This is a genomic window from Pseudonocardia sp. WMMC193 (assembly GCF_021728735.1).
Classification (GTDB): domain Bacteria; phylum Actinomycetota; class Actinomycetes; order Mycobacteriales; family Pseudonocardiaceae; genus Pseudonocardia; species Pseudonocardia oroxyli.
In genome coordinates this window covers 5832267-5889330 of record NZ_JAKKDO010000003.1, presented here as the reverse complement: position 1 = coordinate 5889330, position 57064 = coordinate 5832267, and the positions used below count along the sequence as shown (strand labels likewise).

Sequence of the window (57064 nt, the reverse complement as noted above, 5' to 3'; positions counted from 1 at the left end):
ATGTAGAGGAAGCCCTCCGGCTCGACGAGCAGGCCGCTGTGGCCCGCGGTGTGCCCGGGCAGGTGCACGACCGTCGCCGAGCGGTCCCCGAGGTCGAAGCGGTGCCCGTCCGGCACCCCGACCGCGTCGGGCCGCGCCGCGAGCCGGAACTCCTCGACCGTCGACACCGCCGTCTCCGCCCGCTTCGCCGCCGGGAGGCCGTAGCCGTCCAGCAGGACGTCGAGGTCCTGCACCGAGGCGAGGTCCGCGGTGTGCACGTGGACGGGCGCGGGGACGTCCGCGAGCGCGGCGAGGTGGTCCTCGTGCGCGTGGCTGACGAACACCGCGTCGGCTCCCGGCACGTCGTCGACCAGGGCCAGTGAGGGATCCACGAGGAGCGTGCCCGCGCTCCCGCGCACCAGCAGCGAGTTGCCGTAGGGGTAGCCCCCGCCGTTCGCCGCGCGCAGCAACGTGACCCGCCCGTAGTCCACGGGTTCCCACCCGGTCGTCCCCATCGACGCCTCCCGTCCGTGTACTCCACCCTGCAGGGGCGGTTCAGTCTCCCGCAGCCCCCGCCCTCAACCGCCACCCCCGCTGAGCCTGCGGCCCAGGACCGTGGCCGCGGCGGCGGTGAGGACCACGGCCACCGAGGGGACGAGCACCACGTGGGGGGCCGCGAAGAGGTACTCGCGGCCCTCCGCGACCATCGCCCCCCACTCGGCCGTCGGGGGCTGCACGCCCAGCCCGAGGAAGGACAGCCCGGACACGGTGAGCAGGGTGCTCGCGAACCGCAGGCACGCGTGCGCGACCAGCGGCGGGGCGATGTTGCGGCTCACGTGCACGGCCAGCACGCGAGCGCGGGTCGCGCCGAGCGCGACCACCCCCTCGACGTACTCCCGGCCGGTCTCGCGGACGGTCAGCAGGTGGGTCTGGCGCGCGAACGGCGTCCAGCCGACCGCGCAGACCGCGACCAGCAGCGCGGGCACGCCGGGGCCGAGCACCACCGCCGCCAGCAGGCCGAACAGCACCGTCGGCAGCGCGGCGAGCAGGTCCGCGGTGCGCACCAGGACCGCGCCGAACGGCCCCTTCGACGCCCCCGCCACGAGCCCGACCGCCACCCCGAACAGCCCCGTCAGCAGCACCGCCGCCACGGACAGGCCCAGTGTCAGCCGGGCGCCGGCGACCATCCGGGCGGCGACGTCTCGGCCCAGCTGGTCCGTGCCGAGCGGATGGGCCGCGGACGGCGGGGCGAGGATCGCGGCGAAGTCCGGGACGTCGGGGTGCGGCAGCAGGAACGGCAGCACGACGATCGCGCCCACGGCGGCGGCGCAGGCGACCGGCCACCGCCTCACCGGGCCGCCTCCCGGTCCCGCGCCACGGGATCGGCGAGCAGCGCCACGACCTCGACCACGATCCCGGCCACCACGGCGACCGCCACGATGACCAGCGTGCCCGCCTGCACCACGGGCAGGTCCCGGGCCAGGACCGCGTCGTACATCAGCCTGCCCGCGCCCGGGATCCCGAACACGACCTCGACGACCACCGACCCGCCGAGCAGCCCGGCGACGAACATCCCGGACAGCGCGGTCACCGACACGCACCCGAGCCGGGCGGCGTGGCGCCAGAGCACGCGCCCCTCGCTCAGCCCCTTCGCCCGCGCGAGCCGCACGTGGTCCCGGGCGAGGACGTCGATCGTCTCGGCCCGGACGAGCTGCGCCGCGAGCGCCGCGGGATAGGCGGCCAGGGTCAGCGCGGGCAGCACCAGGTGCTGCGGGCCGCCCCACCCCAGCGCGGGCAGGACGCCGAGCCAGACCGCGGCGACCAGCACCAGCCACGGCGCGAGCACGAACTCCGGGACGCTCACCCCGGCGATCCCGACCGCGGACAGCACCCGGTCGAGCAGGCCGCCCGGCCGCCGCGCCGCGTACACCCCCGCCGGGATCCCCGTCGCGGCCGCGAGCAGCAGCGCGCAGCCCGCCAGCAGACCGGAGACGGCGAGGGCGTCGCCGAGCTGCGCCGCGACCGGCGTGCGGGTGACGTACCCGAGCCCGAGGTCGCCGCGCAGCACCGCGCCCAGCCACCGCAGGTACTGCCCGACGACCGGGCCGTCGAGCCCGAACTGCGCGGCCACCGCCGCCTCGACCTGCGGGTCCGGCGTCGCGCTCGCGACACGGGCCCGCAGCACCGCCCGCACCACCGAGTCGGTGTCCCCGCCGACCAGCCGCGGCAGCGCGAACGCCACCACGGAGGCGACGACCAGCAGCAGGGGCAGCGGGAGCAGGCGGCGGAGCAGCACTCAGGCGGCCGACCGGCTCAGCGACGGCAGGATCGGTCGGACGCCGAGCGGGTCCGGCACGAATCCCGTGACCCCGCGCGAGCCCGCGGTGTTGCGCGGGTGCACCACCATGACGCCCACGGCGTCGGTGGTCAGCAGCTGCGCGGCCTCGGCGAACAGGGCCTGCCGCTGCGCGGTGTCGCTCGTCTCGGCCAGCCGCTGGATCAGCGCGTCGTAGGCGGGCGAGCAGTAGTGGTCGAGGTTGTAGCTGCCACCGCAGGTGTAGTCCGAGGTCAGCGTGCTCGCCGCGTCCGCGTAGTCCGACAGGTAGCTGCGCGAGTTGAGGAACAGGTCGAACCGGCCCGCCAGCAGGTCGGGCTCCTGCGCCGCGTAGTCGCCCACGGTCAGCTCCACGCGGATGCCCGCCTGCTCCAGCATCGAACCGATCGCGGTGGCCAGCACGGGCATCTCCGGACGGTTCGGGAAGGTCCACAGCCGCGCCGTCAGCGGCCGGTCCGGACCGTAGCCCGCCTCCGCGAGCAGGGCCTTCGCCCGCGCGAGGTCCGCGCCGGGCGGCGGCGTGGTCGCCCCCCACGGCACGGCCGCCCCGAACAGCTCGCTCGCGGGTGCCGCCGCCCCGGCGAGCACCTGCGCGGCCAGGGTCGGCCGGTCGATCGCCGCGGTCACGGCCTGGCGCAGCCGCACGTCGCCGAACAGGGTGGACTGGCTCATGAGCAGCTCGACGGTGCGCGCGGCCGGGTACTCGGCGACGTCGGCGCCCGCCGACCGGACCTGCTCGACCGCCGCGCCCGGCAGGCCCTCGGCGAACTGCAGGTCACCGGACTGCAGCCCCAGCGCCCGGGTCTGCGGGTCCGGGAGGTACCGCACCGTCACCCTGGCCGCGCCCGCCTTCGGGCCCCAGTAGGCGTCGTTGCGGACCAGGACGGCGGAGTCGGTGCCGTTGACCGTGTCGAGAACGTACGGGCCGGTGCCGGTGCGCAGGACCTGCGGCTGCCCGCCGCCGGAGTAGGCGGCGGGCGCGAGGATGCCGAGGTTCCCGCTGCTCATCCGCATCGGCATGATCGGGTCGGGGACCGCGGTGGTGATCCGCACCGCGTCGGCGCCGTCGGCGCCGTCGGCGGCGACGGAGAAGCCGATGCCGCGGATCGCGCGCGGCGGCGCGGCCACCCCGGCGACGTACCCGAGCGCGGTGACCACGGCGTCGGGGGTCAGAGGGGTGCCGTCGTGGAAGGTCACGCCGGGGCGCAGCACGAACCGCCAGGTGCGCGGGTCCGCGGTCTGCTCCCACGAGGTCGCGAGGCCCGGTGCCGGTCGGGCCTGGTCGTCCACCGTGGTGAGGGTCTCGGCCACGCCCAGGCTCTGCAGGCGGGCGCCGTCGTCCGCCTCGAAGGCGTAGGCGGCGCGGGGCGGGAACTGCAGGCCCACCGTGATCTCACCGTCCGGGTCCGCCCCGTCCGCGGCGCCCGCGCCCGCACATCCCGCGGCGAGGGCGACCACCGCCACCGCCGCGAGCACCACTCCGGGCAGTCGTCGCCCCATCATCGCTCCTGTCGCGCGTTCCACCTGTGGAGCGAATCATCTGTGCAACTGTTCAGGTCGTCAATGTGACTCGGACGTGACCCGGCGGACCTCGAGCTCGGGCGGCCGGGGGTCGGCGGGCCCCTGGGCCGGGAAGTCGAACACGCCGAGGATCAGCAACATCGGGTAGTCCGGGGACTGGCGCGACCGCCGGACCACCTCGCCGTCGAGCCGGAAGTCGACGCCGTCGGGGCGCCAGTCCACGGCGTAGGTGTGGAACTCGGCCACGTCGATCTCCCGCGGCTCCGCCGCGAACTCCTCGTGCAGCGCCGGGTCGCGGAACGCGTGGATGCCGCAGCCCACCGCCCGCGGCGCGGTGCCGAACACCTCCACCAGACAGATCTCGCCGCAGCGCTCGGGGGCGTCCTCCATGCCGATCATCCAGGCGGAGAACATCGACCGCGGCCCGATCCGGGCCCGGCACTCCACCTCGACCGTGCCGTGGTGCGGGACCAGCCCGCGCAGCTCGGACTGGGCCTCGCGGACGGTCAGCCCCTCCCGGAAGGGCTGCTGCCCCCGGGTGCTCCCGACCGGGCCGGACCAGTTGCCCGACTGCACCGCGGACACCCGCAGCGGCGGATCGTGGCGGTCCGGACACCAGACGGGGTGCTCGGGCGGGATGCTCAGCCGCAGGCCGCCGCCGTCCTCACCGCCCACCTCGTAGGTCGCGGCGGCCGCCGCGCGCGAGCTCCACGCGGGCAGGTAGGCCGGGAGCCAGCGGGCCGGGTCCAGGATGGTGAACCGCTCCTCCACGCCCTACCCCTTCACCCCGAACTCGGCCTTCACCTCGGCGCGGAAGCCGTCGTAGTCCTGGGTCGCGGCGAGGCCGAGCTCGCCGATGCAGTCCGCGCAGCGGCCGACGATCCGCAGCAGGGACTGCCTGCCGCAGCGGACGCAGGTCTGCGGGAGCGCGGTGGTGTCGTCGTCGTCGGACATGGGCAGAGTCTGCCGCACGCCGCCGCGCAGGCCGACCGCGCGTCCGGCGGAGGGGTCAGCGCAGCACGATGCAGCTCGAGCTGCCCGTCGCCAGCAGCCTGCCGCCCGCGTCCCGCAGCTCGGACTGGGCCAGCGCGGTGCGGCGGCCCGCGTTCACCACCCATCCGGTGGCCTCGACCTCCCCGGTGGCCGCGGTCATGGGGCGCAGGAACTTCACGTCGAGATCGAGGCTCGTGTACCCGACGCCCGCGGGCAGCGTCGTGTGCACGGCGCAGCCCATCGCGGAGTCCAGGAGGGTGGCGAAGACCCCGCCGTGCACCGTGCCCAGCGGGTTGTACTGGTACTCCCCGGGGACCATGCGGAACACCACACGGCCCTCCCCGAACGAGGCCAGCTCGAACCCGACGAGCGAGAGGATCGGCGGGGCGGGCAGCTCACCCGCCTGCAGCGCCGCGAACACCTCCATGCCGCTCATCCCGGCCGCGGCGGCCATCGTCGTCGGGTCCTCCCAGGTGTGGGTCCGCTCCCGGGGCTGCACGGTCGTCATGCGGGGGAGCCTACCTGGATAGCGGTCGCGAACCCAGCCCCGGCGGACGGCGACAACGATCCGGTCGCGGCCCGGGGGAAACGTCGGGTGTGCCGGATAGCGTGATCGTCTCCGGACCAGGAAGGCCCGCCCGTGACTGAGGCCCGCTCGTGACGACACCCAGGCCCCGCCGCCGCATCGTCCCCCTCGTCATCGCCCTCGTCGTGGGGGTGGCACTCGTGATCGGCGTGCGCGCGTGGGTGACCGGCGGGTCGGGTGGTTCCGGCGGGGACGACCCGGCGCCGAGCCGGGCCGACCGGGCGGACTGCGTGCCGTTGAACGTCACGGCGTCCTCGGAGAAGGCGGCCCTGCTCGCCGCCGTCGCGAACAGCTACAACAACACCGACCGCGAGGTCGACGGGCGGTGTGCGGACGTGCGGGTCACCTCGTTGGCGTCCGGCGAGGCGGCCCAGGCCCTGGCCGCGGACTGGAACGAGGCGGCGTACGGCCCGAGGCCGGACGTCTGGAGCCCCGCCGCGTCGTCCTGGGCGGGTGTGCTCGAGCAGCGACTCACCGAGGCGGACCGGCCGAACCTGGTGCCCGCCGAGCGGCCGTCGGTGGCCCAGACACCGCTGGTCATCGCCATGCCGCAGCCCATGGCGGAGGCCCTGGGCTGGCCGGACCGAGAGATCGGCTGGGCCGAGCTGGCGGCGTTGGAGGCGGACCCGGCGGGCTGGGGCGCGCAGGGGCACCCCGAGTGGGGCCGGTTCACCCTCGGCAAGACGAACCCCACGCTGTCGACCTCGGGGCTGAACGCCACGGTCGCGGCGTTCTTCGCGGCGACCGGGCGCTCCACGGACCTCGTGTCCGCAGACGTCGCGGACCCCGCGAACCGCGAGTTCGTGCAGCGGGTGGAGAGCGGCGTCGTGCACTACGGGGACACCACGCTGACCTTCCTGCGCAACCTCGCGGAGGCGGACGCGCGGGGCAACTCGCTGTCCTACATCAGCGCGGTCACCGTCGAGGAGAAGTCCGTCTGGGACTACAACCAGGGCAACCCCTCCGGCGACCCCGAGACGGCGGGCCAGGGCCCGAAGCCCCGCGTGCCGCTCGTCGCGATCTACCCGCGAGACGGCACGCTCGTCTCGGACAACCCGTTCCTCACCCTGACCGCGGACTGGGTGGACGCGCCGAAGCGGGCGGCCGCCGCGGACTTCCTGTCCTACCTGCGCGAGCCGGACCAGCAGCGGCGGTTCACCGACGCGGCGTTCCGCAGCTTCGAGGGCACGCCGGGCGCCCCGATCACCCGGGAGAACGGGCTGCTGCCGCAGGCGCAGCTCGCGGTGCTCCAGCCGCCCGCGGCCGCGGTGCTCGACGAGATCGTCACCTCCTGGACCGACCTGCGGAAGAAGGCGAACCTCGTCTTCGTGCTGGACGTCTCGGGCTCGATGGGCCAGTCCGTGCCCGGTGCCGGGAGCACCCGCCTGGACCTGGCCAAACAGGCCGCCGAGGAGGGGTTGGGGCTGCTCGGCGCGGAGGACACGCTCAGCGTGTGGACCTTCAGCACGCCGCGGGGCACGGAGACCGACCCGTTCCGGGTGGTCGTGCCGCCGGGGCAGGTCGGCGCCTCCCGCGACCAGGTGCGCCGTGTGGTGCAGGGCCTCGAGCCCGGCGGCGGCACGGCGCTCTACGCCACGACCCGCGCGGCCGTCGCGCAGGTGCAGCAGACCTTCGACCCGAACCGGATCAACGCCGTCGTGCTGCTGACGGACGGGGTGAACGAGTACCCCGCCGATAACGACCTGGCAGGCCTCGTGTCGAGCCTCGACACCGAGGACACCTCGCGCGCGGTACGGGTCTTCCCGATCGCCTACGGCGAGGACGCGGATCTCGACGTGCTCACCCGGATCGCCCGCGCCACCCGCGCCGCGTCGTACGACGCCGGGGACGAGGCCTCGATCCGCCGGGTCATGACGAACGTGATCTCGAACTTCTGAGGGGGCCGCTCGGATGGGTCTGAAGGAGCGGCTGGCCGATCCGTGGGCGGCGGTCGTCGGTGCGGTCGCAGGCGGGCTGACCTGGGCGGTCGTCCCGGCGGGCGGGGTGGGCATCGCGGCGGGTGCCGGCGTGGCCGTCGTCGTCTACGGGGCCAAGGTGGTGTCCGACGCGATGCTGAACCGCTCCCCCGCCGCCGCGCAGGCGGCCGTGCCCGTCGCGCTGCCCGACCCGCCGCGCGGCAGCTCCGCGCGGCGGCTCCTGGACCGGGCGGAGGAGGCACTGCGGGCGCTCGACGGCACCGTCGAGAACGCCGCGGCCGGGGTCACCCGTGACCAGATCAGCGCGATCCGGGACACGGCGTCGAGCGCCTCGACACAGGTGCGGCGGCTCGCGGGCCAGGCCACCGCGTTCGACCAGGCCTGCGGGCAGATCCCCGTGGAGCGGCTGCGCGAGGAGCGGGGCAGGCTGCAGCGCGCCCGCCCGACGGACCCGGCGGTACGGGAGGAGCAGGCCTCGGCGCTGCGGGGCGTCACCGATCAGCTCGCCACCTACGACCGGATGACCGCGGCCCGAGACGCCGCCCTGGCCCGGCTGCACTCGACCGCGGTCGGGCTGGAGGGGTTGCGCACCCGGGCCGTCGAGCTGCTCGCGCTGGCCGCGACGACCGGCGCGGGACCGGGGGACGAGCTCGTCGAGGAGCTGGGCGCACAGCTGGATGCGCTGCGCGCCGGGCTCGACGAGGTGAACCGCCTGGCTAGCGGCGGGCCATCGCCTGGAGCCGCCTGATCCGGTCCTCGATCGGCGGGTGGGTGGCGAACAGCCGGGCCATGTGCTCGCCGGGCCGGAACGGGCTGGCGATCATCAGGTGGGCCTGCGAGACGAGCTGCGGCTCGGGCGGGAGCGGCGCGAGGGCGGTGCCGTACTCCAGCTTGTGCAGGGCCGAGGCCAGGGCGAGTGGATCGCCGGTCAGCCGGGCGCCGGACGCGTCCGCCTGGTACTCCCGCGACCGGCTCACCGCCATCTGCACCACGCCGGCGGCGACCGGCCCGAGCAGGGCGATCAGCAGGGCCGCGATCGGGTTCGGCCGGTCCTCGTCCCCGCCGCCGAAGATCCCGGCGAACATCGCCATGTTCGCCAGGAAGCTGATCATCGAGGCCATCGCCCCGGCGACGCAGGAGATGAGGATGTCGCGGTTGTAGACGTGGGACAGCTCGTGGCCCAGCACGGCGCGCAGCTCGCGTTCGTCGAGCAGCTCGAGCAGGCCGGTGGTGGCACAGACGGCCGCGTTGCGGGGGTTGCGGCCGGTCGCGAAGGCGTTCGGCGCCTCCGTCGGGGACAGGTAGAGCTGCGGCATCGGCTGGCGCGCACGCTGCGAGAGCTCGCGGACGATCCGGTACAGCTGCGGCGCCTCCGCCTCGGTGACCGGTCGCGCGTGCATGGCGCGCAGGGACATCTTCGCCGAGTTGAAGTAGGCGTAGCCGTTCATCGCCAGCGCGACGAGCACGGCGAGCATCAATCCCGTCCGGCCCGCGACGAGCCCGCCGATCAGCAGCACGAGCGCGCTCATGCCGCCGAGCAGGACCGCCGTCTTCAGACCGTTGAGATGACCGTGCACCGTTCCTCCCTCGTTCCTGCCGCGACAACGAACCGGCGCGGAGAGGTGTTCCGCGCAGACCTGTGCTCTCCGTGTCCTTTGCACTGTCGGCGGATCCGCACCCGACATGAGGCACGAGCCCGCCCTCCACTCCCCTTTGCAGTGACAGCGGATCCGCACCCGACGCGAGGCACGAGCCCCCCGTGACCCTTTGCACTGTCAGCCGATCCGCACCTCACGTGAGGTGCGGATCGGCTGACAGTGCAAAGGGGCGCGATCACCACAGCTCCCCCGTGTCAGGATCAGGCCATGACCACCGAAGTTCAGACGTCGATCACCGACGGAGTCGCTCTGCTGACCGTGTCCAACCCCGAGCGCCGCAACGCGATGAACCTCGAGCTGGCAGGCATGCTGGTCGCGGCGCTGGACGCCGCGGTCGCGGACCCCGCCGTCGGCGCCGTCGTGATCACCGGCGAGCCGCCGGCGTTCTGCGCGGGCGGGGACCTGGCCGAGCTGCAGGGTGCCGACCACGAGCGGCTGCGGGCCGTGTACTCGGGGTTCCTCGCGGTGGCCGAGTGTCCGCTGCCGACGATCGCGGCGGTGAACGGCGCGGCGGTGGGCGCGGGCCTCAACCTGGCACTGGCCTGTGATATGCGTCTCGCCGGCCCCGGCGCGAAGTTCGACACCCGCTTCATGCCGCTCGGTATCCACCCCGGCGGCGGCTACACCTGGATGATCGAGCGCGCTCTCGGGACCCAGGGTGCCAAGGCCATGACGCTGTTCTGCGACGTCCTCGACGCGGCCGAGGCCGAGCGCGTCGGGCTCGTCTGGCGCCGGTACGACAACGACGAGTCCCTGCTTGCGGGCGCCCTGGAGCTGGCGGGCCGGGCCGCGGCGGCGCCCCGCGCGCTCATCGAGACCACCAAGGCGACGATGCGGATCACCGCGGGCCCCCTCTCGCACCGGGAGGCGACGGAGATCGAGGTGCGCGCCCAGGCCGCGACCGTACAGTCGGAGGAGTTCCAGAAGCGGGTCGCGGCGCTGCAGGCGCGGATCAGCAAGCGGTGATCGACGGGTGTGACGCCGCCCGGCCTCAGGCACACTGAACGACATCGGACGTTAACCTCGTCCGTACTCACCATGCTCTCGAGTGGAATCGGGGAATGACCTCGACATGACGTCCAACGACGCCGCCGTCACGTCCGTGCCCGAGGTCGTGACCAAGGACCGTGTGGTCATCCGGTTCGCGGGTGACTCGGGTGACGGGATGCAGTTGACGGGTGACCGGTTCACCTCGGAGACCGCGACGTTCGGCAACGACCTGTCGACGCTGCCGAACTTCCCCGCCGAGATCCGCGCCCCCGCCGGGACCCTGCCCGGAGTCAGCTCGTTCCAGCTGCACTTCGCCAACTACGACATCCTCACCCCCGGTGACCGCCCGGACGTGCTGGTGGCGATGAACCCGGCCGCGTTGAAGGCGAACATCGCCGACCTGCCCCACGGCGGGGTGTTGATCGTCAACACCGACGAGTTCACCAAACGGAACCTGACCAAGGTCGGCTACGCCGCCAACCCGCTCGAGGACGACAGTCTCTCTGATTTCCAGGTGCATCCGGTCGCCATGGCCACCCTGACCCGGGGCGCTCTGGAGGAGACCGGGCTGTCGAAGAAGGACGCCGAACGCGCGAAGAACATGTTCGCCCTCGGCCTGCTGTCCTGGATGTATCACCGCCCCCACGAGGGCACCGAACGGTTCCTACGCGAGAAGTTCGCCCGCCGCCCCGAGATCGCCGAGGCCAACATCCTCGCCTTCCGGGCCGGACACGCCTACGGGGAGACCACCGAAGCGTTCGCCGTCACCTACGAGGTCGCCCCCGCCAAGCTCGCCCCCGGCACGTATCGGCAGATCACCGGGAACACCGCGATGTCCTACGGCATCGTCGCGGCCGGGCAGGTCACCGGGCTGCCGGTGTTCCTGGGCGCCTACCCCATCACCCCCGCCAGCGACATCCTCCACGAGCTGTCCAAACACAAGGCCTTCGGTGTGACCACCTTCCAGGCCGAGGACGAGATCGCCGGAGTCGGAGCCGCCCTGGGCGCCAGCTTCGGCGGGGTCCTGGGTGTCACGGCCACCTCCGGGCCGGGGATCGCACTCAAGGCGGAGACCATCGGGCTCGCCGTCGCGCTGGAGCTGCCGCTGTTGGTGATCGACGTGCAGCGTGGTGGCCCGTCCACGGGGCTGCCCACCAAGACCGAACAGGCCGACCTGCTCCAAGCCATGTTCGGGCGCAACGGCGAAGCACCCCTGCCGATCATCGCCCCCCAGTCCCCGGGGGACTGCTTCCACGCCGCCGTCGAAGCCGCCGCCATGGCGGTCAAGTACCGCACCCCCGTCATGGTGCTCTCCGACGGGGCGCTCGCGAACGGGTCCGAGCCGTGGAAGGTCCCCGACGCCGACACCCTCACGCCGGTCGACCCCGGGTTCGCCACCGAACCCAACGCCCCCGACGGGTCCGGGGAGTTCTGGCCCTACCTACGCGACCCCGAAACCCTCGCCCGCCCCTGGGCGATCCCCGGCACACCGGGGCTGGAACACCGCATCGGCGGGCTGGAGAAAGCCGACGGGCGCGGGTCCATCTCCTACGACCCGGACAACCACGACCGGATGATGCGGCTACGCCAAGCCAAGATCGACGGCATCGAAGTCCCCGACCTGCAGGTCGACGACCCCACCGGGGACGCCGAGCTGCTCGTCGTCGGCTGGGGCTCCACCTACGGGCCCATCGTCGCCGGCGCCCGGCGGGTCCGCGGGCTCGGACACCGCGTCGCGACCGCGCAGATCCGCAACCTCAACCCCCTGCCCGCCAACCTCGGGCAGGTGCTGCGCTCCTACAAGACGGTGCTGGTCCCGGAGATGAACCTCGGCCAGCTCGTCCTGCTGCTACGCGCCCGCTACCTCGTCGACGCCAAGTCCTACACCAAGGTCTCCGGGCTCCCGTTCAAAGCCGAGGAGCTGCAGGACGTGTTCCTCGACTACCTCACCGGCACCCACCCGAACACCAGCACCACCACCAACGGAGCCATGGCATGAGCACCGACCTCGGTCTCCCGTCCATCGGCGGGCTGGACCTCGTCCCGCACACCGAGGACAAGCAGACCGCGAAGGACTTCACCTCCGACCAGGAGGTCCGCTGGTGCCCCGGCTGCGGCGACTACGCCGTGCTCGCCGCGGTGCGCTCCTTCCTCCCCACGCTGGGGATCAAGCGCGAGAACACCGTGTTCGTCTCCGGCATCGGCTGCAGCTCCCGGTTCCCGTACTACCTCAACACCTACGGCATGCACTCCATCCACGGCCGCGCCCCCGCCATCGCCACCGGCCTCGCCACCAGCCGCGAAGACCTCTCCGTCTGGGTCGTCACCGGCGACGGCGACGCACTCTCCATCGGCGGCAACCACCTCATCCACGCGCTGCGCCGCAACGTCAACCTGAAGATCCTGCTGTTCAACAACCGCATCTACGGCCTCACCAAAGGCCAGTACTCCCCCACCAGCGAGGTCGGGAAGGTCACCAAGTCCACCCCCATGGGCTCACTCGACCACCCCTTCAACCCCATCTCCCTCGCGTTGGGTGCCGAAGCGTCCTTCATCGGGCGGGCCCTCGACAGTGACCGCAAAGGCCTCACCGAGGTCCTCGCCGCCGCCGCCGCGCACCGCGGCTCCGCGCTCGTGGAGATCTTCCAGGACTGCCCCATCTTCAACGACGGCAGCTTCGACCTGCTGCGCAAGCCGGAGACCAAGGAACAGCGGCTCATCGCCGTCCGCCACGGCGAGCCCATCGTGTTCGGCCCCGAGTACGACCGGTACGCCGTGGTCCGCGACGGGTTCGCGTTGAAGGTCGCCCGCGCGGCCGAGGTCGACGCCGCCGACATCGTGGTCCACGACCAGGAGAGCCACGAGCTCGCCTTCGCCCTGTCCCGGCTCAGCGACCAGAACCTCGACCACACCGTCACCGGCATCTTCCGCAACGTCGACCGCACCACCTACGACGACGCCGCCCGCGCCCAACTCCAACAGGCCAAGGACAAGACCCCGAACGCCGACCTCCAGACCCTGCTCAACGGCCGCGACACCTGGACCATCGCCGGCTGACCCGGCGTGGACGCCCCGCTGGCCGGGTGTCGAGCCGCTACCCGCCGGCGGGCGGCGGCTCGGGCTCGTCCGGCGGGGTGAACAGCCGGCCGGGTCGCCGGTCGTGGGCACCCGGCTGTCGCGGGATCCGCGGATCGAGCTCGGGGCCCGGGTGGCGCAGCCGGTCGAGCGCGCCGAGCGCCGAGGGTCCCGTCCGGCGCGGCGGGACGCTGTCGAGCCCGGCCAACGCCGGGTTGGTGGGTACCGGACCGGCGACCGAAGGGGTGCCGGGCGTGCGCCGAGCATGGCGCGGCACCCCGGGCAGGGGACTCGGCGGAGCCTGCGCGGCCTGCACCGGGTCCATGGGCTCGGGGGCGGTCGACGGCTCGGGCGGAGCGGGCCGTCGCCGCCCCGGTCCGATCGCGAGCCAGGTCAGCAGCCCGCCGAGCAGGAACGAGAGCAGGCAGAGCACCCACATCTGGGCGAACACCGCGGCCATCCCCACCTCCTCCTCGATGAATCGCTCCGGACCGTTCGTGCGCTACCCCGGCGCACCGACGAACACCTCGACCCGCCGACTCGCCTCGGGCTCGGCGAGGGGGTCGGCGTCGCCGGCGCCCTCCACCGTGATCCGAGACGGCGCCACGCCTGCCGCCACCAGCCGCTCCGCGACGGCCGCCGCCCGCTCCCGCGACAGCTCCACCGCGCGACGAGGTGGGCCCGGCAGGTCCGCCGTGTGCCCGACGAGCCGGACCGTCGCCTCCGGTGCCGACGCCAGCAGCGCGCCGAGCGCGTCCGCCGTCGCCGCGGTCGCGGGGCGCAGATCGGCTCGTTCACCGTCGAACAGCAGTGGGTGCGCGGCCAGCATGGCCGCGACCCGAGCTCCGACCTCGCCCGCCGCCCCGGGGGTCGGGGAGACCGAGCCCGGCGCTCCGGTCGCGGTGGTCTGCGCCGCGGCGGTGGCCGGGACGACCGGTGCCGGCGCACGGACCCACAGGAGCCCGATCGTCGCGAGGAGCGCGGGCACCGCGACGGCCGCCACCGCCCATCCCGCCAGCCGGCCGCTCCCGGACACACCGCCTCCCCGATCGGGTGAAGGACACAGTAGCCGGGGCCGGGGTCGGGAGGACCCGCCGATCCGCCGCCCGAGCGCGGGAGCACGGGCTGGGACGGGTGGCCCTCGCCTACGTGGTGTATCTCCAGGCCGCCGGGCTGGGCACGTTCACCGACCACGGCGGCACCCACGTCTTCTGGATGGTCATGGCGGGCCCGGTGACGGCGCTCCCGCTGCTGCTCTACGGCGCGGCGGCCCGTCGGATCCCGCTGACCACGCTGGGCACCCTGATGTACCTCACGCCGACGCTGCAGTTCCTGTGGGGCGTTCTCGCGCTCGACGAGACCATGCCCACGTCCCGGTGGGTCGGCTTCGGCCTGGTCTGGGTGGCCCTGCTGATCTTCACGGTGGACCTGCTGCGCAGCACCCGGACCCCCTCCACGGCGAACGGCGCGTTCGTTCACCAGGTGTGAGCGAACTCGCCGTTCACCGGGTCGGAGCCGGGGGGTGAGGGGCGGGTGGTCAGCCGGTGCGGTCGATGGTGTAGCCGGTGAGGGTCGTCAGAGCGTCGACGGCGGAGCAGGCCGGGAGCTTGCCCAGCTCGGCGCGCGCCTCCTCGGCGTACCCGGCCAGGGTCTCCTTGGCCTGCGGGATTCCCGGGCCGGACCGCAGCAGGTCCAGCGCCTCCTCCACCTCGGCGTCGGACCCCAGCGGGCGCGACAGCAGGTCCCGCAGCCGCTCGGGAATGCCCGGGTCGGCCAGCGCGTAGAGCATCGGCAGGGTGTGGACGCCCTCGCGCAGGTCCGTGCCCGGCGTCTTGCCCGAGTCGCCGGACGGCGAGGCGATGTCGATGATGTCGTCGGAGATCTGGAAGGCCGCGCCGATCACCGACCCGAAGCGCTGCAGCGAGTCCACCTGCTCGGGGGTGCAGCCGGAGAACATCCCGCCGAAGCGCCCCGCGGTGGCGATCAGCGAGCCCGTCTTCTCGTCGATCACCCGCAGGTAGTGCGCGACCGGGTCCTCCCCCGCGGCGGGCCCGCGGGTCTCCCGCATCTGGCCGGTGACGAGCTCGGCGAACGTCTCGGCGATGATCCGCACGGCGTCCGGGCCCAGATCGGCCACCAGGCGGGACGCGTGGGCGAACAGGAAGTCCCCGGTCAGGATCGCGACCGTGTTGTCCCAGCGGTGGTTGGCGCTCTCGGCGCCGCGGCGCATCGTGGCCGAGTCCATGACGTCGTCGTGGTAGAGCGTCGCGAGGTGCACGAGCTCGACGACGGCGGCCGCCCGGACCACCTCGTCGGCGGATCCGGACGGCCCGACCTGTGCGCTGAGCAGGGTGAACAGCGGCCGGAACCGCTTGCCACCCGCGTCGATCAGGTGCAGGGACGTCTCGCTGACGAAGTGGTAGTCGCTGTGCACCTCACGGTGCAGCAGCTCCTCCACCCGGTCGAGCCCCTGCGCCGTCACGGCGGCCAGGTCCGGGTCGGCGAGCTCCACACCCGCCACGCTCTGCGTCTCCACCCCGACAGCCTACGAGGCCGACTCCTCGGTCACCCTGTGAACCCGCCCGCGCCCGCCCAGTCCAGGACGAGGGTCGGGGCGACGCCGAGCAGCAGCGTCACGACGACCCCGAGGGTGATGGCGACGGTGGTGAACGCGCCGGGCACGGAGACCGTGGGCCCGTCCGCGGGCGTCTCGCTGAAGTACATCAGCACCACGACCCGCAGGTAGAAGAACGCCGCGATCGCCGAGGCCACGAGGGCGACCACCACCAGCGGGGCCATCCCGTCCGACAGCGCCGCCGAGAACACCGCGAACTTCGCGGTGAACCCGCTCGTCAGTGGGATCCCCGCCAGCGCCAGCAGCAGGAAGGTCATCACCCCGGCCAGCACCGGTGAGCGCTTCGCCAGCCCCGCCCATTGGGACAGGTGCGTCGCCTCGCCGTCCGCCGTGCGGACCAGCGAGATGATCCCGAAGACCGCGATCGTGGTGAAGCCGTAGGCGAGCAGGTAGAACAGCGTGCCCGACGTCCCGGCCTGGGTGATCGCCATCGTCCCGAGCAGCAGGAACCCCGCGTGCGCGATGGACGAGTACGCGATCATGCGCTTGAGGTCGGTCTGGGTGAGGCCCAGCACGGCGCCGATGACCATGGAGGCGATGGCGACGGCCCACAGCACCCCGCGCCACTCCCAGCGCGTGCTGCCGAACGCCACGTACAGCACCCGCGCGATGGCCCCGAACGCCGCGACCTTCGTGCACGCCGCCATGAACGCCGTGGCCGGCGTGGGGGCGCCCTGGTAGACGTCCGGCGTCCAGGTGTGGAAGGGGCCGACCGATCCCTTGAACAGCAGCCCGACGACGAGCAGCGCGAGCCCCCCGAACAGCAGCGCGTCCGACCGGTCGGTCCCGACCGCCGCCTCGGCGATGGCCGAGAGCCGGACCGAGCCCGCGTAGCCGTAGAGCAGCGCGACGCCGTAGAGGAAGAACGCGGAGGCGAACGCCCCCAGCAGGAAGTACTTGACCGCCGCCTCCTGGGAGAGCAGCCGGCGACGCCGGGCGAGCCCGCACATCAGGTAGAGCGGCAGGGACAGCACCTCGAGCGCCACGAACATCGTCAGCAGGTCGTTCGCCGCGACGAACGCCATCATCCCGCCGAGCGCGAACAGCGTGAACGGGAAGACCTCGGTCTGCATGGTCGGCGCGTCGCCCGGGGCCCCGTAGGAGCGGTCCACGTGCTCGGGGTCGACGCCCGACGGGCCGGTCGTGCTGCCCGGGGCGGCACCCGCCGAGGCGCGCTCCAGCGCCGACGCGACGAACGCCCCGCCCGGCTCCACCGAGCGGTCCGCGATCAGCAGCAGCGACCCGAACCCGAGGACGAGCAGGGTGCCCCAGAGGAACAGGGTGGGCATGTCCACGGCCATCGTGCTGCCGAGGGTGATCACGCCCTGGGCGGGCGCGTCGCCCGCGTAGACGCCGAGCGTCACGCCGGCCACGACGATCGCCACGACGCTCAGCGCCACCTGGGCGGGCCAGCGCTGGTGGCGGGGCAGGAACGCCTCCAACAGCACGGACACGCAGGCGGCGCCCAGCACGATCAGCAACGGCGCGACGGCCGCGTAGTCGATCGGCGGCGGGGTCAACGGGGTCATCGGGCGATACCTCCGGCCGGGACCGGGTCGGGCAGGCCGAGCTCGGTCATCGTCGCCTGGACGGACGGGTTGATCACGTCGAGCACGGGGCCGGGGAAGAACCCGAGCACCACGATGACGACGATGAGCGGGGCCAGCACCCCGATCTCCCGCTTCGTGAGGTCGGGGAAGCCGCCACCGCGGCGGGCGGCCACGGCCGGGTCGATCATGGCGCCGGGCCCGCCCACGGGTTCGAGCGAGTTCAGCACGGCCTGTCCGCGGACCGGGCCCTGCATCGTCTGCTGGTAGAACCACAGGATGTAGAGGGCGGCGAAGATGATGCCGACGGTGGCGATGATCGTGGCCACCGGCTCGTTCGGGAACGAGCCCACGAGCACCAGGAACTCGGAGACGAACGAGTTCGTGCCCGGCAGCGCCAGCGAGCTCATCCCGGCCAGCAGCAGACAGCCCGCCAGCACCGGCGCCAGCTTGGCGACGCCGCCGTAGTCGCTGATCAGCCTCGACCCGCCGCGAGCGACGAGCAGGCCGACCATCACGAACAGCATCCCGGTGGAGAGGCCGTGGTTGACCATGTACAGCGCGGCGCCCGCGAAGGCCTGGCTGGAGAAGGCGAACGTGCCCAGCGCGATGAAGCCGAAGTGCGCGATGGACGTGTAGGCCACGAACCGGCTCATGTCCTTCTGCCCCACCGCCAGCAGCGCCCCGTAGAGCACCCCGATCACCGCGAGGGTGATCACCAGCGGCGCCATGGTCCGGGACGCCTCGGGGAACAGCGGCAGCGTGTAGCGCAGGAAGCCGTAGGTGCCCACCTTGTCCAGCACGCCGACGAGCAGGACCGCGGCGACGATGGGCGCCTCGGCGCCCGCGTCGGGCAGCCAGGTGTGGAAGGGCACCAGCGGGGCCTTGATCGCGAAGGCGATGAAGAAGCCCAGGAACAGCCAGATCTGGGTCGACTCGGGCACCTGGTGCGCGATCGACTGCAGCTCCGACCAGGTGAAGGTGCCCTGGCCGAGGATGTTCCCGCTGGTCACGTACAGCCCGATCAGCGACGCCAGCATGATCAGGCCGCCGAGCAGCGAGTACAGGAAGAACTTCACCGAGGCGTACTGCCGGTTCGGGCCGCCGAAGCGCCCGATGAGGAAGTACATCGGGATGAGCATCGCCTCGAAGAAGACGTAGAACAGGAACACGTCGGTGGCGGTGAAGACGCCGACGAGCGTGGCCTCGGTGGCCAGCAGCAGCGCGAAGTAGCCGGACGCCGTCCGGCCCTCCGGGAGCTTCTCGGCCCAGGCGAAGAGCATCAGGCCGGGGACGAGGAACGTGGTGAGCGCCAGCAGGACCAGCGCGATCCCGTCGATGCCGAAGGCCAGGTGCGTGCCGAAGGCCGGGATCCACGGGACGGAGAACTCGTACTGGAAGCGCGTGCCGTTCGCCGCGGCGGCCGGGGAGTACCCCACCCAGATCACGACGACGAGCACGAACTCCAGCAACGCGGTGGCCATGGCGGTGGCCTTGGCCGCGGGCACGTTGTGCCGCAGCGGGTACATCAGCAACGCGCCCACCACGGGCACGAGCAGCAGGATGATCAGCATCGGGCTCACGCGAACCTCACCGCCAGCAGGGCCGCGACGACGAGCACGCTGCCGCCCAGCATCGAGAGCGCATAGGAGCGCACGAATCCGGTCTGCAGTCTTCGCAGCCGCCCGGACCCGCCGCCGAGGCCCGCGGCGATGCCGTTGACCGCGCCGTCGACGCCCCGGTTGTCGATGAACACCAGCGCCCGGGTGAGCCAGATGCCGGGCCGCTCGATGAGCGTCTCGTTGATCGCGTTGGCGTAGAGGTCCCGCCGGGCCGCCCGCACGGGCAGGGACACCGGCGACGGCCGCTCGACCGGCGTCGGGCGGCGCCCGACGACGAGGTACGCGATCACCACGCCGAGCAGGGAGAACGCCACCACGAGCCACGGGACCAGCGCGTGCGGCAGCACCCCGCCCTCGAGCTCGCGCAGCTCGCCCACCGACGGGGCCAGCCACTCGTAGAGGCCGAGCGAGGACAGGAGGAAGCCGCCGAGCACGGAGCCGAAGGCCAGGACGATCATCGGGACCGTCATCGTGGCCGGGGACTCGTGCGGGTGGTAGTCCTTCCCGTCCGGGCCCTTCAGCTCGCGCCAGCGCTCCTTCCCGAAGAAGGTCATGATCATCAGGCGGGTCATGTAGAAGGCGGTGAGCCCGGCCGCGAGCGTGGCCGCGCCGCCGAAGACCCAGCCCTGCCAGCCCTCCTGCGCGAACGCGGCCTCGATGATCGCGTCCTTGGAGAAGTACCCGGACAGGAACGGGAAGCCGATCAGCGCCAGGTAGCCGAGGCCGAAGGTCACGAAGGTGATCTTCATGTGCTTGCCGAGGCCGCCGAAGTGGCGCATGTTCACGTCGTCGTTCATGGCGTGCATGACCGAGCCTGCGCCGAGGAACAGCCCGGCCTTGAAGAAGCCGTGCGTGAGCAGGTGGAAGATGCCCAGCGCGTAGCCCGCCGGGCCGAGACCGACCGCCAGGATCATGTAGCCGATCTGGCTGACGGTGGAGTAGGCGAGGACCTTCTTGATGTCGTCGTAGGCGCAGCCGATGACCGCCCCGATGAGCAGGGTGACCACGCCGACCAGCGAGACGATCAGCCGTCCGGTCTCGGTGAGGTTGTAGATCGGGCTCGTCCGGGCGATGAGGTAGACGCCCGCGGTGACCATCGTCGCCGCGTGGATCAGGGCGGAGACGGGGGTCGGGCCCTCCATGGCGTCGGGCAGCCAGGACTGGAGCGGGAACTGGCCGGACTTACCACAGGCCCCGAGCAGCAGCAAGATCGTGATCGCCAGCACCGTGCCGCCGGGGACCTCGCCGATCCGCGCGAACACGTCGGTGTACTGCAGCGTGCCCAGCTCGAGCCAGATCAGGAAGATCGCGACGGCCAGCCCGACGTCCCCGACCCGGTTCATCAGGAACGCCTTCTTCGCGGCGGTCGCCGCCGAGGGCCGGTCCTGGTAGAAGCCGATCAGCAGGTAGGACGCCAGGCCGACGCCCTCCCAGCCGAGGTAGAGCATCACGAAGTTGTTGCCCAGCACCAGGATCAGCATCGCCGCGACGAACAGGTTCAGCTGCGCGAAGAAGCGCCGCCTGCCCGGGTCGTGGCTCATGTAGCCCACCGAGTAGATGTGGATCAGCGACCCGACACCGGTGATGAGCAGCACGAACGTCAGCGAGAGCGGGTCCAGCCGCAGGCCGAAGTCGACGTTCAGGGAGCCCGAGGCGATCCAGTCGAACAGCGACACCTCGCGGGTGCGCTCCTCGGGCGCGAGCCCGAGCGTCTCGACGAACAGCAGCAGCCCGATCACGAAGGACGCGACCACGGTCGCGACCCCGAGCCAGTGGCCCCAGGCGTTCGCGCGCCTGCCCGCCAGGAAGTTGATCAGTGCGCCGAGCGCGGGCAGGACGAAGAGCAGGGGAGCGAGAGCGATCATCGTCGACGGCTCCTAGTACTTCAGCAGGTTGGCGTCGTCGACCGACGAGCTCCTGCGGGTTCGGAAGATCGACATGATGATGGCGAGGCCGACGACCACCTCGGCGGCCGCCACGACCATGACGAAGAACGCCATGACCTGGCCGTCGAGCGTGCCGTTGATGCGGGCGAAGGTGACCAGCGACAGGTTCACCGCGTTCAGCATCAGCTCGATGCACATGAACACGACGATCGCGTTGCGGCGCACCAGCACCCCGACGGCCCCGACGGTGAAGAGCAACCCGCTCAGGAGCAGGTAATTCGTAGGACTCACTTCTCGAGCTCCTTGCGCCTGCCCTGCAGGGAGTGCCCGTCCGCGGGCGGGCGGGGGGTCTCGTCCACCTCGTGGCCCTCGAGGATCTCCGAGAGCGACTCGGGGGCGATCGACCCGTCCGGCAGCAGCGCGGGGACGGCCACGGAGTTGGCCGTGGCGTAGACGCCGGGGCCGGGCAGCGGGGAGATCCGGTCGCCGCGCAGGCGCGCGATCACCGCGGCCCGCTGACCGTTCCGCTCGCGCGGCTTGCGCTGGGCGAAGGCCAGCACCAGCGCCCCGAGCGCCGAGGTCATCAGCAGGGCGGCGGTGAGCTCGAAGGGCCACACGTACTCGGTGAAGACCAGCTGCCCGATGCCGGTGAGGTTGCCGTTGCCCGCCCGGGCACCCAGTCCGGCGGACGGGACCGCGAACATCGTCCGCCCGACGCCCGCGACCAGCAGCAGCGCGAAGCCCAGGCCCAGGATCGCGGCCCAGAAGCGTTGCCCGCGCAGCACCTCGACGACCGAGTCGGCGCTGTCGCGACCCACCAGCATGAGCACGAACAGGAACAGCATCATCACCGCGCCCGTGTACACGATGATCTGCACGAACCCGAGGAACGGGGCCTGCTGCATCATGTAGAGCACGGCGAGCGAGAGCATCGTCAGCACCAGGAACAGCGCCGAGTGCACCGCGTTGCGGGCGAAGATCATCGCGACCGCGGCGGCCAGCGCCACCGGGCCGAGGATCCAGAAGACGATCGCCTCGCCGACGCCGGCGTTGCCCGCCGTCGAGTCGGCGACCTGCGCGAGGATCATCGGACCTGCTCCCCGACGGGGTCGGACTCCACACCCTGACGCGCCAGGACGGGGCCCTGCACGTAGTAGTCCTGCTCGTCGTTGCCGAGCCGCATGGGGTGCGGCGGCTGCTCCATGCCCGGCAGCAGCGGCGCGAGCAGCTGTTCCTTCGTGTAGATCAGGTCCTGCCGGTTGTCGTCCGCCAGCTCGTAGAAGTTCGTCATCGTGAGCGAGCGGGTGGGGCAGGCCTCGATGCACAGGCCGCAGCCGATGCAGCGCAGGTAGTTGATCTGGTAGTCCGCGCCGTAGCGCTCACCGGGGGAGAACCGCGCCTCCTCGGTGTTGTCCCCGCCCTCGACGAAGATCGCGTCCGCCGGGCAGGCCCACGCGCAGAGCTCGCACCCCACGCACTTCTCCAGCCCGTCCGGGTGCCGGTTGAGCTGGTGGCGGCCGTGGTAGCGGGGCGCGGCCGGGGGGAAGTCCTCGGGGTACTCCTCGGTGACGACCTTCTTGAACATCGTCGAGAAGGTGACGCCGAAGCCTTTGAAGAAGTCGAACATCTGCTAGTCCTCCTTCCCGGTGAGAGCGGGTTCGGGATCGGGTGTGGCCCGTGCGATCCGCTTCCGGGACCGGCTGGGCGGGGCGAGGTCGAGCGGCGGCACCGGGTAGCTGCTCGCGAGCTCGACGTCCGCCGCGTCCTCGGTGCGGTCCGGCAGCATGAAGGCGATGGTCAGCACCGCCGCGAAGCCGAGCACGATCGCGATGACCAGCGCCGCCGTGCTCTCCGCGCCCGTCGTGGTGCGGAAGACCCGGATGGCGAAGACGATCATGGTCCAGATCAGCGCGACCGGGACCAGCACCTTCCAGCCCAGCTTCATGAACTGGTCGTAGCGGAAGCGCGGCAGCGTGCCCCGCAGCCAGATGAAGAGGAACAGGAAGATCAGCGTCTTGGCGATGAAGACGACGAACTCGATCCAGCCGTTCACCGGCCCGAGGAACGGGATGCGCCCGCCGCCCAGGAACAGCGTGGTCGCCATCGCGGAGACGGTGACCATGTTGACGTACTCGGCCAGGAAGAACAGCGCGAACTTCAGCGACGTGTACTCGGTGTGGAAGCCGCCGACCAGCTCCGACTCGGCCTCCGGGAGGTCGAACGGCGCCCGGTTGGTCTCGCCGACCATCGAGATCACGAAGATCACGAAGCTGGGCAGCAGCAGGTAGAAGTACCAGCCGCCGGACTGCGCCTCGACGATGTCCGCCGTGGACAGCGAGCCCGCGTACAGGATGACGCCGACGACGGAGAGCCCCAGCGCGATCTCGTAGGAGATCACCTGCGCCGCGCTGCGCAGCGCGCCGAGCAGCGAGTACGGGTTCCCGGAGGCCCAGCCGCCGAGCACGATCCCGTAGACGCCGATGGAGGAGCAGGCCAGCACCACGAGCACGCCGACCGGCAGGTCCACCAGCTGCAGCACCGTGCGCTCGCCGAAGATCGACACCTCGCCGCCGAACGGGATGACCGAGAAGGCCACGAACGCCGGGATCGTGGAGATCACCGGGGCGAGGAAGTAGACCTTCTTGTCGGCGAGGACCGGCATGATGTCCTCTTTGAACGCGAGCTTGAGCCCGTCCGCGAGGGACTGCAGCCAGCCGCCGGGGCCGGTCCGGTTCGGGCCCGGACGCTGCTGCATCCGGCCGACGACCTTGCGCTCCCAGTTGATCATGAACAGGGTCAGCACCACGCCGACGGCGAACAGCACCACGACCTTGAGCAGGACCAGCCAGATCGGGTCGTCCGCCAGGAGCTGCTGGGTGTGGGTCATGCCGTCCTGCTGCGCGAGGAGGTTCATCCTGCGGTCACCCTCACCAGAGCTCCGTGCCCGACACCCAACGTGCTGCGCACCTGGGACCCGGGCGAGTGCGCCGGGAGCCAGACGACGCCGTCGGGCAGGTCGGCCAGCTCGACCGGCAGCGTGATGGCCCCCCGGTCGGTGGCGACGCTCGCCTGCCCGCCCTCGGTCAGCCCCAGCCGCTCGGCCGTGGCCGCGTTCGCGCGCACCCGCGGGGCGCGGGCGGTGCCCGCCAGCGCGGGCTCGTCCACCTGCAGCGCGCCGTCGTCGAGCAGCTGCCGCCAGGTCGCGAGGACCGCCGAGCCGACCTGCGCGGGCCGCGGCGTGCTGCCGGGCCGCTCGGTCGGCGCGGTGAAGGTCCCGGTGTAGGGCCCGAGCCGGTCGAGGTCACCGGCCGCCGCGGACGGGGTCTGGGTGAACAGGTCCACGTCCATCTCGACGGCCAGGGTGTCCAGCACCCGGCAGTCCGGCAGCACGCCCCCACCGTCGAGCGACGGCGCGAACGGGCGGTGGCGGCCCTCCCAGTTCACGTAGGTGCCCGCCCGGTCGGCGTCCGGGGCCACCGGCAACACCACGTCGGCGAGCTCGGTGACCGCGGAGGTCATGATCTCGAGGCTGACCAGGAACCCGACGTTCGCCAGCCCGGCGAGCGCGGCGGCCGGGTCGGCCAGGTCGTGCGGGTCCACCCCGCCGACGACCAGCCCGGACAGCGCACCGGACGCGGCGGCGGCGAGGATCTCGTCGGTGCTGCGGCCCGGCTCGGCCGAGAGCGTGACGCCCCAGGCCCGCTCCACCTCGGCGCGCGCGGCCGCGTCGGTGACGGGCCGCCCGCCCGGCAGCAGCGTCGGCACCGCGCCGACCTCCAGGGCACCCCGGTCCCCCGCGCGGCGCGGGACCCAGGCGACCTGCGCACCCGTGCGGGTCGCGAGCTCGGCGACGGCGGAGTGCAGGCCGGGCACCTCGGCGGCCCGGTCGCCGACCAGGATCACCGATCCGGTGGCGGACAGGGCGTCCACGAGCTCGCCCCCGACGGACAGCTCGCGCAGGACGCTCGCCTCGGCGCCGGGAACGGACTTGATCAGGGTCGCGTGCGTCTTCTCGACGCCCGGCGTGGACCACTGCCCCAGCGTGAACACCCGCTGCCCGTGCTTGCGCACGGCCTTGCGGACCCGCAGGAACAGGATCCCCGACTCCTCCTCCAGGTCCATGCCGACCGTCAGCACGCTCGGCGCGGCCTCGACGGCCGCGAACGTGACCGTCGGGGTGAGCTGGGTCTGCAGGAACGCCAGCTCCTCGGCGGAGTGCGGCCGGGCCCGGAAGTCCACGTCGTGGGTGCCGGCGGCGACCCGGGCGAACTTCGCGTAGGCGTAGGCGTCCTCACGGGTGAGGCGCCCCCCGGCCAGGACCCCGATGCCCCGGTTGCCCCGGGCGGCCAGCAGCCCCTCGGCCGCGACCCGCAGGGCCTCGGTCCAGGAGACCTCGACGAGCTGGCCGGACTCGTCCCGCAGCAGCGGCCGGGTGATCCGCTGCTTCGCGCCGAGGTAGCGGAAGGCGAAGCGGCCCTTGTCGCAGAGCCACTCCTCGTTGACCTCGGGGTCGTTGCCCGCCAGCTTGCGCATGACCTGGCCGCGCCGGGTGTCGGTGCGCGAGGCGCAGCCGGAGCTGCAGTGCTCGCACACGCTCGGGGTGGACTTCAGGTCGAACGGCCGGGAGCGGAACCGGTACGCCGCGCTGGTCAGCGCGCCGACCGGGCAGATCTGGATGGTGTTGCCGGAGAAGTAGCTCTGGAAGGGCTTGTCCTCCGCCGTGCCGATCTGCTGGTTCGCGCCGCGCTCCAGCAGGTCGATGAACGGGTCGCCCGCGATCTCGTCGGAGAAGCGGGTGCAGCGCTGGCAGAGCACGCAGCGCTCGCGGTCCAGCAGCACCTGCGACGAGATGGGCAGCGGCTTCGGGAAGGTCCGCTTGGTCTCGACGAACCGGGAGTCCGTGCGGCCGGTGGACATCGCCTGGTTCTGCAGGGGGCACTCGCCGCCCTTGTCGCAGATCGGGCAGTCCAGCGGGTGGTTGATCAGCAGCAGCTCCATCACGCCCTGCTGCGCCTTGTCGGCGACCGGCGAGGTGTGCTGGGTCTTGACGACCATCCCGTCCGCGACGGTCATGGTGCAGCTGGCCTGCGGCTTCGGCATGGGCCGCCCGCCCATCTCCACCTCGACCAGGCACTGGCGGCAGGCGCCCGCCGGCTCGAGCAGGGGATGGTCGCAGAAGCGCGGGACGATGATCCCGAGCCGCTCGCAGGTGCGGATGAGGATCTCGCCCTTCGGGGCGGTGACCTCGATGCCGTCGATCGTGAGGGTGACGGTGTCCGTCTCGGTCGTGGTCACGCGCCCACCTCTGCAGCCATGGTCCGCTCCGCACGCTCCGCGTCCGCGAGCTGCTCCGGCCGCGGCACGACCGGCTGCTCGGCGATCAGGTCCAGGAACTCCTGGCGGAAGTACTTGATGCCGCTGGTGATCGGGCTGGTCGCGCCGTCGCCGAGCGCGCAGAACGAGCGGCCGAGGATGTTGTCGCAGACGTCCAGCAGGGTCTCGACGTCCGACTCGGTACCCTCGCCGTGCACCATCCGCTCCAGGATCTGGACCAGCCAGTACGTGCCCTCGCGGCACGGGGTGCACTTGCCGCAGCTCTCGTGCTTGTAGAACTCGGTCCACTTCATGACCGCCCACGGCACGGAGACGGTCTCGTTGAAGACCTGCACAGCCGTCGTCCCCAACATGGAGCCGGCGCCCGCCGCGCCCTCGAAGTCCAGCGGGACGTCCAGGTGCTCGGCGGTGAACATCGGCGTGGAGGAGCCGCCGGGTGTCCAGAACTTGAGCGGGATCCCGTCCTTCATCCCGCCCGCGAGCTCCAGCAGGGTCCGCAGCGTGATGCCCATCGGGGCCTCGTACTGCCCGGGCCGCTCCACGTGGCCGGACACCGAGTAGATCTTCGGGCCCGGGGACTTCTCGGACCCCATGGTGCGGAACCACTCCGCGCCGCCCGCCACGATGTACGGCACCGAGGCGATCGTCTCCACGTTGTTCACCACGGTGGGGCTGGCGTAGAGGCCCGCCGTCGCCGGGAACGGGGGCTTGAGCCGCGGCTGCCCGCGCCGCCCCTCGAGGGAGTCCAGCAGCGCCGTCTCCTCGCCGCAGATGTAGGCGCCCGCGCCGGCGTGCACCACGATCTCGAGGTCGAAGCCGGTGCCGAGGATGTCCGTGCCCAGGTAGCCCTGCGCGTAGGCCTCGGCGACCGCGGCGCGCAGCCTGCGGATCGGGTGCAGGGCCTCGCCGCGCACGTAGATCGCGCAGAAGTTCGCGCGGATCGCGTAGCTCGTGATGATGCAGCCCTCGATGAGCGAGTGCGGGTCCGCCATCATCGTCGGGATGTCCTTGCAGGTCCCCGGCTCGCCCTCGTCCGCGTTGATCACGAGGTACTTCGGCTTGGCGCCCGCGCCCTCGCCGCCCTGCGGGATGAAGGACCACTTCATGCCCGTCGGGAAGCCCGCGCCGCCCCGGCCGCGCAGGCCGGAGTCCTTGCAGAGCTGGATCAGCTGGTCCGGGTGCCCGGCGAGCGCGGTGCGCATCGCCCGGTACCCGCCGGTGCGCTCGTAGGTCTCCAGCGTCCAGGAGTTCTCCTGCGCCCACCTCGACGTGAGCACGGGGGTCAGGATGTCGCTCATGACTTCTCCGGGAGTGCGGGGATCTCGTCGGGGAACGCCGGAGCGGCCCAGCCCCGCTCGGCGGCGATCGTGGTGCCGCGCAGGGTCTCCGGGGCCGCCGAGTTGCCGGCGACGGCCGCCGCGGCGACCGTCGGGTCCTCGGTGAAACCGGCGAGCTCCAGCTCGACGGTCCGCAGGTCGGTCAGCGGGGCCCCGCGCGTGGGGTGCGGCTTCTCGCCGCGCTGCAGCGCCTCGACCAGCTGCTCCGCCGACTCGACGGTCTGGTTGTCGAAGTACTCGTAGTTGACTTGGATCACCGGGGCGAGATCGCAGGCCGCCAGGCACTCCGCGTGTTCGAGGGTCAGCGAGCCGGTGGTGCCCGGCTCCCCCGCCGTCTCCTCGTGCCCGACGCCGAGCTTCTCGCTGAGCCGCCGGTAGATGTCGTCCCCGCCCAGGGCGGCGCAGAGCGTGTTCGTGCACACGCTGACCAGGTGCTCGCCGCACGGGGTCCGCTTGTACATCGTGTAGAAGGTCGCCACCGCGCTGACCTCGGCGGTGCTCAGGTCGAGCAGCTCGGCGCAGAACCGGATGCCGTCCTGGCTCACGCAGCCCTCCACCGACTGCACGAGGTGCAGCAGCGGGAGCAGCGCGGACCGGGCGACCGGGTAGCGGGCGATGACCTCCTTCGCCCGCACGTGGGTCAGCTCGTCGAAACCGCTCATCGCTCTCCCCCGCGCACGCGCTGAGTCCACGATTCGCTCGCACGCTCGCTCATCGGTCCACACCTCCCATGACGGGGTCGATGCTCGCGACGGCGGCGATGACGTCCGCGACCATGCCGCCCTCGCTCATCGCCGGCATCGTCTGCAGGTTCACGAAGCTGGGGTCCCGGACGTGGACGCGGACCGGCCTGGTGCCACCGTCGGACACGAGGTGGTAGCCCAGCTCGCCGCGCGGGGACTCGACGGTCGAGTAGACCTGCCCCGGCGGGACGTGGAAGCCCTCGGTGACCAGCTTGAAGTGGTGGATCAGGGACTCCATCGACTGCCCCATGATCTTGCGGACGTGCTCGAGGGAGTTGCCCATCCCGTCGCTGCCGATGGACAGCTGCGCGGGCCAGGCGATCTTGCGGTCCTCGACCATGACCGGGCCGGGCTCGATCTTGTCGCAGGCCTGCTCGATGATCTTCAGCGACTCGCGCATCTCCGCCACCCGCAGCAGGTAGCGGGCGTAGCAGTCGGCGGCGGTCTCCGTGGGGACCTCGAAGTCGAACTCCTCGTAGAGCGAGTACGGCTCGATCTTGCGCTGGTCCCAGGCCAGGCCCGCCGAGCGCAGGATCGGGCCGGTGGCCCCGAGCGCGAGGCAGCCGTCCACCGGCAGGTACCCGACGCCCTGCAGCCGCTGCTTCCAGATCGGCTGGCCGGTCAGCAGGTTGTCGTAGTCCGGCAGCCGGGAGTGCATGACCTTGACGAAGTCGAGGACCTTCTCCCTCCAGTCCTCGGGGAGGTCCTGGGCGAGGCCGCCCGGCCGGATGAACGCGTGGTTCATGCGCAGCCCGGTCAGGTACTCCAGCAGGTGGAGGACCTCCTCGCGCTCGCGGAACCCCGCCGTCATTCCGGTGAGGGCGCCCAGCTCCATGCCGCCGGTGGCCAGGCACACCAGGTGCGAGCCGATCCGGTTGATCTCCATGAGCAGCACGCGGATCAGCGCGGCCCGGCGCGGGACCTCGACCTCCAGGAGCTTCTCGACGCCGAGGCAGTAGCCGGCCTCGTTGAACAGCGGCGCGAGGTAGTCCATGCGCGTCACGAACGTGACGCCCTGGGTCCAGGTCCGGTACTCGCAGTTCTTCTCGATGCCCGTGTGCAGGTAGCCGATCACCGAGCGGGCCTGGGTGACGGTCTCGCCCTCCAGCTCCAGCACCAGGCGCAGCACCCCGTGGGTCGACGGGTGCTGCGGACCCATGTTGATGACGATGCGGTCGTCGTGCTCGTCCTGGGCGACGCTGTCCAGCAGCTCGTCCCAGTCGCCGCCGGTGACCGTGTAGACCGGGCCCTCGGTGGTCTGCCGCTCGGTGGCGTAGGGGTCGGTGGTCACGAGTACGCCCTCCGCTCATCGAGTCGCTGCGGGGATCTCCGCGCCCTGAACCGGATGCTCATGAATACGCCCGTCGCTCGTCGGGCGGGGGGATCTCCGCGCCCTTGTACTCCACCGGGATCCCGCCCAGCGGGTAGTCCTTGCGCTGCGGGTGGCCCCGCCAGTCGTCCGGCATGAGGATCCGGGTGAGCGCGGGGTGGCCGTCGAAGACCACGCCGAACATGTCCCAGGTCTCGCGCTCGTGCCAGTCCGCCGTCGGGTAGACGGACACGACGCTGGGCAGGTGCGGATCGGCCGGGTCGAGGGCGACCTCGAGCCGGATCCGTCGCCGCCAGGTCATCGACAGCAGGTGGTAGACGACGTGCAGGGGCTGGTGCACCTCGGCGCCGTCCGGCGCGGTGTAGTCCACGCCCGACACGCCGGAGCAGAGCTCGAAGCGCAGGTCCGGCTCGTCCCGGAGGGTGCGGCAGACCTCGAGGATCCGCTCCCGCTCGACGTAGAACGTGATCTCGCCGCGGTCGATCGTGATCTGCCGGACGGCGCTGCGGGCCACCCCGCGGTCGTCGAGCGCCGCGGCGAGGTCGTCCGCCAGCTCGTCGAACCAGCCGCCGTAGGGCCGCTCGGCCGGGGCGGGGGCGTAGCCGGGCAGGCGCAGGCCACCGAAGCCGGAGGTGTCCCCGGAGCCGCGGACGCCGAACATGCCGGACCGCTCGCGGGTGGGGGCGAGCCGGGTGCCGCCCTCGGGCGCCGCGGCGGTCTCGGCGGACTCGGCGGTCTGCTCGACCTCGCCCGCCGCCGGAGCCTCGCCGCCCGCGGCGCGCTGCTCGGCGGTGGCGGGCCCGCTCGCCTCGGCGGAGGACTGCGCGCCGCCGGTGGGCTCGGCGCCGTCCTTGCTGGTGCCCGTGGGTTCGCTCATCAGGCCTTCTTCGCGTACTTGATCGACGACGGGATGAGCTCGGTCTTGTGCCCGCTGGCGGCCAGCTCGGCCGCCCGCTTGCTGCCCAGCGGCTCGTCCATGATCTTCGCGTGGATCTTGAGGATCGCGTCCATGAGCATCTCCGGGCGCGGCGGGCAGCCCGGCAGGTACATGTCCACCGGCACGATGTGGTCCACGCCCTGGACGATGGCGTAGTTGTTGAACATGCCGCCCGAGCTGGCGCACACCCCCATCGCCAGCACCCAGCGGGGCTCGGGCATCTGGTCGTAGATCTGGCGCAGGACCGGGGCCATCTTGTTGCTGACCCGACCGGCCACGATCATCAGGTCCGCCTGGCGCGGCGAGGCCCGGAAGACCTCCATGCCGAAGCGGGCGAGGTCGTAGCGGGGTGCGCCCGTCGTCATCATCTCGATCGCGCAGCAGGCCAGACCGAAGGTCGCGGGCCACAGCGACGACTTGCGGGTCCAGTTGACCAGCTTCTCGACGCTGGTCAGCAGGACCCCGGAGGGCAGGTTCTCTTCCAGGCCCATGGGCTTAATCCCACTCCAATCCGCCGCGGCGCCATTCGTAGAAGTAGACGAAGCCGATCGTGGCGATGTAGACGGTGACCGCGACCAGGCCGAACAGGCCCAGCGAGTCCGCCGCGACCGCGTACGGGTAGAGGAACACCAGCTCGATGTCGAAGAGGATGAACAACATCGCGGTGAGGTAGTAGGCGACCGGCATCCGACCGGTGCCGACCACCGGCTTCGGCGACGGTTCGATGCCGCACTCGTAGGAGTCCAGCTTCGCCCGGTTGTACCGGCGCGGGCCGATGTAGGGCGCGGCCGTGACCGAGAACAGCGCGAACGCGCCGGCCAGCAGGGCCATGAACAACAGCGCCAGATAGGGATCGAGCATCGTGCACCTTCGTCGTCTGCACTACACCGGGCGAGCTGTGGGTGGGGTCGCGCGGACCCTACGTGTGCGCGGTCACCTCACTCTGAGTGAGGTGACCCTTACAAGGCCGGGGTCAGCCTGGTCAGCGTGCGGAGGACGCGATCGCTCCACTCCCCCTCCTTCTCGTCGTAGAGGTTGGCCAGGAGCTTGAGCAGCACCTGCATGGCGGACCGGCGCGGCAGCCCGTGCCGGGTCGCGACGCGCATGACCGTGGGGTTGCCGATCAGGCGGGCGGCGAGGGTGGCGAGCCGGTAGTAGCGGCCCAGGATCTCGCTCATCTGCCGGGGGTAGGCGGCGACCGCGGCCTCGCGGGACGCCCCCGTCCGGGCGAGCGCCTGCACCGCGCACCGGGCGGCGACGGCGGCGGACTCCATCGCGTAGGCGATGCCCTCGCCGTTGAGGGGGTTGACCATGCCGCCCGCGTCGCCGACCAACAGCAGGCCGGGGCGGGCGTGCGGGGTCCGGTTGAAGCCCATCGGCAGCCCGGCGCCGCCGACCGACGTGCCCTCGCCGAGCCCGAGCTCCGCGGTCCACTCCCGCAGCAGCCTGCGGTAGTCGAACGAGCCGCGGTCGGTGGCGAGCACGCCGAGCCCGACGTTCACGGTGCCGTCGCCCATCCCGAAGACCCAGCCGTAGCCCGGCAGCAGCCGCGGGCGCGCGCCGCTGCGGTCCCACACCTCGAGGTGGGTCTCGAGGTAGCTGTCGTCGAAGTCCGCGGGCTGCGGGTGGTACCCGCGGACCGCGACGCCGAGCGGGCGCCGGTCGTCCTTCGCCATGCCGAGCGAGAGCGCCACCCGGGCGGACACGCCGTCGCAGGCCAGGGTGAGCGGGGCGCGGTAGGTGCGTTCCTTCGTGCGGACCCCCACCACCACGCCGCCGCGGTCGGTCACGGCCTCGGTGACCGCGGCGCCCTCGACGACCCGGGCTCCCTGCTTGCGGGCGTGGTCGGCGAGCAGCGCGTCGAAGTCCTGCCGCGGCCGGACGGCACCGAAGTCCGGGTGGGCGGCGACCGTGGGCCAGGGCAGGTCCAGGCTCGCCCCGCCGGCGACGACCCGAAGTCCCCGGTTGTGCCGCCACCCCGCGGCCTCGGACACGTCCACGCCGAGGTCGACGAGCTGCCCGACGGCGCGCGGGGTCAGCCCGTCGCCGCACACCTTGGGGCGCGGGAAGGTCGCCTTCTCGAGCACGAGGACCTCGAGGCCCGCGCGCGCGAGGTGAGCCGCGGCCGTCGAGCCCGCGGGGCCCGCCCCGACCACGATCACGTCGGCGTCGTCCCCCCGCGGCCCGGCGGCGCCGGTGGTGGGATCGGACGCCGTCATACCGCTCCTTGTGAACTGGTTCACGAGGTACTTGTGAACTGTTTCACGAAGTTCGGCGGGATGTCCAGGCGGGGCGTGGCGCGTTTCGTCCGGTTCGCGAGGAGATCGACGGGACTACGGCCGTGCCGGTCGGACGGCGCTGCGGCTACGCCGCACGGACGGCACGGTGCAGGGCGACGGCCCCGCCCGCCAGGTCGCGCCAGGCCACCCGGGACCAGCCGGCCCCGGCGATGATCTCCGCGAGCCGCCGCTGCGGCGGCCAGTCCACGATGGACTCGCTCAGGTAGGTGTAGGCCTCGGGGTTCGAGGAGACCCGGCGGGCGATCGCGGGCAGCACCCGCCGCAGCATGACGTCCTGGTAGACGACCCGGTACGGCGTCCAGCTCGGGGTGCCGAACTCGCACACGACCAGCCGTCCGCCGGGTCGGGTGACCCGGGCCAGCTCGGCGAGGGCGCGGGCGGTGTCCGCGACGTTCCGCAGGCCGAAGCTGATCGTGACGGCGTCGAAGGAGCCGTCCGCGAAGGGCAGGTGCAGCGCGTCCGCGGCGACCTTGGGCACCGCCCGCCCGGACCCGGCGCGCAGCATGCCGAGCGAGAAGTCCGCGGCCACGCAGTAGGCGCCGGACTTGGCCAGCTCCACCGTGGACACCGCGGTGCCTGCGGCGAGGTCGAGGACCCGCTGCCCGGGCCGCAGCTCAAGCGCCTCGCGGGTGAGCGCGCGCCACCGCCGGTCCTGCCCGGCGGTCAGCACGGTGTTGGTGAGGTCGTAGCGCTTCGCGACCCCGTCGAACATCGCCGCGACGTCCGCGGGGTCCTTGTCCAGCTCGGCCCGGCTCACGCGCTGAACCCTACGCGGCCACGGCGACCGCACGTTTCGTGCTCCCAGTGCTGCGTGATCACCGCTTGCGTGCACGCAGCGCGGTGCTCACGACGGTGAGCGCACGGTTCAGCGATCATGGTCAGCTCCGTGGCCGCGGGATGCTGCGCAGCGCCTCGCGCAGGCCGCGCAGGTACTCGGCGCGGGTGCGGCGGGCGGTCCGCTCCCACTCCGCGGCCGGGATGGCGAGCGGCCCGCCGGCGCCGGTGAAGGCGCCCATGCCGTGCAGGGCGATCCAGCGGTGGTCGTACTCGTGCGGGGTGGCGCGGTCCCACAGGACGGCGCGGACCACGGTGCGCCGCAGCCGGGCGGTGTCGGTGAACGCGAAGCGGTTGACGGGGCCGCCGAAGCGCTCGGTCAGCGCCCCCACCGCCGCGCCAGCCGAGGGGTCGGTGCAGCGGTTCGCGTCGAACCGGGCGCGGACCTGGCCCGCGTAGAACCAGAAGGCCGCGTCCGCGGGCCTGCCCTGGTCGAGCAGCACCTCGCTCAGCGCGCACAGCACGGGCGGGGCGAACCGGGCGGGCTCCAGCTCCACCAGTGCGGCGGTGCGCCTGCGGACGTCCGCGTCCCCGTCGAGCAGGCCGGCGATCGCGTCGAGCGCCAGCCGGGTGTCGACGTCGGCGTACTCGCCGGTCGGCTCCACGATCACGGTCTTCTGCGTCATGTCCCGAGCCTCGCCGCCGGCGTCGGATCGGACATCCGTGACTCTACGGAGGACCGACCGTGACCGACGATCTACGGTCGGTGACGTGCTCCCCTCTCGACGCGCCGTACTCCTCGGCGGCCTCGGTCTCGTCGCCGCAGGCTGCGCCACCCCCGGACCCGCGACACCGCCGCCACCCGCGGACGACCCGCAGCTCGCCGCCCTCGAAGACCGCTTCGGCGGCAGGCTGGGCGTGTTCGCCGTGGACACGGGGTCGGGAACGACCGTCACCCACCGCGCGGACGAGCGCTTCCTGATGTGCTCGACGTCGAAGATGCTCGCCGCGGCCGCGATCCTCGCCCTGCGGGTCGACCGGCCGGGGCTGCTGGACCAGCAGGTCTCCTACCCGCGCAGCGCCCTCGTCACCTACTCCCCGGAGACGGAGCGCCACGACGCGATGACCGTCCGCGACCTCTGCCACGCGGCGATGACCCTGTCGGACAACACCGCGATGAACCTGCTGCTGGAGACCCTCGGCGGGCCCGAGCGGCTCACCGGGTTCCTGCGCCGCGAAGGGGACATGATCAGCAGGCAGGACCGCCCCGAGACCGACCTGAACATCCTGGACGGCGACAAGGACACCTCCACCCCCGCGCAGATGGCCGCGAACCTGCGTTCCTTCGCCCTCGACGGCGGCCTCGACCCCGAGGGCCGGGACCTCCTCGTCGGGTGGCTGAAGGCGAACACGACGGGCGCGACGCGGATCAAGGCGGGCCTGCCCGCGGACTGGGTGGTCGGTGACAAGACCGGCGCGGGCGGCCAGGGCGAGATCAACGACGTCGCGGTGGTCTGGCCGCCGGGCCGGGCACCCCTGGTCATGGCGGTCTACACGGCCCCGGCGGACCCGGGTTCGGACGGCAGCCCGGAGACGGTCGCCGAGGCCGCCCGGATCGCAGCGTCGCTGCTCGTGAGCGGCAAGTAGTGCTCTAGCACCACTTACCGCGCACGGGCGAGCGAAGCGAGCATTCCCTCCACGGCCGCGGCCCACGAGTAGCGTTCCGCGCGGGCCCGGGACGCGGTGCGGCGGACGAGCTCGTCGGCGGCCAGGTGCGTGGTCACGCCGCGGGCGAAGTCCTCCGGGGAGTCCGCGGCACCCGCGTCCCCCACGATCTCCGGGAGCGCGGAGGACCGGGAGACGACGACCGGGGTGCCGCTGGCCAGCGACTCCAGCGCGGAGAGGCCGAACGTCTCGTGCGGGCCCGGCGCCAGCGAGACGTCCGCGCTGGCCAGCAGGGTGGCCAGGCGCGCGCGGTCCGGGACGAAGCCCACGAAGTCCACCGGCAGGCCCGCGGCCCGCCGCTGCAGGGCCGCCCGCCGCGGCCCGTCGCCCGCCACGACCAGCCGGACCCGGTGCCCGGAGTCGCAGAGCGCGGCGACGGTGTCGATGCTGCGCTCGGGGTGCTTCTCCGGCGAGAGCCGTCCGCAGTGGACGAGCAGGGCGTCGGCGCCCCGGGCGAGCGAGCCCCGGACGATCGCGGAGTGCCGGGCCGGGGAGAAGGTCGCGAGGTCCACGCCCAGCGGGACCTGGCGGACGTTCCGGGCGCCGATCCGGTCGAACTCCTGGCGGGCGAAGGCCGTGGTGCACACGACGGTGTCGTAGGCGGCCGCCATCCGGGCGTTGGCGACGTCGGCGACCCGGCGGGCCGCGGGCTCGGGCAACAGGAACTGGTGCAGCAGCCGGTCCAGCCGCTCGTGGGAGATCACCACGGACGGCACGCCCGCCGCCGCGGCCCACGCCCCCAGGCCGCGCAGGGTCAGGCGGTCGGAGACCTCGACGGCGTCGGGCCGCAGGCGGTCCAGGAGCCGGCGGACCCGCCAGGGGTCGACGGCCCGGTAGCCCGCGGTGCCCGGGATCCGCGGCGCGGGGACGGTGATCCGCCGGATGCCGCCGTCTCGGACGTCGGAGGCCCGCGGGCCGGGCACGACGAGCACCACCTCGTGCCCGCGGGCCACGTAGCCGCCACCCAGGGCGTTGAGCGCGGTGCGCAGCCCGCCCGAGCGGGGGCCGTAGAAGTTGGCGAGCTGGACGATCCTCATGCGGCCTGCGCGACCCCGGGCCGCAGGACCTCGCCGTAGTGGCACACCAGCTCGTCGCACACCGCACCCCAGGTCCGGCGCAGCACCGACCGGCGCGCGGCGGAGCCGTACTCGGCCCGCAGCGCGGGATCGCGCAGCCGGTCCACGGCCACCCGCAGGTCCGGCCAGCCCGGCTCGTCCTCGGGCGGGAGCGGCACGAGGTAGCCGGTGCGGCCCGGCAGCACCAGGTCGCGGGGGCCGCCCGCGTCGGGCGCGACGACCGGGAGCCCGGACGCGAGCCCCTCCTGCACCGCCTGACAGAAGGTCTCGGCCGGTCCGGTGTGGACGAACACGTCCAGCGAGGCGTAGATCTCGGCCAGCTCGTCGCCGCCGCGGAAGCCGAGGAACGCGGCGTCCGGCAGGGCCGTGCGCAGCCGTTCCTCGCTGGGCCCTGCCCCCACCACCACGAGCCGGACCCCGGGCATGCCCGCCAGCGACGCCAGCCGCTCGACCTGCTTCTCCGGCGCCAGCCGCCCGACGTACCCGACCAGCAGCTCGCCCTGCGGCGCGAGCGCGGCCCGCACCGCGGCCGAGCGCTTCCCGGGCGTGAACCGCCGCGTGTCGACCCCCCGGGCCCACTGGTGCACCCGCGGCACCCCGCGCTCGCGCAGCGCCTCGGTCGCCCAGGACGACGGCGCGAGGGTCCGGTCCGCCTGCGCGTGCAGCATGCAGGTCCAGCGCCAGGCCGCCCGGGCGGTCAGCCCGAGGCCGTAGGAGGAGGCGAACCCGGCGACGTCGGTCTGGTAGACCGCGACCGTCGGGATGCCGAGCCTGCGGGCCGCCCACAGCCCCCGCGCCCCGACGACGAACGGGGCCGCGAGGTGCACGACGTCCGGCCGGAAGGCGCGCAGGGCCTTCACGATCCGGCGGCTCGGCACCCCGACCGGCATGGAGGACACGACGGGCAGCTCCACCGCGGGCACCCGGACCACCGGGACGCCCTCCCAGGAGGTCGGCTCGTCGGCGCCGGGCGCGATCACCAGCACCTCGTGCCCACCCGCGCGCAGGTGCTCCAGCACCCGCAGCACCGAGTGGGTGACGCCGTTCATCACGGGCAGGAAACACTCGCTCACGATCGCGACTCGCACCCGCGCACCGTGTCGCGCGCGCCGCGCCGGCTCGGGTCGCGGACGTGACCGCGGCGGGAACCTCTCCCGAACTTCGCGCGCCGCCCCGACCCGCGGGGGAGAGTTCACCGCGGGGACGGTGCGCGGACCGGACGGCGATACCCCGGGCGCGGAGCATCGCGAGCATGACGGCCACGACCCGCATCCCGGCCCCGGTGGACCCGGGGCTGCTCTCCCGCGCCCTGGAGGTCGCGGGCAGGCTCGCCAACGACGCCGCCGAGGTCATCGCGGCGACCGCGGGCCGCGCCCCCGGCTCCGCGGCCAAGTCCGACCCCTTCGACTGGGTCACCGACACCGACCGCACCCTGGAGCGACACACCCGCCGGGTGCTCGCCGCCGAGTTCCCGGAGGTCCCGGTGATCGGCGAGGAGTACGGCGGGGAGGCCGACCCGGCGGGCCTGCGCTGGATCGTGGACCCCGTCGACGGCACCGCCAACTACGTCGCGGGCCTGCCCTGGTGCGCCTACAGCCTCGGCCTGGTCGACGCCGACGGCCCGGTCGTCGGGGTGATCGCCGACCCGAGCCGCGCCACGATCTACGCCGCCGCGCGGGGCCGCGGGGTCCGCGCCAACGGTGCGCCGGTCCCCACCCTGTCGGGTACCACCGGGGTCGTCGGCGGCCTGGTCTGCGCGGAGTCGCCCTCCCCCGCCCTGGTCGAGCGGGCGCGGGCCCGGCACACCGGGATCCGGGTGCTGGGCTCGTCCGCCCTCGCGATCACCCAGGTCGCGCTGGGGCGCGCGGTCGCCGCGGTCGTCGACGGCTACCACGAGTGGGACGTCGCGGGCGCCGTCTGCCTCGCCCTGGAGGCCGGGGCCGTGGTGGTCGACCGGGCCGGGCGGCCCGAACCGCTGCCCGCGGGCGGCCTGCTGGTCGGGGCCCCCGCCGTCGTCGAGGAGGTCTACTCCTGGTGGGCGACCTGAGCGACCCGCCCCCGCCGCCTGCTCACCAGGTAGGCCGCACCGCCGAAGGCCGCCCAGCCCGCCGCGGCGAACCCCAGCAGGAGCGGGAGACCGGCCCAGGCCGTGCGGCCCGCGACGCGGACGAGGTCCGGATCGGACCGGTCGTACTCGACCTGCACCGTGCTCCCGGGCTGCAGGCCACGCGGGTGGTAGACGCCACGCTCGGGGGCGACGAGCTGGCCGTCCGGCACCGGGAAGCGGACCAGGGTGCGGGCGAAGCCCGACCCGTCGAGCACCTCGGCGGTGGCGGTGCCGCGATCGGCGTCGATCCGGACGTCGTCCGCGAGCGCGCCCACGAACGCCACCAGGCACAGCGCGGTCCACAGCGCCGCGACGCCGACCAGGACCCGGGGCAGCCGCCGGTGCACCGCCCGGCCGAAGCCGACGGCGGTCCGCCCGACCTCGGCCAGTAGCTCCGCCGCGCCACCACCCGCCACGGCGGTGACTGTAGTCATGGTCCCCGTGCGGCCCGCCGACGCCGTCCCTACTCTCGAAGCGTGACGACCGCAGCGCTCCCCACCGGACTGCGGGTGCGCTCCCGCGAGGTGCCGCCACCCGCCCATGGGCTGCTGTCGCTGTTGCCGTCCGCGTCCGGGCCGCTGTCCTGGGTCCGCGGCGGCGAGGGGCTCGTCGGGTGGGGCGAGGTCGCGCGGTTCACCGGGACCGGGGCGCGCCGGTTCGCCGACGCGGACGGCTGGTGGCGGCGGCTCGTCGCGGACATGACCGTGACCGACGACGTGGGCGTGCCCGGCAGCGGGCCCGTCGCGTTCGCGTCCCTGACCTTCGCCGACCGCTCGCCCGGGTCGGTGTTGGTGGTGCCGCGGGTCGTCGTCGGGCTGCGCGGCGGGCGCGCGTGGGTGACCGAGTTCGGCGCACCCGAGCCCCGGTCCACCGAGCCCGTCCGGCGCCCCACCGGGCTGCGCTACGCCGACGGGGACCTGCCCGTCGCCGGGTACCGCGCCGCGGTCGCCGAGGCCGTGCGGCGGATGCGCGCGGGCGAGCTGGACAAGGCCGCCCTCGCCCACGACCTGCTCGCCGTGTCCGAGACCCCGCACGACCCGCGCCACCTGCTGCGCGAGATGGCCCAGCGCTACCCGACGTGCTGGGCGTACGCGGTCGACGGGCTCGTCGGCGCCACCCCCGAGCTGTTGCTGCGCAAGCGTTCCGGGATGGTGGAGTCCCGGGTGTTGGCGGGCACCGCGTGGGCGGGCGGCGAGCTCGCCACGGAGAAGAACCTCGTCGAGCACCGGTACGCGGTGGAGTCGCTGGCCGCGCGCCTGGAGCCCTTCTGCCGCGGCCTCGAGGTCCCGGCGCAGCCGTCGGTGCTCGACCTGCACAACGTGTCGCACCTGGCCACGGACGTCCGCGGCCGGGTCCGCGGAGACGCCTCCCTGCTGCGGATCGCGGGCGCGGTGCACCCGACGGCCGCGGTCGGCGGCACCCCGCGCGCCGAGGCCGTCGCGTTGATCGCGGCGCTCGAGGGCATGGACCGCGGGCGGTACGCGGGCCCCGTCGGCTGGGTCGACGCGACGGGGGACGGCGAGCTCGGCGTCGCGCTGCGGTGCGCGCAGCTGGACGGTCCGGTCGCCCGGCTGTACGCGGGCTGCGGGATCGTCGCGGACTCCGACCCCGACAGCGAGGTCCGCGAGGCCGCGGCGAAGCTGCTCGCGGTGCGCGAGGCCCTCGAGGCTTAGGCCCGCTCGCGGGGGACGAGCGGGGCCAGGGCCACGCCGAGCAGCACCACTCCGCCGAGGATCGCGAGCCCGGCGGGGGTGGTGAGGCGGTCCCGGACCGTGCCGACGGAGGGCACGTCGTACCAGAGCTCGCCGTGCACGTCGGCGGCCGCGACCGGGTTCGGGTCGTCCACGGGGTTGGCGTCCCCCCTGGTCACGAACCGGGGCCCGGGCTGTACCGCGACGATGCGGTGGGCCGGGTGGCGACGACGGGTGCGCGCAGGCTCCGCCACGACGGAATGCGAGCCCGTGCGCCTGATTCTCGGTGGCGCCGGCCCATTCCGCTCCCCTCCCCGCCCGCCCCCGTCGCGCCGCAGTCACCGGAGGGCGCCGTGCCGGAGGGCGGCGCGGACCCCACCGCCGCGCCCCCTCCGACCTGACCGTCAGCCCCGGCGCTCCACCGAGGCGCGCAGGGACTCGACCTCCGCGCGGTAGGCCTCGCGCTCCTCCTGCAGCCTGCGGACCGCGCCGAACAGGAACGGGACGGCGGCGGCGAGCAGCGCCACCGTCGCGGCCAGGTCCAGGGCGACCGACACGCTCGCCTGCACCCCGGACACCGACACCGCGTGAGCCGCGGCGGGCAGCGCGAAGGCGAGACCGACCCGCCGCAGCAGCGGCCGGTCCCGGCGCACGCCCGCGGCCACCGCGAGCAGACCCGCCGCACCCGCACCGGCCCACACCGCCAGGGCCGCGGCAGACCCCACCGCGGGTGGGAGCGCCACGCCCGGGACGAGGCTGTCCAGGGTGCCCGCGGCCGCGACGGCGCAGGCGAGGGCACCCGCGGCGACGAGGACCACCGGCCGGCGGGCCGAGGACCGCCTGCGCACGGCGAGCACCAGCAACGCCACCGCGGCGAGCAGCCCGACCAGCCCCACCACCGGCCAGAGGCCGCCGCCGCGCAGCTCCAGGGCCGCACCGAGCGGGCCCGCCGGCGTGGCACAGGCCACCGCCGCGGCGATGCGTTCGGCGCGCCTGCTGCCGGACGCCCGCCCCGCGGCGGCGATCATCACCGCGGCTGCGGTCCCGCCCGCGAGCGACGCCGCGGCGGCGGCCCGCGCCACGGGCGTGATCGCGAGTCCGCGCAGGGTGAGCCACGCGACGACCGCCACGGCGGCCAGCGCGGCGAGCTCGACCGCGAACGCCGTCCACGACTCCCGCGGGACGTCTCGCCACGCCGAACGGGGCGCCGGCGCGGGCCGGGGTGCGGGAATCGGTGCCGGTCCGCGGCGGTCCCAGGGTGCACGGGCCCCGGCGGGCCGCCGCCGACGCCCGGTGGGCCAGCCCGCCGCGGCCGCGTCCCCACTCGGGGCGGACGGGCGCACGACGACCAGGTGCGGACCGTCCGGCACCCGCGCGGCGGCGCCGGTCGCGCGGGCACCGTCGCTCGGGTCTGGCCGCGGGTCGCGGCTCCGGAGGCTGGAGGTCACCGGTTCCTCGGAGGGTCGGGGGCGGCCCGGCGGGACGCGGGGCCGAGGAGCTCGGGCGAACGCGCCCGGGGTCCTGTCGGGCGCATCGGCGCGTCGTCGCAGGTCGTTACCCAGCGGACACGACAGCTGGCGGATCGTGATCGCATGGCGCAGTCGCCTACTCCGCTCAGCGGCAGGAGGATGCCCGCGAACGGCCCCCATTCGGCCCGCATCGGCACCGGTGATCAGCGAAAACGTGCGCTCACCGCTGCCAGCGCCACGCTGAGCGCACGCTTTCGGTGATCATGCCGCAGTGAGCGCACGAAACGTGCACCAGGCGGGTCGGGCGCGGGTCAGGTGCGGGTGGGGAGCGCACGGACCGCGGCGGCGATCTCGGCGGCGAGGGCGTCGTGGCCCGCCCGCAGCGTGCTCCGGTCGGCTCGCACCTCGACGACTCGCAGGCCCTTGTCCTCGCCGGCGAGCGCCTCGGGCAGATCCGCGAGGTCGGTGAGCAGGGTGTGCGTGGCGCCGAGGCCGGTGGCGACGGCGGCGAGGTCCGCCCGGTGCGGCGTGCCGAAGATCCGCTCGAAGGAGCCCGCGTGCTCGTCCGCGCCCTGCTCCAGCAGGCCGAAGATGCCGCCGCCCGAGTCGTTGAGCACCACCAGGGTCAGCGCGGGGCGGGGTTCGTCCGGCCCGATCAGCAGCCCGGTGGTGTCGTGCAGCAGGGTGAGGTCGCCGAGCAGCGCCACCGTGGGACCGGGATGGGTCAGCGCGGCGCCGACGGCCGTCGACACGGTCCCGTCGATGCCCGCGACCCCGCGGTTGGACAGCACCTCCAGCCCGGCCCGCGGCACCGCGGCCAGGGCGACGTCCCGCACGGGGTTCGACGACCCGAGCACCAGCCGCGAGCCGCCCGGCAGCGCCGCGGTCAGCGCGCGGGCCAGCACGAGTCCCCGCGGCACCGTGGCGTGCTCCGGATCCCGGGTCGGGTCGAGCGCCCGGTCGAGCACGGCGGCGGCCGTGTCGTCCGCCTCCCGCCACGCGCGGACGAACGCGGCGGGCGGGGTGAGCTGCGGCAACGCCCCGACGGCCCGCACCGAGCCCGCGACGTCGGTGAACGGCATGCCGTCCGGGGCAGCCACCGCGTAGACGTCGACGGCGGGGTCGGCCAGCAGGCGGGCGACGGCGCGGTGCAGCGTCGGCCTGCCGATCACCACGACCTGCCGGGGGCGCGGCAGTGCGCCGGCCGCACCCAGGAGCCACGGCCCGGCGACCAGCCCGTGCGCCCACAGCGGCGACGACGGCTCCGCGATCACCGGGGTCCCGCCGAGCAGGGTCGGCGCGGGCGCCGTGCCGGCGCCCGCCACGACCAACGTGGGTGCCGCCGGGTCCAGGGGCAGCGGCGCGGCGACCCGCCCCACCGGCGAGACGACCGTCCACGGCGCCCCGTCCGGCCTGCCCTCGGGGAACACCGCGCCCGGCTCGGGCACCAGCGGTTCCGCGAACGGCACGTTCAGGTGCACCGGGCCCGGCTCGCCACCCGCCGCCCCGGTGGCCGCCGCGACCGCGCGGTCCACCGCCGACCGCCAGCGCGCAGGCTCTCGCGAGTCGCTGCTCGCCACCGACAGGGTGGAGGCGCGGCGCACGGCCGTGCCGAAGATCCCGTGCTGGTCCACGGTCTGGCTGGCCCCGGTGCCGACGAGGTCCATCGGCCGGTCCGCGGTCAGCGCCAGCAGCGGCACGCCGGACCAGGCCGCCTCGAGGACCGCGGGGTGCAGGTTCGCGACCGCGGTCCCGGACGTCGTCACCACCGGGACGGGGCGCCCGGAGCCCAGCGCGAGGCCGAGCGCCAGGAAGGCGCCGGTCCGTTCGTCGACGCGCACGTGCAACCGCAGCCTGCCCGCCGCGTCCGCCGCGTGGAGCGCGAACGCCAGCGGCGCGTTGCGCGAGCCCGGGCAGAGGACGGCGTCGGTCACGCCGAGGCGGACCAGCTCGTCCACCACCACGCGGGCCTGGGCGGTCGACGGGTTCACGTGCTCGACCCTATGTCGCCACCGCCGGTTCCCGCCCTGCCTGCCTCCTCACAAGCCGGGTGATCGCCGTGCGTGACCGCGCCCGGACGCGCACGGTGCGCACAGCTCGGACCCGGTCGCCGGGATCGCACTCGCACGCAACGTGCGACGCGACGACCCGGCCGAGCACCCCGAGACACCCACGCCGCGGCGGATTCGCGCTCGCGCTCCCGCGACACTCGGCGCGATCACGGCGCGAGCGTGACAAGAGCGCAGTCACCGGGGCGCTCCGGTGACACTCGGAATGATCACCGCGCGCGAGCGGAGCGCACCCGCACCCACGCTCGCGTGACCCCCGCAATGATCACCGCGCGGCGCGGCACCGCAAGCGAGCGTGACGGGAGCACACTCGCGGCAGCGCTCCCGTGACTCCCGCCGATGATCACCGAGCGGCGCGGCACCGCAAGCGAGTGTCACACGAGCGCGTCGGCATCGACACTCCAGTGACACTCGCAATGATCACCGCACGAGTGGCACAGAGGTGCTGCTGCGACAACGCTCCGGCGACACTCGCAATGATCACAACGCGCGAGCGTGAGGGCACGCAGTCGCGACAGCGCTCCCGTGACCCACGTTGATCACCGCGCGGCGGCACCCGAATCGCGAGTGTGACCGGAGCGCACCCGTGACAACGCTCGCGTGACGCTCGCGCTGAATCACCGCACGCCATGCCGCGAACAGCAAGCGTGACGCGAGCGCCCCCGCCATGACATTCCGGTGACACTCGCCATGATCACCGCGCCGGCGTCACAGGAGCACACCCACAACAGCGCTCCCGTGACACTCGCAATGATCACCGTGCGGGCGTCACAAGAGCGCTGTCGCAATGACGCTCCAGTGACCCTCGGAACGATCACCCCGCGCGAGCGTGACGGGAGCGCACCCGCGACAGCGCTCCTGTGACGCCCGGAACGATCACCGCACGCGAGAGTGACCGCACCGCATTCGCGACAGCGCTCCCGTCACGTTCGCATCGATCACCACACGCGAGCGGGACCGCACCGCACCCGCGACAACGCTCCCGTCACGTTCGCAATGATCACCGCGCGCGAGAGTGACCGGAACGCACCCGCGACAGCGCTCGGGTGACGCTCGGAACGATCAGTGCGGCGCGAGACCGCGTACCGCGAGCGTGACACGAGCGCACCCGCACCCACACTCCCGTGACCCTCGGAACGATCACCCCGTGCGAGCGTGACGGGAGCGCACTCGCGGCAGCGCTCGCGTCACCGACGGGTGGGTGGGGGGCACGGTTACGCTCGGCGGTGACATGAGCGCGACACTGCAGACTTCGGCCCTCTCCGTCGGGCACGGCGCCCGGGTCCTGTTCACCGGTCTGGACCTGGTGGTGGCGCCCGGGGACGTCGTCGGGCTGGTCGGGGTGAACGGGGCGGGGAAGTCGACCCTGCTGCGCCTGCTGGCCGGGGAGACGGGCGGGCGGGGGATCGACACCGAGGGGTCGGTCTCGCTGTCCCCGCCGGACGCGACCGTCGGGCACCTGCCCCAGGAACCGGAGCGCGGGCCGGAGTCGATCAGCACGTACCTCGCCCGCCGGACGGGGGTGGCGGCGGCGCAGGCGGCGATGGACGCGGCGGCGGAGGAGCTCGCGACCTCCGACGGCACCGAGTACTCGGCCGCGCTGGACCGCTGGCTCGCGCTCGGCGGCGCGGACCTCGACGAGCGAGCGGGCGAGGTCGCCGCGGAGGTCGGCCTCGGGGTGTCCCTCGACACCCCGATGAGCGCGCTGTCCGGCGGGCAGGCCGCCCGCGCCGGGCTCGCCGCGCTGCTGCTCTCCCGCTACGACGTCCTGCTGCTCGACGAGCCCACCAACGACCTGGACCTCGACGGCCTGGAACGGCTGGAGAAGTTCGTGCGGGGGCTGCGGAGTCCGGCGGTGATCGTGTCCCACGACCGCGAGTTCCTGGCCCGCACGGTGAACCGGATCGTGGAGCTGGACCTGCACCAGCACCGGGTCGGGGTCTACGACGGCGGCTACGACAGCTACCTCGCCGAGCGCGAGATCGCGCGCAGGCACGCCCGCGAGGCGTACGAGGAGTACGACGACAGGCTCGACCAGCTCAAGGACCGCGCCCAGATGCAGCGGAACTGGATGGCCCAGGGCGTGCGCAACGCGCGCCGCAAGTCGAAGGACAACGACAAGAACGTCAAGGCCAAGCGGGCGGAGACCAGCGAGAAGCAGGCGTCGAAGGCCCGGCAGACGCAGCGGGCGATCGAGCGCCTCGAGGTCGTCGAGGAGCCCCGCAAGGAGTGGGAGCTGCGCATGACGATCGCCGCGGCCCCGCGGTCCGGCGCGGTCGCGGCGCGGCTGGACGGCGCCGTCGTCCAGCGGGGGTCGTTCACGCTCGGGCCGGTCACGGCGCAGGTCGACTGGGCCGACCGCGTGATCATCACCGGCGCCAACGGGTCGGGGAAGTCGACGCTGCTCGGCGCGCTGCTCGGGCGGATCCCGGTCGCGGCGGGCAGCGCGGGCCTGGGCTCCGGGGTCGTGGTCGGCGAGGTCGACCAGGCGCGCGGGCTGTTCCTCGGCGACGAACCGCTGGTGACGGCGTTCGGCCGGGCGGTGCCGGACTGGCCGGAGTCCGAGGTCCGGACCCTGCTGGCCAAGTTCGGGCTCACGAAGGAGCACGTGCCCCGGCCCGCGGCGTCGCTGTCCCCGGGCGAGCGGACCCGCGCGGCGCTGGCGCTGCTGCAGGCCCGCGAGGTGAACCTGCTGGTGCTCGACGAGCCCACCAACCACCTCGACCTGCCCGCGATCGAGCAGCTGGAGCAGGCCCTGGACTCCTTCCCGGGCACCGTCCTGCTGGTCACCCACGACCGCCGGATGCTGGACACGGTCCGCGCCACCCGTCGCTGGCGGGTGGAGGCGGGGCGGCTGTCCGTGGACGACACCGTCTGACGCCTCGCCCCTCGGAGCCTGGTCGGCGCGGCGGACCCGGCCGTGCGCGCGGGCGTCTGCACCTTCGACGTGCTGCCGGTGCTGAGGGCGGTCACCGCCTCCTGACGGCGGACCGGGACGGGGCTCAGCCCGGCGTGAGCCGCCTGGCCCCCGAGGCCCGGCGCTTCGCGGCCGCGGCGGCCAGCTCCTCGTCGATCCCGACGTGGATGTGGCCGTCCTCCTCGCGCACCGGGAAGATCACGATGGGCCGGGTCGCGGGCGGGCAGAGCGGCTCGCCGGAGGCGTAGTCGAAGACGCTGCCGTGACACGAGCACAGCAGGCCCTCGTCGGTGACCTTCCCGCTGGACAGCAGGCAGTCGAGGTGGCTGCAGTAGTTCGAGGTCGCGTGGATCTCCCCGTCCTGGCGGGACAGCGCCACCTCGACGTCACCGGCGAAGAACCGCCGCACGACGCCGTCGGGGATCTGGCCGGAGCGGGCGATCTTGTGGAACTCCACGGTGGTCTCCTTCAGGCGCTGATGGTGTCGAGGAGGTCGAACAGGTCGGTGTCGTCGTCGGCCAGGGCGGCGGTCGGCACGGGCAGGCCCAGGGAGATCAGCTGCCGGGCGGCCGGGATGTCCCCGCCGCGGTCCATCGCGAACGCGGCGTGCACGCACCCGTCGGCGAGGTAGAAGGCGGTGAAGTCCCGCTCGGCCACGTTCCCGCGCACCACGACCTCGGCGCCCGGGCGCGGCGCGCCGACGACCTGCAGCCCGATCCCGTACTGGTCGGACCAGAACCAGGGCGCCTCCGGGGCGCCCACCGGCTTGCCGACCATCGCCTTCGCGACCGCGGTGCCCTGGGTGGTCGCGTTGTCGACGTGCGCGTGGCGGACGAACCCGTCGCCGACCCGGCGGGCGGCCACGTCCCCCGCGGCGAAGACGCCGGGCAGCGCGGTGCGGCAGGTGTCGTCGACCGCGATCCCGCCGCGCACGGGGTCCACGGCCAGGCCGGACGCGCGGGCGATCTCGTCGTTCGGCACCGCGCCGACGGCGACGACGACCAGGTCCGCCTCGACCCGGCCCGCGGCGGTGTGCACCAGGACCCCGGACGCGGTCTGCTCGACGGCCGCGATCTCCTGGCCGCAGCGCAGATCCACGCCGTGGCCGCGGTGCAGGTCGGCGTACACCTCGGCCATCTCCCGGCCGAGCCTGCCGATCATCGGCAGCAGGCCCGCCTCCAGCACGGTCACGGCCACGCCGTGCTCGCGGGCGGTCGCGGCGATCTCGGAACCGATCAGCCCGCCCCCGACGACGGCGATCCGCTCGGCCGCGGGGAGCAGGTCGCGCAGCCGGGCCGCGTCGTCGAGGGTGCGCAGGTGGATCACCCGGTCGCCGTCCACCCCGGGGAGCCTGCGGGCCCGGGCACCGGTGGCGAGCAGCACGGCGTCGGCGGTGACGACTCCGCCGCCGACGAGCTCGACCCGCCCCGCCGCCACCCGCTCGGCCCGCACCCCGAGGTGCAGGTCGACGGCGTTCGCGGCGCACCACGCGTCGTCGAGCAGGGTCAGCTCCGCGACGTCGGTCTCGCCGCGCAGGTACTCCTTGGACAGCGGCGGGCGCTGGTAGGGGGCGTGCGGCTCGTCGGACAGGACGGTCACCGGGCCGTCGAAGCCGCGGCGGCGCAGCAGCCGCACGGCGGACACGGCCGCCTGGCCGGCTCCCACGGTCACCAGGCTGCGGGGGAGGTCGGACATCGGGGGCTCCTATCGCGGCTGAGCGCTGACGTGCACGATCCCGTCGACGACGCGGACGGCGTGGACCGGCTGGCACTCGTCGCGGTCCTCCGCGGCGCCGGTCTCGGGATCGAACTTCCACTGGTGGGCGGGGCAGACGACGCTGCCCTGCCAGAGCACCCCGCGGGACAGGGACCGTCCCTTGTGGATGCAGACGTCGTCGAGGGCGAACACCCGCTCGCCGACCAGGAACAGCGCGACGGCGCGATCCCCGATCTCGACCCGGGTCTTGCGCCTGCGGGCCAGGTCCGCGAGCGGGACCGTCGCGACCCACTCCTCGGTCCGGATCTCGCTCACGGGCTCTCCCCTCCGGAGGAGGGCCGCGGCGGGTCGTGCCCGCCGCGGCCGGTCGGTCAGGCGGACGGCGCGACGTAGGTGTCGTAGAGCGCGCGGGTGTAGGAGAAGCGCATCTCCGCACCCCAGCGGACGAACTGGAGGCAGCGCTGCTGCAGCTCCGGGGTGGTCGCGTGCTCGAGCACGATCTGGTAGCCGCGCTCGCCGTGCACCTCGTCCGAGGTGATGTGCAGGTCGAAGAACTCGATCTCGTCCTCGGTGAAGCCGTAGGTCTCGCGCAGCGGCACGATCTGCTTGCGGTAGATGCCCGGGACCTGCGACTCCAGGCCGACGACCAGCGCCGCGGTGGCGACGACGAAGTGCTCGCGCATGGCGACCGCGTAGCACCAGGACTGCAGGCCCCGGGTCACCGCGTTCATGTTCGAGGGGTCCTCGATGCGCTCCCTGGTGGTGCCGCACGCCTCGCCGAACCGGATGAGCAGGTCGGTGTGGCGGATGTCGGCCAGCTCCTCCTCGTACATGTTCTGGAGGGTGAAGTCCTTGGCGTCGGTGCAGGTGTCGGGGGTGTTGCCGTAGATGTAGCCGAGGTAGTCGGCGAACGGGCCGACGTAGTGGTAGTGATTCTCGGCCCAGCGGGCGAAGTGCTCGCGGGTCAGCTCACCGTCCGCCCAGGCCTTGCTGAAGGACGCGTTCTTGGCCTCGCGGCCCTTGATCGCGTCCTCCAGGGCGGCGCGGAAGTCGTCCTTCGACAGCAGACCCGGTGTGCCGGCGCCGGCGGGGTTCTCGACGGTCAGGGTCATGACGAGCCCTCCAGGAGGTGGGTGGTGGTGGGGACCGGGGGCTTCCCGATGACAGGAACGCTAGGCAGGTCGGCGGCCCCGATCCTGGTCATTCCGCACAAGGATCGGCGTCATCTTGAGGTGGTCTGCACAGCTCGCTCCGGACCTGCCGAAGGCCCCGGCGACCCGCCGGGGCCTTCGGGTGGAGCGGGGCCTAGAAGAACGTCGCGGCGACCAGTGTGGACAGCACCAGACCGGCGACGACGGGCAGGAAGCACTTGCGGGCGAGGTCCACGACCGGGACCCGCGTCACCCCCGCCACGACCAGCAGGGAGGACCAGGCGACGAGCACGCCGCCCCCCGTCCAGACCGAGCCCATCTGACCGACGGCCGCGAGGGTGGCCGGGTCCATGCCGACGTTGGGCGCCAGGGCCCCGGCCAGCGAACCGGTGAGCGGCAGGCCGGAGAAGCCCGAGCCCTCCAGGCCGCACATCATGCCGATGATCAGGATGCCGAAGCAGACGACCAGCGGGTTGCCGGGGATGAACCGCTCGGCCGCGGTGACCAGGTCGACCAGCAACGCGGGCGCCTCCTGACCCTCCGGAACGCCGATGATCTCGCCCGCGAAGTCGGCGTTGCCCAGGAAGAAGAACCCGGCGATCGGCAGCACGACGCCCATGGCCCGGAAGGCGAAGACCAGCCCGTCGGTCACGTGCTCACCGGTGGTCTGCAGCGCCTTCTTCGGCCCGTCGAAGGCGGCGACGACGAACACGACCAGGATCGCCGCCAGTCCGCCGACCAGCGCGGCCGCCGACCCGCCCTCGAGCGCCGGGACCACGCCCGCCTTGCCGAGGACCATGTAGACCATCATCAGCAGGAAGGCGATCGGCACCACGGCGGCGAAGAGCTTCGACAGCCGGACGGTGCGCGGGTCGTCGGCGGGCTCCGGGGCGGGCTCCTGGTCGGGGACGATCCCGTCACCACCCCCGCCGGTGCGCTGCGCGGGCGGCGCGGCGGGCGGCGGGGTGCCACCGCCCCCGCCGACGGTGGCCCCCACCGGGACCTTCTCCTCGACCTGGACCCGCAGCGGCTCGGCCACCGCGGCGGCGGGCTTCGCCTTGCGCAGCATGCGGCGGGCCGGGCGGGGTTCGGCGACCACCCCGGCCTCCCACTCCTCCAGGTTCGACTCCGCCGGGCGGCGCATGTGCCTGCGCAGCATCACCCCGGTGATCGCGAGCGCGGCCACGCCGGTGACCAGGGACAGCACCAGCGCCACATCGGCCACGGCCGAGGTCTCGGTGCCCGCCGCGACGGCGGACAGCCCGGGCGCGACCTGCATGACGTAGTCGCTGGACAGCGCCATGCCCTGACCCGCGACGGCGATCGCCATCGCCGCGCCCATGGCGGGCAGCCCGGCGCGGATCGCCGCCGGGACGAGCAGCGCACCGATCAGCGGCACCGCGGGCGTCGGCCAGAAGAACAGGCTGATCCCGTAGGTGACCACGGCGAGCACGACGTAGGCGGACCAGCCGCCGCGCATGACCTTCTGGAAGGGCGTGACCATCCGCTGGTCGGCCTTCATGGCGCGCAGCGCGCCGAGCAGCGCCGTGACCATGGCGATGATCAGGAAGATGTTGAACAGCTCGGACGCGGCGGTCAGGCTCGCGTTGAAGACGGCCTGGACACCCGTGACCGGGTTGCCGGTCATGACCCAGGCGGTGACGAACGTGGCGGCGAGTGCGGGGACCAGGACGTTCCTGCGGGCGATCGTGACGCCGATGATGACGACGACGCCGGCCAGGTAGACCCAGTGCGCGGCAGTGAGACCCACCGCGGCCTCCTTCCCGCCGAGGTGGCGGTCGATGTGGTGGTGTGGCCGGTCACGGTGCTCTCACCTGCACGAACACGACTACCTCAACAGTGCACAGCGCGCGGGTTTCGGATTGTGCACGTTGCCGTTAAGGCAGAGTGCACTACCGCACGGTCCAGACTTGTGCAGGTGGCCCCTACTGGGCCGCATCGTGGGCGGTCATCGTGCACCCATGACGACCGTGGCACCACCTCGCCCGTTCCCCGGCACGCTGCGCCCGGCCGCACTCGGTGCCGACGGCATGGTCGCGGCCAGCCACCCGGCGATCAGCCGGGCCGGGGCCGACGTGCTGGCCGCGGGCGGCACCGCCGTGGACGCGGCGCTGGCGATGGCGGCCGTCGCGTGGCTCGCGCTGCCGGGCCAGTGCGGCCTCGGCGGTGATGCGTTCGCCCTGGTCCGGGAGCCCACCGGCGCGGTCGACGCGTTCTGCGGCAGCGGCTTCGGCCCCGACGGCGGCACCCCCGAGCACTACGCCGGACAGACCGTGCTCCCCCGCCACGGCGCGGGCTCGGTCACCGTCCCCGGGGCCGTCGCGGCGCTCTCCGCGCTGGCCGAGCGGGCCACCCGGCCGCTCGCGGAGCTGTGGGCGCCCGCGGTGCGCCTGGCCCGCCGGGGCCTGCCCTGCACGGCCAAGACCGCGGGGGACATCGCCCGGCACTCCGGGCGCCTGGGCGCCGACCCGGAGATCGCGGCGACCCTGCTGCGGGACGGGCGGGCCCCGGCCGTCGGGACGCGGGTGGCGCAGCCCCTGCTCGCGGACTCGATCGCCCGGCTGGCCGTCGACCCCGCCGCGTTCTACACCGGTGACCTGGCCGAACGGGCCGTCGCGCACCTCACCGCGCTCGGCGCGCCGTTCTCCGGGGACGAGTGGGCGGCCTCCGGCGAGGTGGCCGCCGAGCCCGCGCTGCGCCGTCGCTACCGGGGCAGGTGGGTGCACCAGACCCCGCTGCCCACGCCGGGCTGGATGGTCCTCGACCAGCTCGCCGCGTGCGAGGGCGAGCTCGGCGCCGCGCCGCTGTCCGCCGCGGAGGTGCACTGGTTGGCCGGGGCCGCCCGGATCGCGTTCGCCGACCGCTACGCGCACGCGGGCAGCGACTCCGACGGCTGGCGCCGCGGCGGCGAGCCCGCCGCGGTGGCGCGGGCGAAGGAGCGCATCCGCGCGGGCGACCTGCCCGGTGCCGCCGGGCGACCCGACGGCGACACGACCTCCCTGGTCGCGGTCGACGCCGACGGGCGCGCGGTGGGCCTGATCCTGTCGCTGGCCTTCACCTTCGGCGCGGGCCTGTCGATCCCGGGTACCGGGATCGTGCTGAACAATCGGCTCGGCCGCGGCGCGTACCTCGTCCCCGGCCACCCCAACGAGGTGCGGCCGCGCCGCAGGCCCCTGCACACGCTCAACACCTGGCTGGTCACCGACGACGACGGCGGGCTCCGGCACGTCGGCAACACCCCCGGCGGCGACGGCCAGGTCCAGTGGAACGCCCAGCTGCTGTCCCACCTGCTCGACCACGACGCCGACCCGCAGGCCGCCGTCGACGCGCCGCGCTTCTCGGTGTTCCCCGGCAGCGACGCGGGCGACCTCGGCGCCGCCCCCGAGCTGCGCTGCGAGGACCGGCTCGGTGCCGACACGCTCGCCGGGCTGGCCGCGCGCGGCCACGACGTGCGCACCGTCGGGGACTGGGGCGCGGGCGGCAGCGCCCAGGTCGTCTCCCTCGACGTCGAGCGCGGCTGCCTGGTCGGCGGCTCCGACTCCCGCCAGGAGGGGGTGGCCCTCGGTGTCTGAGCCGGACGTGTCCGCCGCCCCGGTCCCCCAGGGCCGGTACGTGCCCGCCGTGGTCGCGGGCGGGCTGGTGCACTCCGCGGGGATGACGCCGCGCCGGGCCGGGACGCTGGTGCTCACCGGCTGTGTCGGCGCGGACGTCACGCCCGAGCAGGCGCGCTGGGCGGCCGGGCTGGCCGCCGGGAACGCGCTGCTGGCCGTGACCGAGGCGGCGGGCGGGCTGGACCGGATCGCCCGGGCGGTCCGGATGACCGTCTACGTGCGCTGCACCGACGACTTCACCGCCCTGTCCGCCGTCGCCGACGGCGCCTCCGCCGTCCTCGCCCGCCGGCTCGGCGAGGACGCCCTGCCCGCCCGCGCCGCCGTCGGGGTGCGGGCGCTGCCGGGCGGGGCACCCGTCGAGGTCGACCTCACCGTCGCCCTCGCCTGAGCCGCCGCCCCCATCCCACCCGATCTCGAGGAGGACGCGGCCCGTGTCCGGAGCCGTCACCGACCCACTCCAGCGCACCGGGACGGGCGGGCCCCGGCTCGGGCCGGTCGCGGCCGCGCTCGTGCTCGGCACCTTCGCCAGCACCATCGCGAACACCCTGGTCAACGTCCCGCTCGCGGCGATGACCGCGGACCTCGGGGCACCGCTGACCAGCGGCACCCTGATCGTCGTCGCGTTCAACCTGACCTGCGCGGTGGTGCTGCCCTTCGCCGGCTGGCTGGGCGGGCGGCTCGGCAGGCGGCGGGTGTTCCTGCTGTCCATGCTCGGGGTCACCGTCGGCGCGATCGGCGCCGCGTGCGCGCCCACGCTGCCCGTGCTCGTCGTCTTCCGTGCGGTGCAGGGGATGTCCGGCGCCCTGGTGCTGCCCACCGTGCTCGCCCTGCTCACCGACGTCGCGGGCCCCGAGCGGCGTGGGCGTGCGGTCTCCTGGTGGGCCGCGGCGAACGGCGCGGGCCAGGCTGCGGGGCCGACCGTCGGCGGTCTGCTCACCGACGCCTTCGGCTGGCGCTCGGTGTTCGTGACGATCGTGCCGTTCGCGCTCGCCGCGTTCGCGGGGGCGTGGCGGTGGCTGCCGCACACCCCGGCCCGACCGGCCCGGCTCGACGTCACGGGCGCGCTGTCGCTGGCCGCCGCCGTGGCCGCGCTGCTCGTGGGGGCCTCCGCGGTCGCGCCCGCGGGTCTCGGGTCGCCGGTCGTGTGGGGCGGGTTCGGGCTCGCCACCGCGGCGCTGGTGGTGTTCGTGCTCGTCGAGCGTCGCCGGGCGGACCCGTTCGTGCCGCCGCGGCTGCTGGTCGCGCCGCGGTTCGCGCGGTCCGCGGTCGCCGCCATGGCCCAGATGTTCTGCCTGACCGCGACGCTGCTCACCGTGCCGTTGTTCCTGACCGGGACGGCCGGCGCTCCGGCGCGCACCGCGGGCCTGCTGGTCGTGGCATTACCCCTGGTGATGACGCTGCTGGCACCCGTGTCCGGGGTGTTGACCGAGCGCTGGAGCCCACGGTGGGCGCTGCGCGGCGGGCTGCTCGTGCTCGGCGCGGGCGAGCTGGCCCTGGCCGCGGTCCTGGGCCTGGGAACCGGTGGGGTCGGCGCACTGGCGGGGCTGGTGGCGGCGGTCGCCGTCGTCGGTGCCGGGATGGCGTTCACCCAGACCCCGGCAGCGGCCGGGGCGACCCGGTCGGCGCAGGAGGCGGACTCCGGCGCGGGTCTCGGGGTGTTCAACTCGCTGCGGTTCGTCGGCGCCGCGCTGGCCGGCGCGGTCGTCGCGCTGGTGCTCGGGGACGCGCCCGCGGGAGCGGGGCCGTTCGTCCTGATGGCGCTCGTGTGCGCGGCCGCCGCGGCGCTGGCCCTCGCGGTGACGTTCGCGGGCCGCTCCCCCCGCTGACCCGACCGAACGGCGCCCCCGGGATCCCGGGGGCGCCGTTCGCGGTGGTCGCTCAGGCCGGGACGGCGCCCGCGACGAGCTCCTCGAAGGCCGCGAGGGCGGCGGCACCGACGGCCTTGTCCTGCTCGCCGTTGCCCCCGCTCACGCCCACGGCCCCGATGACCTGGCCCTGGTAGACGATCGGGAAGCCGCCCACGAACACGGTGAACCTGCCGGGGTGCATCTGCTGGATGCCGAAGGCCTCGTTGCCCGGCAGCGCGGGTCCGTTCGGCGGCTCGTTGAACAGGTGGGTGGCGCGCTGGTGACCGGCCGCGGTGAAGGCCTTGGCGATCGCGATCTCCACCCCGGTGAGCCGGGCGCCGGTCATCCGGTGCAGGGCGATGGGGTGGGCGCCGTCGTCGGCGATGCAGATCGTCTGCCTGACGCCGATCCGCTCGGCCTCGGCCTCGGCGGCCCGCAGGAGCACGAGGGCGTCCTCGAGGGTCAGGCGGTGGATGGTCTGCATGTCAGCTCCCGTGGGTCAGGTAGACGGTCTTGGTGTCGGTGACGAAGTCGAGCGCCTGGCGCCCGCCCTCGGGGAAGGCCCCGCCGGAGGAGGCCTTCCAGCCGCCGAAGGGCGGTGTCACGCCGTTGCCGGTGGTGGGCGCGTTGACCTTGACGATGCCGGTGTGGGCGCGGGCCGCGAACCGGTGCGCGACGGCGAGGTCCGCGGTGTGGATCGCCGCGACCAGTCCGTGGCTGGAGGCGTTGACGCGGGTGAGGGCCTCGTCCGCGTCGGCCACCGGGAGGACGGAGCAGAAGGGCCCGAACACCTCGCCGGTGACGAGCGGATGATCGTCGGGGACGTCGGAGAACAGCGTCGGGGCCACCCAGAAGCCCTCCGGGTCGCGGTCGGCGACGGCGCCCGCCTCCGCGACGATCCGGGCGCCCGCGGCCACGGCCGAGCCCTTCAGCGCCGACAGCCGCTCGCACTGCGCCGCGGTGGCGACCGGGCCGGTGGTCACCCCCGCCGCCGTCCCCGGCCCGACCGTCAGCGCCTGGACGTGCGCGGCGAGCAGCCGCATGAACTCCGCCGCGACCGGGCGGGCCACCAGGACCCGGTCGGTCGAGGTGCAGGCCTGGCCGGTGAGACCGAAGGCGCCCACCGCGACGTCGGCGGCGGCCTGCTCGAGGTCCGCGTCCGCCGCCACGACGGCGGCGTTGCGCCCGCCGAGCTCCAGCTGCAGGCGCGCCTGGCCGTGCGCCCGCTCGCGCACGAGCGCACCGACGGCGTCCGACCCGGTGAAGGTCACCGCGCGCACCCGCTCGTCACGCAGCAGGGCGTCCATCGCGGCCGGGTCGTGGCCCTGCAGCACCGGCAGGACCGCGGCGGGCACACCCGCCTCGACGGCGATCTCGGCGAGCAGCGCGCCGACCCCGGCGGCGACCGGGGAGGGCTTGAACACCACCGCGTTGCCCGCGGCGAGGGCCGGAGCGATCTTGCGGGCGGCGAGGGACAGCGGGAAGTTCCAGGGCGTGACCGCCGCGACGACGCCGAGCGGGCCGCGCAGGGTGTAGGCGAAGGTGCCGGGGGTCTCGGTCGGGAAGCTGGTGCCCTCGACCAGGTAGGCGAGCTGCGCGGCCAGCCGGAACTGCTCCGCGGACTTGCCCACCTCCCCGCGGGCGGCCCCCAGCGGCTTGCCCTCCTCGCGGGTGATCTGCGCGGCGATCTCGTCGGCCCGCCGTTCCAGCAGGTCGGCCAGTCCACTCAGCGCGGTCGCCCGGCGCAGCGGCGGCAGCGCGGCCCACCCGGGGGCGGCCGCGGCGGCGGCCTCGACGGCCGCCCGGGCGTCCGCGGCGGTGGCCGGGCGGAAGCTGTGCACGATGCGGCCCGGTGCGGAGGGATCGACGGAGCGACCCGCCGGCGGATCGGAGCGCGCAGCCGGCGCGAGTGAGAGTGCAGAGTGCACGAAGAACCTCCGGCGGATTGTGGAAAGTGGTGGCTACCGCCGATTGTGCGGTCGCGTCACCATGGCTGACACTGGACGAAGTGCACCCCGCGACGGATCGGATCTAGGCACATGGCACAGGACGCGCATCCGACCGACACGGGCTGGCAGTCGGTCACGGTGGCGGACCTGCTGGCCGAGCCGTTGCTGCGCAACACCCTCGTCGCCGGGGCCGACG

The 57064-nt window shown here is 73.8% G+C and carries 55 protein-coding genes (2 of these 55 only partly in view); 14 read left to right on the top strand and 41 right to left on the bottom strand.

From position 1 onward, the window contains the following. From L3X23_RS30135 to L3X23_RS30105, 7 genes are all read right to left on the bottom strand, one after another. On the bottom strand, positions 1–494 hold the 5' portion of the coding sequence (locus tag L3X23_RS30135; RefSeq protein ID WP_237196506.1) for an MBL fold metallo-hydrolase. The gene continues 397 nt to the left of window position 1, outside the view; only the first 494 of its 891 coding nucleotides appear in the window; its start codon is at positions 492–494; its stop codon lies beyond the left edge, outside the window. 63 nt (positions 495–557) lie between these two features. After that, positions 558–1331, bottom strand: a complete 774-nt coding sequence (locus L3X23_RS30130; protein ID WP_237196504.1) for an ABC transporter permease — start codon at positions 1329–1331, stop codon at positions 558–560. After that, on the bottom strand, positions 1328–2275 hold the full coding sequence (locus tag L3X23_RS30125) for an ABC transporter permease (protein WP_093076717.1): 948 nt from the start codon (positions 2273–2275) through the stop codon (positions 1328–1330). Before L3X23_RS30125 ends, L3X23_RS30130 begins: the two co-directional genes overlap by 4 nt. Then, positions 2276–3814, bottom strand: a complete 1539-nt coding sequence (locus tag L3X23_RS30120; RefSeq protein ID WP_237196503.1) for an ABC transporter substrate-binding protein — start codon at positions 3812–3814, stop codon at positions 2276–2278. A gap of 60 nt (positions 3815–3874) precedes the next feature. Beyond that, complete coding sequence (locus L3X23_RS36390) at positions 3875–4606, bottom strand: glycoside hydrolase family 16 protein (RefSeq protein WP_237196500.1); 732 nt, start codon at positions 4604–4606, stop codon at positions 3875–3877. Between the two features lie 3 nt (positions 4607–4609). Then, on the bottom strand, positions 4610–4789 hold the full coding sequence (locus L3X23_RS30110; RefSeq protein WP_093076708.1) for a hypothetical protein: 180 nt from the start codon (positions 4787–4789) through the stop codon (positions 4610–4612). A gap of 55 nt (positions 4790–4844) precedes the next feature. After that, on the bottom strand, positions 4845–5336 hold the full coding sequence (locus tag L3X23_RS30105; protein WP_237196498.1) for a PaaI family thioesterase: 492 nt from the start codon (positions 5334–5336) through the stop codon (positions 4845–4847). A gap of 149 nt (positions 5337–5485) precedes the next feature. Here L3X23_RS30105 and L3X23_RS30100 point away from each other — a divergent pair, with 149 nt between their 5' ends. After that, positions 5486–7312: a substrate-binding and VWA domain-containing protein gene (locus L3X23_RS30100; protein WP_237196496.1), complete on the top strand. Its 1827-nt coding sequence runs from the start codon at positions 5486–5488 to the stop codon at positions 7310–7312. Positions 7313–7325: 13 nt separating this feature from the next. Continuing rightward, a complete protein-coding gene (locus tag L3X23_RS30095; protein WP_237196495.1) occupies positions 7326–8099 on the top strand; it encodes a hypothetical protein in 774 nt (257 codons plus the stop codon). Here L3X23_RS30095 and htpX read toward each other — a convergent pair. Further along, positions 8068–8928, bottom strand: coding sequence for a zinc metalloprotease HtpX (gene htpX, locus L3X23_RS30090; RefSeq protein WP_237196493.1), 861 nt, complete (start codon positions 8926–8928; stop codon positions 8068–8070). The genes L3X23_RS30095 and htpX overlap by 32 nt on opposite strands. Positions 8929–9216: 288 nt before the next feature. Between htpX and L3X23_RS30085 the strand changes: the two genes are divergently transcribed. The 3 genes from L3X23_RS30085 (at position 9217) to L3X23_RS30075 (ending at position 13056) form a co-directional block, all read left to right on the top strand. Then, the gene (locus tag L3X23_RS30085) at positions 9217–9975 is read left to right on the top strand and encodes an enoyl-CoA hydratase (protein WP_237196491.1); all 759 of its coding nucleotides are present in this window, start codon (positions 9217–9219) and stop codon (positions 9973–9975) included. A gap of 106 nt (positions 9976–10081) precedes the next feature. Continuing rightward, positions 10082–11998, top strand: a complete 1917-nt coding sequence (locus tag L3X23_RS30080) for a 2-oxoacid:acceptor oxidoreductase subunit alpha (RefSeq protein ID WP_237196489.1) — start codon at positions 10082–10084, stop codon at positions 11996–11998. After that, on the top strand, positions 11995–13056 hold the full coding sequence (locus L3X23_RS30075) for a 2-oxoacid:ferredoxin oxidoreductase subunit beta (protein ID WP_237196487.1): 1062 nt from the start codon (positions 11995–11997) through the stop codon (positions 13054–13056). The genes L3X23_RS30080 and L3X23_RS30075 overlap by 4 nt, the downstream gene beginning before the upstream one ends. A gap of 37 nt (positions 13057–13093) precedes the next feature. Here L3X23_RS30075 and L3X23_RS30070 read toward each other — a convergent pair whose 3' ends face one another. Next, positions 13094–13534, bottom strand: coding sequence for a hypothetical protein (locus tag L3X23_RS30070; protein ID WP_237196485.1), 441 nt, complete (start codon positions 13532–13534; stop codon positions 13094–13096). Between the two features lie 42 nt (positions 13535–13576). Next, entirely contained in the window at positions 13577–14110 is a 534-nt protein-coding gene (locus tag L3X23_RS36385; protein WP_237196483.1) for an OmpA family protein, read from the bottom strand. Between the two features lie 98 nt (positions 14111–14208). Between L3X23_RS36385 and L3X23_RS30060 the strand changes: the two genes are divergently transcribed. After that, a complete protein-coding gene (locus L3X23_RS30060; protein WP_237196480.1) occupies positions 14209–14562 on the top strand; it encodes a hypothetical protein in 354 nt (117 codons plus the stop codon). A 49-nt stretch (positions 14563–14611) separates the two neighbouring features. Here the strand turns inward: L3X23_RS30060 and L3X23_RS30055 are convergent, their stop codons facing one another. The 18 genes from L3X23_RS30055 to L3X23_RS29970 all read right to left on the bottom strand — a co-directional run bounded on the left by L3X23_RS30055 (position 14612) and on the right by L3X23_RS29970 (position 34205). After that, positions 14612–15610: a polyprenyl synthetase family protein gene (locus tag L3X23_RS30055; RefSeq protein WP_093076678.1), complete on the bottom strand. Its 999-nt coding sequence runs from the start codon at positions 15608–15610 to the stop codon at positions 14612–14614. A gap of 29 nt (positions 15611–15639) precedes the next feature. Next, positions 15640–17238 carry an NADH-quinone oxidoreductase subunit NuoN gene (nuoN, locus tag L3X23_RS30050; protein WP_237196478.1) on the bottom strand — a complete coding sequence of 533 codons (1599 nt, stop codon included), beginning with the start codon at positions 17236–17238 and terminating at the stop codon, positions 15640–15642. Continuing rightward, on the bottom strand, positions 17235–18830 hold the full coding sequence (locus tag L3X23_RS30045; RefSeq protein WP_237198160.1) for an NADH-quinone oxidoreductase subunit M: 1596 nt from the start codon (positions 18828–18830) through the stop codon (positions 17235–17237). Before L3X23_RS30045 ends, nuoN begins: the two co-directional genes overlap by 4 nt. Positions 18831–18835: 5 nt before the next feature. After that, positions 18836–20743, bottom strand: a complete 1908-nt coding sequence (gene nuoL, locus L3X23_RS30040) for an NADH-quinone oxidoreductase subunit L (RefSeq protein WP_237196476.1) — start codon at positions 20741–20743, stop codon at positions 18836–18838. Between the two features lie 12 nt (positions 20744–20755). After that, complete coding sequence (gene nuoK, locus L3X23_RS30035) at positions 20756–21055, bottom strand: NADH-quinone oxidoreductase subunit NuoK (RefSeq protein ID WP_181780543.1); 300 nt, start codon at positions 21053–21055, stop codon at positions 20756–20758. Continuing rightward, complete coding sequence (locus L3X23_RS30030) at positions 21052–21852, bottom strand: NADH-quinone oxidoreductase subunit J (protein WP_237196474.1); 801 nt, start codon at positions 21850–21852, stop codon at positions 21052–21054. The genes nuoK and L3X23_RS30030 overlap by 4 nt, the downstream gene beginning before the upstream one ends. After that, the gene (nuoI, locus tag L3X23_RS30025) at positions 21849–22391 is read right to left on the bottom strand and encodes an NADH-quinone oxidoreductase subunit NuoI (protein WP_237196472.1); all 543 of its coding nucleotides are present in this window, start codon (positions 22389–22391) and stop codon (positions 21849–21851) included. The genes L3X23_RS30030 and nuoI overlap by 4 nt, the downstream gene beginning before the upstream one ends. A gap of 3 nt (positions 22392–22394) precedes the next feature. Further along, positions 22395–23678 carry an NADH-quinone oxidoreductase subunit NuoH gene (gene nuoH, locus L3X23_RS30020; RefSeq protein ID WP_237196469.1) on the bottom strand — a complete coding sequence of 428 codons (1284 nt, stop codon included), beginning with the start codon at positions 23676–23678 and terminating at the stop codon, positions 22395–22397. After that, entirely contained in the window at positions 23675–26059 is a 2385-nt protein-coding gene (locus L3X23_RS30015) for an NADH-quinone oxidoreductase subunit G (protein ID WP_237196467.1), read from the bottom strand. The genes nuoH and L3X23_RS30015 overlap by 4 nt, the downstream gene beginning before the upstream one ends. After that, complete coding sequence (gene nuoF / locus L3X23_RS30010; protein WP_237196465.1) at positions 26056–27396, bottom strand: NADH-quinone oxidoreductase subunit NuoF; 1341 nt, start codon at positions 27394–27396, stop codon at positions 26056–26058. Before nuoF ends, L3X23_RS30015 begins: the two co-directional genes overlap by 4 nt. Further along, the gene (gene nuoE / locus L3X23_RS30005) at positions 27393–28097 is read right to left on the bottom strand and encodes an NADH-quinone oxidoreductase subunit NuoE (protein WP_237196463.1); all 705 of its coding nucleotides are present in this window, start codon (positions 28095–28097) and stop codon (positions 27393–27395) included. Before nuoE ends, nuoF begins: the two co-directional genes overlap by 4 nt. 49 nt (positions 28098–28146) lie before the next feature. Continuing rightward, the gene (locus L3X23_RS30000) at positions 28147–29469 is read right to left on the bottom strand and encodes an NADH-quinone oxidoreductase subunit D (RefSeq protein WP_093076655.1); all 1323 of its coding nucleotides are present in this window, start codon (positions 29467–29469) and stop codon (positions 28147–28149) included. A 58-nt stretch (positions 29470–29527) separates the two neighbouring features. Further along, positions 29528–30385, bottom strand: a complete 858-nt coding sequence (locus tag L3X23_RS29995; RefSeq protein ID WP_093076652.1) for an NADH-quinone oxidoreductase subunit C — start codon at positions 30383–30385, stop codon at positions 29528–29530. Next, positions 30385–30936, bottom strand: coding sequence for an NADH-quinone oxidoreductase subunit B family protein (locus L3X23_RS29990; protein WP_093076649.1), 552 nt, complete (start codon positions 30934–30936; stop codon positions 30385–30387). The genes L3X23_RS29995 and L3X23_RS29990 overlap by 1 nt, the downstream gene beginning before the upstream one ends. Before the next feature lie 4 nt (positions 30937–30940). After that, complete coding sequence (locus L3X23_RS29985; RefSeq protein ID WP_093076646.1) at positions 30941–31306, bottom strand: NADH-quinone oxidoreductase subunit A; 366 nt, start codon at positions 31304–31306, stop codon at positions 30941–30943. A 98-nt stretch (positions 31307–31404) separates the two neighbouring features. Continuing rightward, entirely contained in the window at positions 31405–32664 is a 1260-nt protein-coding gene (locus L3X23_RS29980; RefSeq protein ID WP_237196461.1) for a geranylgeranyl reductase family protein, read from the bottom strand. Between the two features lie 145 nt (positions 32665–32809). Next, entirely contained in the window at positions 32810–33502 is a 693-nt protein-coding gene (locus L3X23_RS29975; RefSeq protein ID WP_237196458.1) for a demethylmenaquinone methyltransferase, read from the bottom strand. A gap of 121 nt (positions 33503–33623) precedes the next feature. Continuing rightward, complete coding sequence (locus L3X23_RS29970; RefSeq protein WP_237196457.1) at positions 33624–34205, bottom strand: hypothetical protein; 582 nt, start codon at positions 34203–34205, stop codon at positions 33624–33626. 85 nt (positions 34206–34290) lie between these two features. Between L3X23_RS29970 and bla the strand changes: the two genes are divergently transcribed. Then, positions 34291–35166 (top strand): class A beta-lactamase, encoded by an 876-nt coding sequence (bla, locus tag L3X23_RS29965; protein ID WP_237196454.1) that lies wholly within the window; start codon positions 34291–34293, stop codon positions 35164–35166. Between the two features lie 14 nt (positions 35167–35180). Here bla and L3X23_RS29960 read toward each other — a convergent pair whose 3' ends face one another. Next, positions 35181–36281 carry a glycosyltransferase gene (locus L3X23_RS29960; protein WP_237196452.1) on the bottom strand — a complete coding sequence of 367 codons (1101 nt, stop codon included), beginning with the start codon at positions 36279–36281 and terminating at the stop codon, positions 35181–35183. Further along, positions 36278–37408, bottom strand: a complete 1131-nt coding sequence (locus L3X23_RS29955) for a glycosyltransferase family 1 protein (RefSeq protein ID WP_237196450.1) — start codon at positions 37406–37408, stop codon at positions 36278–36280. The genes L3X23_RS29960 and L3X23_RS29955 overlap by 4 nt, the downstream gene beginning before the upstream one ends. Positions 37409–37572: 164 nt before the next feature. Here L3X23_RS29955 and L3X23_RS29950 point away from each other — a divergent pair, with 164 nt between their 5' ends. Further along, positions 37573–38367: an inositol monophosphatase family protein gene (locus tag L3X23_RS29950; protein WP_237196448.1), complete on the top strand. Its 795-nt coding sequence runs from the start codon at positions 37573–37575 to the stop codon at positions 38365–38367. Here L3X23_RS29950 and L3X23_RS29945 read toward each other — a convergent pair. Then, complete coding sequence (locus L3X23_RS29945; protein ID WP_237196445.1) at positions 38346–38861, bottom strand: DUF3592 domain-containing protein; 516 nt, start codon at positions 38859–38861, stop codon at positions 38346–38348. The genes L3X23_RS29950 and L3X23_RS29945 overlap by 22 nt on opposite strands. Before the next feature lie 42 nt (positions 38862–38903). Here L3X23_RS29945 and L3X23_RS29940 point away from each other — a divergent pair, with 42 nt between their 5' ends. After that, the gene (locus tag L3X23_RS29940; protein ID WP_237196443.1) at positions 38904–40100 is read left to right on the top strand and encodes an isochorismate synthase MenF; all 1197 of its coding nucleotides are present in this window, start codon (positions 38904–38906) and stop codon (positions 40098–40100) included. Here the strand turns inward: L3X23_RS29940 and L3X23_RS29935 are convergent. The 3 genes from L3X23_RS29935 to menD form a co-directional block, all read right to left on the bottom strand. Continuing rightward, positions 40097–40372 carry a hypothetical protein gene (locus L3X23_RS29935; RefSeq protein ID WP_237196441.1) on the bottom strand — a complete coding sequence of 92 codons (276 nt, stop codon included), beginning with the start codon at positions 40370–40372 and terminating at the stop codon, positions 40097–40099. The two genes, L3X23_RS29940 and L3X23_RS29935, sit on opposite strands and share 4 nt — an antisense overlap. Before the next feature lie 150 nt (positions 40373–40522). Further along, on the bottom strand, positions 40523–41566 hold the full coding sequence (locus L3X23_RS29930; RefSeq protein ID WP_237196439.1) for a hypothetical protein: 1044 nt from the start codon (positions 41564–41566) through the stop codon (positions 40523–40525). A 332-nt stretch (positions 41567–41898) separates the two neighbouring features. After that, positions 41899–43578: a 2-succinyl-5-enolpyruvyl-6-hydroxy-3-cyclohexene-1-carboxylic-acid synthase gene (gene menD / locus L3X23_RS29925; protein WP_237196436.1), complete on the bottom strand. Its 1680-nt coding sequence runs from the start codon at positions 43576–43578 to the stop codon at positions 41899–41901. A gap of 1309 nt (positions 43579–44887) precedes the next feature. Here menD and L3X23_RS29920 point away from each other — a divergent pair. Continuing rightward, positions 44888–46534, top strand: coding sequence for an ABC-F family ATP-binding cassette domain-containing protein (locus L3X23_RS29920; RefSeq protein ID WP_237196434.1), 1647 nt, complete (start codon positions 44888–44890; stop codon positions 46532–46534). A 124-nt stretch (positions 46535–46658) separates the two neighbouring features. Here the strand turns inward: L3X23_RS29920 and L3X23_RS29915 are convergent, their stop codons facing one another. The 5 genes from L3X23_RS29915 to L3X23_RS29895 form a co-directional block, all read right to left on the bottom strand. Then, complete coding sequence (locus tag L3X23_RS29915; RefSeq protein ID WP_093076611.1) at positions 46659–47030, bottom strand: Rieske 2Fe-2S domain-containing protein; 372 nt, start codon at positions 47028–47030, stop codon at positions 46659–46661. Positions 47031–47041: 11 nt separating this feature from the next. Beyond that, positions 47042–48268: an NAD(P)/FAD-dependent oxidoreductase gene (locus L3X23_RS29910; protein ID WP_237196432.1), complete on the bottom strand. Its 1227-nt coding sequence runs from the start codon at positions 48266–48268 to the stop codon at positions 47042–47044. Between the two features lie 9 nt (positions 48269–48277). Next, positions 48278–48604, bottom strand: coding sequence for a Rieske 2Fe-2S domain-containing protein (locus L3X23_RS29905; RefSeq protein ID WP_237196430.1), 327 nt, complete (start codon positions 48602–48604; stop codon positions 48278–48280). Between the two features lie 56 nt (positions 48605–48660). After that, a complete protein-coding gene (locus tag L3X23_RS29900) occupies positions 48661–49401 on the bottom strand; it encodes a TenA family transcriptional regulator (RefSeq protein WP_093076605.1) in 741 nt (246 codons plus the stop codon). A 193-nt stretch (positions 49402–49594) separates the two neighbouring features. Further along, entirely contained in the window at positions 49595–51211 is a 1617-nt protein-coding gene (locus tag L3X23_RS29895; RefSeq protein WP_237196428.1) for a hypothetical protein, read from the bottom strand. Between the two features lie 211 nt (positions 51212–51422). Between L3X23_RS29895 and L3X23_RS29890 the strand changes: the two genes are divergently transcribed. From L3X23_RS29890 to L3X23_RS29880, 3 genes are read left to right on the top strand one after another with little or no spacing between them, the layout of a single operon-like run. Then, the gene (locus tag L3X23_RS29890) at positions 51423–53033 is read left to right on the top strand and encodes a gamma-glutamyltransferase family protein (protein ID WP_237196426.1); all 1611 of its coding nucleotides are present in this window, start codon (positions 51423–51425) and stop codon (positions 53031–53033) included. Then, complete coding sequence (locus L3X23_RS29885) at positions 53026–53460, top strand: RidA family protein (protein ID WP_237196424.1); 435 nt, start codon at positions 53026–53028, stop codon at positions 53458–53460. The genes L3X23_RS29890 and L3X23_RS29885 overlap by 8 nt, the downstream gene beginning before the upstream one ends. Positions 53461–53503: 43 nt before the next feature. Next, positions 53504–54898 carry an MFS transporter gene (locus L3X23_RS29880; protein WP_237196422.1) on the top strand — a complete coding sequence of 465 codons (1395 nt, stop codon included), beginning with the start codon at positions 53504–53506 and terminating at the stop codon, positions 54896–54898. Between the two features lie 52 nt (positions 54899–54950). Here L3X23_RS29880 and L3X23_RS29875 read toward each other — a convergent pair whose 3' ends face one another. Both L3X23_RS29875 and L3X23_RS29870 read right to left on the bottom strand, forming a co-directional pair. After that, entirely contained in the window at positions 54951–55403 is a 453-nt protein-coding gene (locus L3X23_RS29875) for a heme-binding protein (RefSeq protein ID WP_237196420.1), read from the bottom strand. A gap of 1 nt (position 55404) precedes the next feature. Next, a complete protein-coding gene (locus L3X23_RS29870) occupies positions 55405–56847 on the bottom strand; it encodes an aldehyde dehydrogenase family protein (protein ID WP_308116961.1) in 1443 nt (480 codons plus the stop codon). Between the two features lie 111 nt (positions 56848–56958). Here L3X23_RS29870 and L3X23_RS29865 point away from each other — a divergent pair, with 111 nt between their 5' ends. After that, positions 56959–57064, top strand: the beginning of a protein-coding gene (locus L3X23_RS29865) for a CdaR family transcriptional regulator (protein ID WP_237196415.1). The gene runs 1613 nt beyond the window's last position; only the first 106 of its 1719 coding nucleotides appear in the window; it begins with the start codon at positions 56959–56961; its stop codon lies beyond the right edge, outside the window.

Coding starts and splice junctions, on each gene's coding strand:
- L3X23_RS30070 (WP_237196485.1), bottom strand. CDS start 13,534: ATGGCCGCGGTGTTCGCCCAGATGTGGGTGCTCTGCCTGCTCTCGTTC.
- L3X23_RS30030 (WP_237196474.1), bottom strand. CDS start 21,852: ATGATCCTCGCGCAGGTCGCCGACTCGACGGCGGGCAACGCCGGCGTC.
- nuoE (WP_237196463.1), bottom strand. CDS start 28,097: ATGAGCGGTTTCGACGAGCTGACCCACGTGCGGGCGAAGGAGGTCATC.
- L3X23_RS30105 (WP_237196498.1), bottom strand. CDS start 5,336: ATGACGACCGTGCAGCCCCGGGAGCGGACCCACACCTGGGAGGACCCG.
- L3X23_RS29990 (WP_093076649.1), bottom strand. CDS start 30,936: ATGGGCCTGGAAGAGAACCTGCCCTCCGGGGTCCTGCTGACCAGCGTC.
- L3X23_RS30110 (WP_093076708.1), bottom strand. CDS start 4,789: ATGTCCGACGACGACGACACCACCGCGCTCCCGCAGACCTGCGTCCGC.
- nuoL (WP_237196476.1), bottom strand. CDS start 20,743: ATGATCGCTCTCGCTCCCCTGCTCTTCGTCCTGCCCGCGCTCGGCGCA.
- L3X23_RS29980 (WP_237196461.1), bottom strand. CDS start 32,664: ATGACGGCGTCCGATCCCACCACCGGCGCCGCCGGGCCGCGGGGGGAC.
- L3X23_RS30095 (WP_237196495.1), top strand. CDS start 7,326: ATGGGTCTGAAGGAGCGGCTGGCCGATCCGTGGGCGGCGGTCGTCGGT.
- L3X23_RS29960 (WP_237196452.1), bottom strand. CDS start 36,281: ATGAGGATCGTCCAGCTCGCCAACTTCTACGGCCCCCGCTCGGGCGGG.
- nuoI (WP_237196472.1), bottom strand. CDS start 22,391: ATGTTCGACTTCTTCAAAGGCTTCGGCGTCACCTTCTCGACGATGTTC.
- nuoF (WP_237196465.1), bottom strand. CDS start 27,396: ATGAGCGACATCCTGACCCCCGTGCTCACGTCGAGGTGGGCGCAGGAG.
- nuoN (WP_237196478.1), bottom strand. CDS start 17,238: ATGACCCCGTTGACCCCGCCGCCGATCGACTACGCGGCCGTCGCGCCG.
- L3X23_RS29950 (WP_237196448.1), top strand. CDS start 37,573: ATGACGGCCACGACCCGCATCCCGGCCCCGGTGGACCCGGGGCTGCTC.
- L3X23_RS30075 (WP_237196487.1), top strand. CDS start 11,995: ATGAGCACCGACCTCGGTCTCCCGTCCATCGGCGGGCTGGACCTCGTC.
- L3X23_RS30085 (WP_237196491.1), top strand. CDS start 9,217: ATGACCACCGAAGTTCAGACGTCGATCACCGACGGAGTCGCTCTGCTG.
- L3X23_RS29945 (WP_237196445.1), bottom strand. CDS start 38,861: ATGACTACAGTCACCGCCGTGGCGGGTGGTGGCGCGGCGGAGCTACTG.
- L3X23_RS29900 (WP_093076605.1), bottom strand. CDS start 49,401: ATGACCCTGACCGTCGAGAACCCCGCCGGCGCCGGCACACCGGGTCTG.
- L3X23_RS30045 (WP_237198160.1), bottom strand. CDS start 18,830: ATGCTGATCATCCTGCTGCTCGTGCCCGTGGTGGGCGCGTTGCTGATG.
- L3X23_RS30120 (WP_237196503.1), bottom strand. CDS start 3,814: ATGGGGCGACGACTGCCCGGAGTGGTGCTCGCGGCGGTGGCGGTGGTC.
- L3X23_RS29875 (WP_237196420.1), bottom strand. CDS start 55,403: ATGCAGACCATCCACCGCCTGACCCTCGAGGACGCCCTCGTGCTCCTG.
- L3X23_RS29995 (WP_093076652.1), bottom strand. CDS start 30,385: ATGAGCGAACCCACGGGCACCAGCAAGGACGGCGCCGAGCCCACCGGC.
- L3X23_RS29920 (WP_237196434.1), top strand. CDS start 44,888: ATGAGCGCGACACTGCAGACTTCGGCCCTCTCCGTCGGGCACGGCGCC.
- L3X23_RS29970 (WP_237196457.1), bottom strand. CDS start 34,205: ATGACGCAGAAGACCGTGATCGTGGAGCCGACCGGCGAGTACGCCGAC.
- L3X23_RS30080 (WP_237196489.1), top strand. CDS start 10,082: ATGACGTCCAACGACGCCGCCGTCACGTCCGTGCCCGAGGTCGTGACC.
- nuoH (WP_237196469.1), bottom strand. CDS start 23,678: ATGAACCTCCTCGCGCAGCAGGACGGCATGACCCACACCCAGCAGCTC.
- L3X23_RS29985 (WP_093076646.1), bottom strand. CDS start 31,306: ATGCTCGATCCCTATCTGGCGCTGTTGTTCATGGCCCTGCTGGCCGGC.
- L3X23_RS29890 (WP_237196426.1), top strand. CDS start 51,423: ATGACGACCGTGGCACCACCTCGCCCGTTCCCCGGCACGCTGCGCCCG.
- L3X23_RS29910 (WP_237196432.1), bottom strand. CDS start 48,268: ATGTCCGACCTCCCCCGCAGCCTGGTGACCGTGGGAGCCGGCCAGGCG.